Source organism: Bacillus suaedaesalsae, assembly GCF_016890225.1.
GTDB lineage: Bacteria > Bacillota > Bacilli > Bacillales > SA4 > Bacillus_BS > Bacillus_BS suaedaesalsae.
Genome location: NZ_JAFELM010000039.1, coordinates 57672 through 115342, shown reverse-complemented (window position 1 = coordinate 115342; position 57671 = coordinate 57672). Strand labels below are relative to the sequence as shown.

The 57671-nt window shown below is 33.4% G+C and carries 52 protein-coding genes, 1 pseudogene and 1 riboswitch (2 of these 54 cut by a window edge); of the genes and pseudogenes, 41 read left to right on the top strand and 12 right to left on the bottom strand.

Annotated features, from left to right (window positions below; all coding sequences use genetic code 11):
- The 6 genes from JR050_RS15835 to lepB form a co-directional block, all read left to right on the top strand.
- Positions 1–78, top strand: partial view of an HD-GYP domain-containing protein gene (locus JR050_RS15835; RefSeq protein ID WP_204204495.1) — the 3' portion only. Its footprint begins 1071 nt before the window's first position; the window shows 78 of its 1149 coding nt (coding positions 1072–1149); its start codon lies beyond the left edge, outside the window; its stop codon occupies positions 76–78.
- Positions 79–196: 118 nt separating this feature from the next.
- Positions 197–391, top strand: a complete 195-nt coding sequence (locus JR050_RS20880; RefSeq protein WP_430392893.1) for a hypothetical protein — start codon at positions 197–199, stop codon at positions 389–391.
- 194 nt (positions 392–585) lie between these two features.
- Positions 586–1029 (top strand): hypothetical protein, encoded by a 444-nt coding sequence (locus tag JR050_RS15825; protein ID WP_204204493.1) that lies wholly within the window; start codon positions 586–588, stop codon positions 1027–1029.
- Positions 1030–1101: 72 nt separating this feature from the next.
- The gene (locus JR050_RS15820; RefSeq protein ID WP_204204492.1) at positions 1102–1875 is read left to right on the top strand and encodes a hypothetical protein; all 774 of its coding nucleotides are present in this window, start codon (positions 1102–1104) and stop codon (positions 1873–1875) included.
- Positions 1876–1933: 58 nt separating this feature from the next.
- Complete coding sequence (locus JR050_RS15815; protein WP_204204491.1) at positions 1934–2488, top strand: hypothetical protein; 555 nt, start codon at positions 1934–1936, stop codon at positions 2486–2488.
- 12 nt (positions 2489–2500) lie between these two features.
- A complete protein-coding gene (gene lepB, locus JR050_RS15810) occupies positions 2501–3043 on the top strand; it encodes a signal peptidase I (protein ID WP_204204490.1) in 543 nt (180 codons plus the stop codon).
- 639 nt (positions 3044–3682) lie between these two features.
- Here lepB and JR050_RS15805 read toward each other — a convergent pair.
- Positions 3683–4834 (bottom strand): hypothetical protein, encoded by a 1152-nt coding sequence (locus tag JR050_RS15805; RefSeq protein WP_204204489.1) that lies wholly within the window; start codon positions 4832–4834, stop codon positions 3683–3685.
- Positions 4835–5165: 331 nt separating this feature from the next.
- Between JR050_RS15805 and JR050_RS15800 the strand changes: the two genes are divergently transcribed.
- A complete protein-coding gene (locus JR050_RS15800) occupies positions 5166–6275 on the top strand; it encodes a plasmid pRiA4b ORF-3 family protein (RefSeq protein ID WP_204204488.1) in 1110 nt (369 codons plus the stop codon).
- Positions 6276–6312: 37 nt separating this feature from the next.
- Positions 6313–6621, top strand: coding sequence for a hypothetical protein (locus JR050_RS15795; protein ID WP_204204487.1), 309 nt, complete (start codon positions 6313–6315; stop codon positions 6619–6621).
- A gap of 166 nt (positions 6622–6787) precedes the next feature.
- Here the strand turns inward: JR050_RS15795 and JR050_RS15790 are convergent, their stop codons facing one another.
- Positions 6788–7663 (bottom strand): helix-turn-helix domain-containing protein, encoded by an 876-nt coding sequence (locus tag JR050_RS15790; protein WP_204204486.1) that lies wholly within the window; start codon positions 7661–7663, stop codon positions 6788–6790.
- Positions 7664–7833: 170 nt separating this feature from the next.
- Between JR050_RS15790 and JR050_RS20585 the strand changes: the two genes are divergently transcribed.
- From JR050_RS20585 to JR050_RS15735, 13 genes are all read left to right on the top strand, one after another.
- Complete coding sequence (locus tag JR050_RS20585) at positions 7834–7968, top strand: hypothetical protein (protein WP_283244086.1); 135 nt, start codon at positions 7834–7836, stop codon at positions 7966–7968.
- A 70-nt stretch (positions 7969–8038) separates the two neighbouring features.
- Positions 8039–8233, top strand: coding sequence for a hypothetical protein (locus tag JR050_RS15785; RefSeq protein ID WP_204204485.1), 195 nt, complete (start codon positions 8039–8041; stop codon positions 8231–8233).
- 30 nt (positions 8234–8263) lie between these two features.
- Positions 8264–8392, top strand: coding sequence for a hypothetical protein (locus JR050_RS20580; protein ID WP_283244085.1), 129 nt, complete (start codon positions 8264–8266; stop codon positions 8390–8392).
- A gap of 102 nt (positions 8393–8494) precedes the next feature.
- Positions 8495–9790: a radical SAM/SPASM domain-containing protein gene (locus JR050_RS15780; protein WP_204204484.1), complete on the top strand. Its 1296-nt coding sequence runs from the start codon at positions 8495–8497 to the stop codon at positions 9788–9790.
- A 2-nt stretch (positions 9791–9792) separates the two neighbouring features.
- The gene (locus JR050_RS15775) at positions 9793–10620 is read left to right on the top strand and encodes a tetratricopeptide repeat protein (protein ID WP_204204483.1); all 828 of its coding nucleotides are present in this window, start codon (positions 9793–9795) and stop codon (positions 10618–10620) included.
- A gap of 18 nt (positions 10621–10638) precedes the next feature.
- Positions 10639–11898 (top strand): M16 family metallopeptidase, encoded by a 1260-nt coding sequence (locus JR050_RS15770; RefSeq protein WP_204204482.1) that lies wholly within the window; start codon positions 10639–10641, stop codon positions 11896–11898.
- Between the two features lie 5 nt (positions 11899–11903).
- Positions 11904–12446 carry a winged helix-turn-helix domain-containing protein gene (locus JR050_RS15765; RefSeq protein WP_204204481.1) on the top strand — a complete coding sequence of 181 codons (543 nt, stop codon included), beginning with the start codon at positions 11904–11906 and terminating at the stop codon, positions 12444–12446.
- A 14-nt stretch (positions 12447–12460) separates the two neighbouring features.
- Positions 12461–13702, top strand: coding sequence for an MFS transporter (locus JR050_RS15760; protein ID WP_204204480.1), 1242 nt, complete (start codon positions 12461–12463; stop codon positions 13700–13702).
- 220 nt (positions 13703–13922) lie between these two features.
- Entirely contained in the window at positions 13923–14321 is a 399-nt protein-coding gene (locus JR050_RS15755; RefSeq protein ID WP_204204479.1) for a cytidine deaminase, read from the top strand.
- 221 nt (positions 14322–14542) lie between these two features.
- On the top strand, positions 14543–14992 hold the full coding sequence (locus JR050_RS15750) for a C40 family peptidase (RefSeq protein WP_204204478.1): 450 nt from the start codon (positions 14543–14545) through the stop codon (positions 14990–14992).
- A 574-nt stretch (positions 14993–15566) separates the two neighbouring features.
- On the top strand, positions 15567–17936 hold the full coding sequence (locus JR050_RS15745) for an MSCRAMM family protein (RefSeq protein ID WP_204204477.1): 2370 nt from the start codon (positions 15567–15569) through the stop codon (positions 17934–17936).
- 284 nt (positions 17937–18220) lie between these two features.
- A complete protein-coding gene (locus JR050_RS15740; protein WP_239454435.1) occupies positions 18221–18556 on the top strand; it encodes a TM2 domain-containing protein in 336 nt (111 codons plus the stop codon).
- A gap of 4 nt (positions 18557–18560) precedes the next feature.
- Positions 18561–18932: an NINE protein gene (locus JR050_RS15735; RefSeq protein ID WP_204204476.1), complete on the top strand. Its 372-nt coding sequence runs from the start codon at positions 18561–18563 to the stop codon at positions 18930–18932.
- A gap of 104 nt (positions 18933–19036) precedes the next feature.
- Here the strand turns inward: JR050_RS15735 and JR050_RS15730 are convergent, their stop codons facing one another.
- From JR050_RS15730 to JR050_RS15705, 6 genes and pseudogenes are all read right to left on the bottom strand, one after another.
- Entirely contained in the window at positions 19037–19252 is a 216-nt protein-coding gene (locus JR050_RS15730) for a DUF2922 family protein (RefSeq protein WP_204204475.1), read from the bottom strand.
- 36 nt (positions 19253–19288) lie between these two features.
- The gene (locus JR050_RS15725) at positions 19289–19507 is read right to left on the bottom strand and encodes a DUF1659 domain-containing protein (RefSeq protein WP_204204474.1); all 219 of its coding nucleotides are present in this window, start codon (positions 19505–19507) and stop codon (positions 19289–19291) included.
- 208 nt (positions 19508–19715) lie between these two features.
- Positions 19716–20730, bottom strand: a pseudogene (locus JR050_RS15720) (IS3 family transposase).
- A gap of 170 nt (positions 20731–20900) precedes the next feature.
- Positions 20901–22061, bottom strand: coding sequence for an SH3 domain-containing protein (locus JR050_RS15715; RefSeq protein ID WP_204204473.1), 1161 nt, complete (start codon positions 22059–22061; stop codon positions 20901–20903).
- A 322-nt stretch (positions 22062–22383) separates the two neighbouring features.
- A complete protein-coding gene (locus JR050_RS15710; protein ID WP_204204472.1) occupies positions 22384–22569 on the bottom strand; it encodes a hypothetical protein in 186 nt (61 codons plus the stop codon).
- Positions 22570–22608: 39 nt separating this feature from the next.
- Positions 22609–23841, bottom strand: a complete 1233-nt coding sequence (locus JR050_RS15705; protein WP_204204471.1) for a pre-peptidase C-terminal domain-containing protein — start codon at positions 23839–23841, stop codon at positions 22609–22611.
- 175 nt (positions 23842–24016) lie between these two features.
- Between JR050_RS15705 and JR050_RS15700 the strand changes: the two genes are divergently transcribed.
- Positions 24017–25366, top strand: a complete 1350-nt coding sequence (locus JR050_RS15700; RefSeq protein ID WP_204204470.1) for an Ig-like domain-containing protein — start codon at positions 24017–24019, stop codon at positions 25364–25366.
- Between the two features lie 275 nt (positions 25367–25641).
- Positions 25642–25727, bottom strand: a riboswitch (cyclic di-GMP riboswitch).
- A 222-nt stretch (positions 25728–25949) separates the two neighbouring features.
- Here the strand turns inward: JR050_RS15700 and JR050_RS20875 are convergent.
- On the bottom strand, positions 25950–27617 hold the full coding sequence (locus tag JR050_RS20875) for a triple tyrosine motif-containing protein (RefSeq protein ID WP_204204469.1): 1668 nt from the start codon (positions 27615–27617) through the stop codon (positions 25950–25952).
- A 200-nt stretch (positions 27618–27817) separates the two neighbouring features.
- Here JR050_RS20875 and JR050_RS15690 point away from each other — a divergent pair, with 200 nt between their 5' ends.
- The 19 genes from JR050_RS15690 to JR050_RS15600 all read left to right on the top strand — a co-directional run bounded on the left by JR050_RS15690 (position 27818) and on the right by JR050_RS15600 (position 53471).
- On the top strand, positions 27818–28780 hold the full coding sequence (locus JR050_RS15690) for an NAD(P)H-dependent glycerol-3-phosphate dehydrogenase (RefSeq protein WP_204204468.1): 963 nt from the start codon (positions 27818–27820) through the stop codon (positions 28778–28780).
- 96 nt (positions 28781–28876) lie between these two features.
- Complete coding sequence (locus JR050_RS15685; RefSeq protein ID WP_204204467.1) at positions 28877–30652, top strand: M14 family metallopeptidase; 1776 nt, start codon at positions 28877–28879, stop codon at positions 30650–30652.
- Positions 30653–30767: 115 nt separating this feature from the next.
- Positions 30768–33899, top strand: a complete 3132-nt coding sequence (locus JR050_RS15680) for a S8 family serine peptidase (RefSeq protein WP_204204466.1) — start codon at positions 30768–30770, stop codon at positions 33897–33899.
- A 282-nt stretch (positions 33900–34181) separates the two neighbouring features.
- A complete protein-coding gene (locus JR050_RS15675; RefSeq protein ID WP_204204465.1) occupies positions 34182–37802 on the top strand; it encodes an InlB B-repeat-containing protein in 3621 nt (1206 codons plus the stop codon).
- 314 nt (positions 37803–38116) lie between these two features.
- Positions 38117–38830 carry a thermonuclease family protein gene (locus tag JR050_RS15670; protein WP_239454434.1) on the top strand — a complete coding sequence of 238 codons (714 nt, stop codon included), beginning with the start codon at positions 38117–38119 and terminating at the stop codon, positions 38828–38830.
- 234 nt (positions 38831–39064) lie between these two features.
- Positions 39065–39877 (top strand): SGNH/GDSL hydrolase family protein, encoded by an 813-nt coding sequence (locus JR050_RS15665; protein WP_204204464.1) that lies wholly within the window; start codon positions 39065–39067, stop codon positions 39875–39877.
- Positions 39878–39985: 108 nt separating this feature from the next.
- Positions 39986–40717, top strand: a complete 732-nt coding sequence (locus tag JR050_RS15660; RefSeq protein ID WP_204204463.1) for a YveK family protein — start codon at positions 39986–39988, stop codon at positions 40715–40717.
- Positions 40707–41405: a CpsD/CapB family tyrosine-protein kinase gene (locus JR050_RS15655; protein ID WP_239454433.1), complete on the top strand. Its 699-nt coding sequence runs from the start codon at positions 40707–40709 to the stop codon at positions 41403–41405. Before JR050_RS15660 ends, JR050_RS15655 begins: the two co-directional genes overlap by 11 nt.
- 93 nt (positions 41406–41498) lie before the next feature.
- Entirely contained in the window at positions 41499–42263 is a 765-nt protein-coding gene (locus tag JR050_RS15650) for a tyrosine-protein phosphatase (RefSeq protein ID WP_204204461.1), read from the top strand.
- A 160-nt stretch (positions 42264–42423) separates the two neighbouring features.
- Positions 42424–44253 carry a polysaccharide biosynthesis protein gene (locus tag JR050_RS15645; protein WP_204204460.1) on the top strand — a complete coding sequence of 610 codons (1830 nt, stop codon included), beginning with the start codon at positions 42424–42426 and terminating at the stop codon, positions 44251–44253.
- A gap of 31 nt (positions 44254–44284) precedes the next feature.
- Positions 44285–44896, top strand: a complete 612-nt coding sequence (locus JR050_RS15640) for a sugar transferase (RefSeq protein ID WP_283244084.1) — start codon at positions 44285–44287, stop codon at positions 44894–44896.
- 37 nt (positions 44897–44933) lie between these two features.
- A complete protein-coding gene (locus JR050_RS15635; RefSeq protein WP_204204459.1) occupies positions 44934–45890 on the top strand; it encodes a glycosyltransferase family 2 protein in 957 nt (318 codons plus the stop codon).
- A 9-nt stretch (positions 45891–45899) separates the two neighbouring features.
- Positions 45900–46688: a glycosyltransferase family A protein gene (locus JR050_RS15630; protein ID WP_204204458.1), complete on the top strand. Its 789-nt coding sequence runs from the start codon at positions 45900–45902 to the stop codon at positions 46686–46688.
- Between the two features lie 21 nt (positions 46689–46709).
- The gene (locus JR050_RS15625; protein WP_204204457.1) at positions 46710–47966 is read left to right on the top strand and encodes a hypothetical protein; all 1257 of its coding nucleotides are present in this window, start codon (positions 46710–46712) and stop codon (positions 47964–47966) included.
- 27 nt (positions 47967–47993) lie between these two features.
- Entirely contained in the window at positions 47994–49022 is a 1029-nt protein-coding gene (locus JR050_RS15620) for a polysaccharide biosynthesis protein (RefSeq protein WP_204204456.1), read from the top strand.
- Positions 49019–49879: an SDR family oxidoreductase gene (locus JR050_RS15615; RefSeq protein ID WP_204204455.1), complete on the top strand. Its 861-nt coding sequence runs from the start codon at positions 49019–49021 to the stop codon at positions 49877–49879. Before JR050_RS15620 ends, JR050_RS15615 begins: the two co-directional genes overlap by 4 nt.
- A 50-nt stretch (positions 49880–49929) precedes the next feature.
- Entirely contained in the window at positions 49930–51450 is a 1521-nt protein-coding gene (locus tag JR050_RS15610) for a lipopolysaccharide biosynthesis protein (protein WP_204204454.1), read from the top strand.
- On the top strand, positions 51447–52604 hold the full coding sequence (locus JR050_RS15605; protein ID WP_204204453.1) for a glycosyltransferase family 2 protein: 1158 nt from the start codon (positions 51447–51449) through the stop codon (positions 52602–52604). Before JR050_RS15610 ends, JR050_RS15605 begins: the two co-directional genes overlap by 4 nt.
- 42 nt (positions 52605–52646) lie before the next feature.
- On the top strand, positions 52647–53471 hold the full coding sequence (locus JR050_RS15600) for a LicD family protein (RefSeq protein WP_204204452.1): 825 nt from the start codon (positions 52647–52649) through the stop codon (positions 53469–53471).
- A 158-nt stretch (positions 53472–53629) separates the two neighbouring features.
- Here the strand turns inward: JR050_RS15600 and tagU are convergent, their stop codons facing one another.
- The 3 genes from tagU to JR050_RS15585 form a co-directional block, all read right to left on the bottom strand.
- Complete coding sequence (gene tagU / locus JR050_RS15595) at positions 53630–54574, bottom strand: polyisoprenyl-teichoic acid--peptidoglycan teichoic acid transferase TagU (protein WP_204204451.1); 945 nt, start codon at positions 54572–54574, stop codon at positions 53630–53632.
- A gap of 217 nt (positions 54575–54791) precedes the next feature.
- Positions 54792–56642 (bottom strand): glycosyltransferase family 2 protein, encoded by a 1851-nt coding sequence (locus JR050_RS15590; protein WP_204204450.1) that lies wholly within the window; start codon positions 56640–56642, stop codon positions 54792–54794.
- Positions 56635–57671: the 3' portion of a DegT/DnrJ/EryC1/StrS family aminotransferase gene (locus JR050_RS15585; RefSeq protein ID WP_204204449.1), read on the bottom strand. The gene runs 94 nt beyond the window's last position; 1037 of the gene's 1131 nt are visible here — the last part of the coding sequence; the start codon falls outside the window, past its right edge; the stop codon is at positions 56635–56637. The genes JR050_RS15590 and JR050_RS15585 overlap by 8 nt, the downstream gene beginning before the upstream one ends.

The window sequence follows — 57671 nt, the reverse complement described above, 5'->3', positions numbered from 1 at the left end:
AAGGCAGAAGTGGTTAATGCCTTATTAGACGAAGTTGGTTTAGAAGAATACAATAGTAAAAGAATTTTAGTAGTGTAAGAGGCTTCCTAAGTGGAAGTCTCTTTTTTATATGTCATTCATCCCAAAGTATGAGGATAACTAGCCTGGGGAGTGATAGTTTTATAGGTTTACTTATTCGTACAATAAGAATAAAAGACTGGAGGAAGCAAGAGTGCTTCAAAAGACTTGTCCATCATGTCAGACGAATTCTTACAGCAGTACGAACAATGGAATGTGGATTTGCCCGTCGTGTAACCGTAATATAACGACAGTAAAGACATACCAGAATAGTCAAAAGGAAATGATTCAAAACCAATTATTACGTTTTTCTCACTATAAAAGGATTATATAAGAGGCTCTCAATGGCTAATCCTAGTGCAATTCTCTCCCTTTTTAAATGCCAACTCATACTTCAGGATGATAGATAAATCGTACTGGAAGATAGTGACTTTCAACCTTGCTACCGATATGAAACGTTTTGAAATGCTAGTAACATAAGTATCAGAAAGAGCAAACAAAACAGACATAGTGAGGGAGGAGGAGAAAGTGAAAAGAGAGTTTAAAAAGAAAGTAGCGAGTGTCACGATCGCGGTGGGAATCCTAACGGCTACCGGAACAATCTTCGCAAACACAGATGCAGGTGCTCACCTTTCGAGCTGGTACAAAGAATCATTGCAAAAGCAAACCGATACAATGGTTTCTGCATCGATAGAAGACATGAACATAAGTATTCGTTCATTCAAAGGTTTTGTTTCTAATACGAAAGAAGATGTCTCTTCGTTAGTGAATGAGTTTAACGAAAAGATCATATTCGAAACTGAATCTGACATCAAAAATCATCAGATCCATTATCAAAACCAGTTGAAGGAAACGAAAAAGAATTTACAATCTGTAAATTTTGATCAGTATTCAAAGGAAGTACAAAAAAGGGAAGAACAAGCAATTGTTGATGAAACCGAAGCCATCTTAGCAGATGTATTAGGTAACTAATTTAGTTGAAACACTCAAATGGGTGAATTCTATAAAACTTAAAAATGAAAATGAGAGAGGGAGTTTTTTAAAATGGTAAAATCATTCAAAGGTAAAGTAGTAACTGGAGTAGTAGCTGTAGGTTTATTATCTGGAGTAAGTATGGCATTTGCTAATACGGATGCTGGTACAGGATTAAAAGCTTGGTATGATGTACAATTTGGAAAATCAGCTGCATCAGTACAAAAACAAACAACTGACTATGCAGCAAGTAAAGTTCCAGCACTTGCGAGAGAATATAATGGTTTAAAATCAGATGCAACAAATAGTATCAATAGTACTCGTGATTCTGAAATCACAAACACTGCTTCTGATATCGAAAGTGCAAAACAAGGTCATGTTGATGCTTTAAATGCTAAAGAAGCGGAAATCGCAGGGTACATGGCTTCACAATTTGATGGAATTTCAGTATACGCTAACTCAGTAATTAACAGTGTAGGAACTCAAGCATACAACTACGCACAAGCTGATTTAGGTCGTCATACAGGTTCAAAAGGACAAGCTGCATTAACTAAAGTAAATGATGATCTAACTGCTACTACTAATGCTGCTGTTACAGAATTAGAAGCTGAAATTGCAAGTGCAAAAGCAGCTCTTCAAGCACAATTAGCAACTGAAACGGCTACAACTGTAGAAGAAATCAAAGCTGCTACTGATGCTAAAATTGCAGAACTTCGTGAACTAATCACTGCAAAGAAAAACGAATTAGTTGCTACACAACAAGGACTAATTACTGCTAAAGCTCAAGAACTAGAAGACGCTGCTAAAGCTGACCTAGATGCACTTGTGTTATCTATCAATAACTAATAACTAAATTAGGGTCTCACTCGTGGGACCCTAATCTTTTAAATAAGGAGTGAGAAGAATGAAGAGCCGTAAAGCAAAACATAAAGGTTTGGGTACGAAAAAGGTAAAATTTCTAATTGGAGCTATTCTTTTAAGTGTGGGTATAGGGAGCAGTGTAAATGTTGCTTTTGCTGATCAGGATATTCATGCACTATTAACTAACTGGTTCGACAAAAAGAAAGTTGAATCTATTAATGAAATAGAGCAAGCTATAATGTCTGAAAAAGAAACTCAAAAACAACGTTTAAAAGAACAGTTGCAAGTAGAAATTCAAAAGTCTGAAGAAGAACTTCAACTATTTACTGATGCTGAAAAGGAAGCTCGTGTATTAGCTTTGCAACAATACACAGATGCTCTAATTGCGAATTTCAATGTTGATAACTCAAATAAAGAGGAAAAGCTTTCAGCAGAGTTAGATGCAATTGTACAGGAAGCAATTGAAAAGATGGATAAAGTGGTAAAAGATATCCCGAACGATGATAAAGAAAAGAACAACAACGGAAATCATTACGGTCAAGATAAGGCAAACCCTTCTAATAAAGAGGATAAAGAAAAACCAAATGGATCAAATTAGGAGAGATTTTAGTTGAGTACCAATTATAATAATGAAGTGTCTATAGAAACCACTAATAATAGAATAATAACAAAGGAATCCATACTAAGCTGGATACGCTATCTTGCTTTATTACTATGCATCGTTCTATTCATTAGGTTTGGTATAGGAATTAGTATTATAAGTGGAAATTCAATGAATCCAACGTTAGAAGATGGAAGTGTAGTTATAGTAAACAAAATAGCATTTTCACCTGAAAGAAATGACATAGTAGTAGTAAAGGATTCGCATGGATATAACATTATTAAAAGAGTCATAGCTTTACCAGGAGAAAACATAGAAATCGTAAATGGTAACGTTCTTATTAATAACGAAGAAATACAGGAAGATTACATTTTGGGTACGTCATTCGATATCCCAAGTACAGAGGTTCCTGAGGGACACTTCTTTATAATAGGGGATAACCGGACTCCTGGTGAGAGCTTAGATAGCAGAGATGCTAGCATAGGTCCAATTAATCAAGAATTTATAGTAGGGGAAAGTATGCTATCACTGTTCCCTTTTAAAGGGTTATAGGCTCATAATCAGAAGTTAGTTCAAGTACATTGGACTAGCTTTTTTTATGCTTTATTTTTAAATGTTCTAACAAACAGATGTCACATCAACATTTAGCAAAAGTAGTTTCATTCCCAAGCTTACAGGTAAATGTATCACCTAATTAATTCTTCAATAGAATAAAAGATATTCAATCTAGTAAAAAACAAACAGAAGAGTAAAGAAATAATCATAGTAGTAAGGGTATCAGTAGAGTAAGCTGTTTTAAAAAAAGTGGAGAGATCCCTTTCAACACAAGGCATTAGGTTTGTTTTGTACAGGCATTTTATTCAAAGATTTCTATAATGAGTGGCAAAGGTTTAGAGATTAGTCGAATATCTACAGGCAATCATTTCAAAATTTTCTATCTGATAGAGGCAGTCATTTGGATAAAAAAAAGTGGTGTGGTAGAGATTTAGAGATTCATGGAATTGACGTGCATGTATTTAGAAAAATCCATTTTTCACAGGCAGTTATTTAGAGGGTTTTGAAGACAAAAAAAGACACCCCTCTTAGTAAAATAGAGAGATGCTTGGAGTAGTAAACAAATTGGAAATCGAATCTCCACGTACAAATAGCCCTGTTATCTCAGATAACAAGGCTCGGGAAAGAAACGCACACCTATTTTGTTAAAAGCTGATGAAGGACAGGCACGCGTCCAGTCATCATGAATTCTTTCATATTAGCTTTTCGTATGTAGTCTGTAGGGATTGTTTGTTCAATGAAAAGTTTAATGTTGTTTCGAAAGACAGTGCGGAAGTAGGCACCAATCGATGTTGTAAATTGGAAGGTTTCTTTTTGCTTTAGCTGATCTTGAATTTTCGTCTCAAAACGACCTAGACATTGATAAAAGAACGTTTGAATCCAGCTGTCGCGAAGTGAATAAGAAGAATTTTCTCCATCATTTTTGGCTACATATTTAAGAACGTTGATCACCTCTTGCTTGAGTGAAATCATAATATCAAATAGATCACGAGGCTTGAAGCGCATGTTAAGAGATTTGAGAACATGCTCCGTTTCTCTGCTGAACTCGGAGATAAGCGGGTTTACTTCAAAGGCATCCGAATTTTCAACCACACAATCAGGCTTTAAGCTGAATTCCACCTGGTGAATCCATACTTGATGCCCTCTATGTGACAAACCAATGAAGTGAACATGAAATAAAGGCTCGAGTAGTGAAATCGCCTCTCTTACTCCCTTCGAACGTTTCCCAAGCTTTTGCTTTAACGTGCTCATGTTACGAACTTGTTTTAATTCCTCTACTTCCTGTGTTCCTTGAATCGTTGCCATGCCATGACGGAATTGTGTGAACAACGACAGCATTAACTCAAATGTTTTACCATTCGACGTGCGCACTAATTCTGCGATAATATTCGTTTCAAACAAAGAGTGAGGAACGATGAAATAGTTGAGTTCGTCCTCTGAGAAATAGCGATGAGCATTTTGCAGCACAAATAACGTCTTACCTGCATCATTTTTCCCCTCATACAGGAAGCCATGATCCAGCCAAAACTTGAGACCTACATATAGAGTGGAATATCCAACATTCAGTTCGGTTGCATACTGACTAAGGCTGAACTCTTGAATTTCACCCATAGTCGTCTTTTCACGATGTATTTGTTTAAGCACACAGATCAACGTCGCATATGCACTTGAAGGAATTTGGATATTTTCCTTTTGCTCAAATTGCCGAAGGTCATCAAATAAACGCTGCGGAAACTTAAATCCATACATTTTTACTTTTTGTTTTTCTTTCTTCTTACGGTCAAACACGTCGTACTCAACTCCTGTATAAATTCGTTGTCACAATATATATAGGAAATTTGCTCGCGTTTGGGGTTAAAAAGATAGGTGATTGATAAAAATTTTTATTAGGTTTTGTGAACAATGATAATTTGAATAAGTTCAATATACTTTCTTTGATAAGTTTGTCGAGCAGTGTGTTTCTTTACATTTTTTATTGTCTTGAAAAGAATACTGACTCATGATGTAGAAATGTTGAGTGGTGAAAATGAAGTACTCCTCTTCAGCCTTACCAAAAAAGGTTTTTGTGTTTATACTTGAGACACACAATAAAACATTTTTCTTCTTAGGAGCTTTCAATATGCTAATTCAATGTACAAAGAAACTTTTAACCGAATTAAAGCTAAAACCGGAACCATCTTCAGAGTCAGATTCCCTCTTTTCCTGGCATGCAAATATAATAACGTTGAATCGAAAAAAGACAATTGTTCTGGTGAACGATCAAAGTCGGTATATTATAGTCCTTTATAGTGTAAAGGCAGCAGATTTAAAAAGAATTGATCAGTTGTTGGTACAAGCTATTCGAGATACGTTTTGTCATGAAGGCATTAAAGATGAGGTAATAGAGAACTATCTGTCTCATTTTAACGAGGTCAAATTTTCAACGACTAAGGATAGAAAACTTGTAGCAAGACTGAATAAGGCTTGTGAAAATGTTTGTTTTTATGAGGAAGAAATCCATCCGCATGGCATTCAACAGCCGATATTGAATAAACAGCTTAGCCGATTAATTGTCGGGAATGGCAAAAATGACTATATTACGCCATCTGAGGAGTTATTTCGCAATTTAGAAGGTTTGACTGGTGGCCAAATCTTTCATTCCGAAGCATATATTCTTCATGTTACATTGGAACTGGAGAATCATGAAGTTTGGAGAAGGATTGCTGTTCCAAAACATATTACGTTTCCAGACCTACATAAAACGTTGCAAATTTCATTTGGCTGGCAGGATTGCCATTTGCATGAGTTTTCTATCTATAAAAGTATGCCAACTTCACTTAACCAATCAAAGCGTATTGCAGACTGTAAACCAGTTGTCATTCTTGTTTGTCACGAAGAGGCATTTAGGTATGATACCGGCATACCGATGAAACTGGAGGAAGGGGAGAAGCTTCACGACTATCTACCATCTGAATTACGCTATACCTATGACTTGGGAGATGAATGGAACCACCAGATTGTAGTGGAACAAATGATGGATAACTATGACAAAAACTACCCTACGTGTTTTGAGGGCAGAGGAAATACACCACCTGGGGATGTTGGCGGTGAGCCGGGATTTGAAGAGTTTTTATCAGTTATGGCAGATCCTGCGCATCCTGATTACGAGCATTTACGGAATTGGGGAATAAGCCAGGGTTATGAGGATTTTAATATGGACCTGGTTAATAGGAGATTGAAATTTTTTTAAGTCGCTATTTTCCGTCCACGTTGAAGGAGATACATGAATGAAAATGGATTTACTTTTTGAAGTCTATCATAATCGCTTAAAAGAGGCTGATGCTGAAAGGGTAGTAGATAATTATTTTGAAAAATATCATAATGATGAGTTGCTAGAAACAGTTCAGGATTTACTGATGCTATCACTTTCTGAATATACGGCATATGCTGTGTGGTCATTAGAATTTGGCGTCATTGCAGGATATAGATATAATGGTTGGCCATCTAAATGTTCACTCTGCTCGAAGGAACTACAGGTGGATAAGGGATTTTGGAGAGTAGATGTGACGAATGAGATTGTTTGTATTGAGTGCTAATAAAATAATTACATTACAGACACTTTCACATGTCTATCTGTCCTATAAATCAAAGGGACGGTTCAATTGGCCTTAAGTATTCTTAAGATCAGGAGAACCGTCCCCTTTTGTGTGACTTAGAAATGTGCATGAGCTTTTTTATTTTATCCATATATCGACCGTTAAATTATTTCTCCTTTAGCTTTTCTTTCATTAATTCTACCAATTTATGTGAGGAGGAGTTCCCTTCGAGCAAATATACCATCTCGGCTAATTTAAAATTTTCTTTTGCCTTTTCAAAGTTTTGAAGTGCCATGTAGTTAATTCCTTTTTGATAATATAAATCACCTTTTAAGTACAAGAAATTATATTTTTTTGTAAGCATAATTCCTTCATTACACATTTTTAAGGAAAGTTGATACTCCCTGTTGTATCTCAAGGCTCTCGAATAATTATAATACAATCTAATTGGCAAATAATTATTCGTTAAATCTAGCAACATGGTTAACTGGAGATGGGCTACTTTAAAGTTTTTAATCGCAAGAGGGTAATCCTTCGATTCAGAATAAATATTACCTAAACTAATTAATATTTCGATCTCCCTTTCGGAATAAAGTTGTTTCTGATGGGTGGTTAATGATAAAGCTTCATTTAATAAAGATAAAGCTTGCTCTTTATTTCCATCCTCATAATAACTACAAATTCCTTCGTGCCATAAAAAGAACTGCTGACTTTTCGTATCAGCAAAGATGTTATTTCGTTTCTCACTCTTAATGATTTCCTTAACTAACTTATAGTTTCGTTTATAAACTTCCTCTCTAATTTGAGTAAACACCTCCACCATATAGTCATATCTAGGGGCATTCGAAATATCTAATAGGTAAGATATATTAACATTTAATCTCTCAGAAATTTTAAGTAGTAAGTCAGCAGATGGGAATATTTCGCCATTTTCTATTTTACTTATGTAAGGTTGAGTGCATATATCCCTACAAACAGCCCTTTGTGATAAGCCACTATACTCTCGTAGTTCCTTTATTTTTTTTCCTAATAAATCGGACATGATAATCCCCTCCTTTGAATGATAACTATGTTTATCAAAAACCATAAAATTGGTAGTAAATAAGATGGGTATATAGAATCACTCCAATTATATCAAAGAAATGACAAATACAGGGAAAATGTATCTATTGTATTATGTAAATAATCAGAAAATGAGGTGAAACTTAATTAATGAAGAAGTTACTTGGTTTATTTATTACGTTGACAATTTGCTTAACATTTTTCCCGATTCTTTCAGATGAGACAGTATATGCAGCGAAGACGTCATTAAATTCAGATGAAGAGGATCCAGGAGCAGCGAATTAATAGTACTGAACTCGGAATTTGATATAGCTTAAAAATAGTTAGAAATACGTTTTGCAGGGAGGTGTGTTCAATGGAAATGATAGTGAAATTCTCCGATGGTATCTCTCATTCTCAGGTAATAAATGGTGGTAAACAAGCATATTTGAGTGCATTTACTAGTTTGATAGATTCGAAGTCAAAGAAAGTTAGTATCTCAATTAATAATGGAGAAATCATGAAAAGCAGCGATGACATCGATTCAATAGAATTTAAATTCACTAAATAAAGATCATTCAACTTAAAGGAGGTGAGAATATTGAAAGATACTAAAGATATCAAACGCGAAGTAGAAATTACTGAAACTGAAATTAACGAAGTAATCAATGGCACGATTGAGGAAACTCAAGAAGAAGGAGCACATATTAACATTGCTTGTTTTGCTTAATGGATAACATTAAAGAACAGCATAACTTGGTAACAAATTATGGCTAAGGGAAGTGCACAACTACACTTTCCTTAGCCAATATCAATTTTAAGGTGTGAAAATATGCTGAAGAAGTCAAGATATGTCATTAAGTCTGAAAGTTACGATGGAGAATCTGACATTTACTTTAATATAAGAAACAGTATTGGGTTTAAGGTACCGAAAAAATCGGCAAAAGGTTTTGGTGAGTTGAGTAAGTTAGGGAATATGAGTGATATATTCTCAAAATATCATTTTTATGAAAGTGAAAATGATGCAGATGATGTTCTTTCCGCTTACAAAAAGGCCAGAAATAATAATAACCCATTACATCTCACTATTCTAGCACACGAAAATTGCAATTTTAGATGTATATACTGCTATGAACGTTTTGAGAAGAATAAATTAAAACCTGAGGTTGAAGAAGGAATTGAGAAATTCGTAAATAAAAGAATAGAAGACTATTCTTATAAGGAATTTTCTGTGAGTTGGTTCGGTGGTGAACCATTACTGGCTCCCGATGTAATTGAAAGGTTATCGCAGAAGTTTATTAAGAAATCAAATGAATACGGTATTAACTACGCAGCAACAGTTACAACTAACGGATATTTTTTAAATGATTCGGTAATTGATCTTCTCTTGCGAAATCAGGTAAAGGGTTTTCAGATAACCATTGATGGTACTAAAGAAACACACGATAAACAAAGGATTTTAAAGGGTGGACAAGGTACATACGACGTTATCATAAATAATTTAAAGAAGTTATCAGAAAGAACAGAAGACTTTCATGTTATTCTCCGAATGAATGTTGGTGAGGATAATTACATACATGTCGTTGATTATATAGAAGAAATGAAGCGCTTATTTGGTAGAGATGACCGTTTTCGATTGTATTTCCACAATATTGGAAAATGGGGTGGAAGTAATGATGAAAACTTAGATGTTTGTGCAGAGAGTACAGCCATACAGCTAACAAATCTCGCGTTAGATAAAGGTGCTACTGTCGAACGTATTGGTAAGAAAATTAAACCACATTCCATTTGTTATGCAGCGAGTCCTCATTCCTTTGTATTTGGTACAGATGGGATGTTATATAAATGTACGGTCGCATTATATGATGATATTAATCATGTTGGACAATTAAATCAGGACGGCTCACTAGATCTGGATCGTAATAAATTTGATGCGTGGACAGAGTCTGGAATTGAGGATTCTAAATGTAAGGAGTGTTTTTTAGCCCCTTCATGTCACGGTGATTCGTGCCCATGGATTCGATTAACAGAAAATAGGACACCATGTCCTGATCATAAAACACAAATGAAAAGTATAATCACTACGATGGATCGTCAAGGTGAAAAGTTTATTGAGGTAATAAAATAGCGATGGAATCAATTTTAGATGAAACATATATATTTCGTTCTAATTACCCCAGAGGGTTATATGTAAGTTTATTGAAACAAAAAGTAGATTTTACAACTGAAGAAATAGTGATTTTAGGAGCATTCTTTCCAGAATTGTTACTAAGAATGGGAACTAATTTTTATAAAAACTATATTATTCAGCCCTTTAGATTGAAGATGCTATCAAATGGGGATAAAAGCAAAGAACTAATGAATCGTTGTGATCATTTAATAGAAAAATATAATGACGTGAGCGTAGTAGGTGTTGAGCAAGATATCCTATCTAACGTTTCACAGAATAACTTGAACGAATTCCTCACATCTCATTTTTACTATTACTCCATGAATAAATGGTTTTGGCATTATTATGAACAAGTAAAACATCCAAAATCACATAGCCTTCATTTGCAAGCTATTGATATGACGTATTTTGAAAAGGATTTGTCACTCTTAAGAGAAAGGTTTAAGGAAGCCTTCCTCTCTACCTCTGATAAAGAAAAACACCAAAGATTATGGAATAAGCTAGGAGTCATGTTAACTCTAAAAGAAGATTATGAAAATGCCTATAAAGCAATTGAGACATCAATACAAGATTTGATATTTATAGAAGATATAAATGAGAAGAACTGTAGGCATGCCGAATCATTGAATGCATTAGCCTTGTATTACTATAGAATTCGAGATAAAGAGAAAGCTATATTATTTATTAAGGAAGCAATTACTATCCTTAATAAGTGTGATGTGTCCTATGAGAGACGGATACAAATTTTAAAAAATCTTGAATATAATGATAAAATTTTACAGAAATAATTGGATGGTGAATAGGAATTGTTATTTCACTCTACTGTGTTAGCAAATGGATTAAGAGTATTGGTAGTTGAAAAACCTGAAACGCTTGTAACAAGTGTAGGCGTATTTATTAGGCATGGAAGTCGAAATGAGTTAAAAGAAGAGAGTGGACTAAGTCATTTTCTAGAGCATCTTATCTTTAATAATCAGCGTGCGATAAGAAGAGGAAAAGAGGCAGTAAAGGAAATCGTCAATAATGGTGGACTATTGAATGCTCACACTACTAAAGAATGTACATCATTTGAAGGTCTAATTTTGTCTCAACATTCAAAAACACTATTGAAGGCACTATATGAACTTACCTTTGAAGCTGATTTTACTGAAGAAGATGTTGAAGCTGAAAGAAAAATTATTCTTGCAGAATTACAACGAAAACTCCATAGTTCAGAACAAATTATGGATCGTCTAATAGAAGGTATGTATGGTGGGCATGGATACGGAAACTGGATTCTAGGAAATGAGCAAACGATAAAATCCTTTAGCGCAAAACATTTATTACAACGGTATCAAGAGATATACTCTGCTGATAATTCAGTCATTGTTATAATCACAAATAATAATATTAATGATGTAATTAACGATGCAAGTGAAATCTACAGTAATGTACCGAGTGGTGTGCCCACACCCATTGAAATTCGTTCCTCGGAATCCGTGCATTTTAATATTCTGAAACAAAAATCAGATTACGTAACACTGTGTATGGGTGGAGTCGGACCTTCATTACGGGATGAAGGAAAGAAAAACTTTGAGGTTGCAATTAAGGGTTGGGGAGGATTTCCGAATTCAAGATTAATGCTAAAAGCACGTGAGAAGGAAGGCCTAGTTTACCATATTCAAAGTTTTTATCAAGGATTTATCCAAACAGGTAACTGGGGTATATATACATCTGTTGCCAAAGATAAATTTAGTCAATTACTAGATATTTTAATAGAAGAAGTTAACTATATTAAGGAAAACTCTTTAGACAGTTCGGAGGTTAATAACGCAATCTCTGGATTGAAAACGGATTTATATTTAAAAACTCAACATCAACAATACTTCTTAAAAATAATAGGAAGAAATGAAATTTTTAGAGAAACGATTTACCCAAATGATTTAGTACGACAATTTGAATTATCAACTGTTGAGAATATAAAAGGTTTTTTAAATGAATATATTGATCCATTGCGATTATCTATGGTCGTCATGGGTGATGTTGACGGACAAAAGTTACTCCAACAAGTTGATAAAATGGGGTGAGGAATATGGAGAAAACTAGTAAAGAACTCAATGCAGATCAGGAAGGGATTTTGCAAAATCCTAACGTACTAAAAACATTTTTATATCTATTAGATGGTGAGATAAGTCCAGAAGAATTATCAAGAAAGACAGGATTGAAACCTCTTGAGATTTCCTTTCATTTGGACAGATTGGAAGATACGAACTTAATTAAGAAGCATGAAATGGTATCCGTAAATGGGAGGTCCATTCACTTTGTATACAGAGCTGTTGACCGGGATGTTGATTTAAGTAGTGTAGTACCATTACTAAGCCCTTCAACAACATTAGATTTAATTTATAACAAGGTGAAAAGTGATATTTCTGATTTGGATACTCAGAAGTTATTAGAAAGTTCTGCGACTATTAAGTATGCACAAGTAAAAGTAAAAGACGAACTATTCAATGAGCTAAGAAGAAAAATGGAAGAAATAGAAAAGTTCATTAGAGCAAATGAAATTGGTGATGATGAAGAAGGAGTATATATTAATTCACTAATGATCGGATACCGATTCGATCGTGAAAATTAAAAAGGGGTGATAAAATGTTAAATATACTAAAACAAAATTTAATGTTTAGAAGACTTGCAATATCTTTGTTTATTTCTGAGATAGGCTCATGGTTTAGCTACATGCTCCTGATTGTTATGACGTACACGAAGACGGAGACGTTACTAACAACAATGGGTATTGCACTTTTTTTAAGTGTTGGTAGTTTAGTAGGTGGAGCAATAGCGGGGGTAATTATAGAAAATAAAAACCCAGCAAAAGTCATCGTAGCCACGAATATATCAAGTGCAATATTGATTGCAAGTTTATTTTTCTTACCTAATACACTACATGTATATTTTGTTGCTGCATTTGCTATATCATTTATTTCTTCATTCCGAACACCAGCATTTAATAAATATATAGTAAACATTGTGGATGAAAAGCAACTGATGGAAGCGAATGGAACATTCCAATCTACTAGAGAACTAGTTAAGATCATCGGACCTGGATTGGCTGCAACTGTACTTGGCATACTTCCTGAGGGCCAACAAAATATCGGATTTTTAATTGATTCTGCAACCTATGTATTAGCATCAACTTTGTTTATTGGATTGTCTCTAGCTAGTATTGAGCCGATTCAGTTAGAAGGAAAAAAGGAAAAGAAAAGCTTCTGGAAAAGTTGGGTTGAGGGATTAAGTCCCATCAAATCACCAATTGTAATTAGTGTACTCGTTATGTATGTTTGCATTATGCTTGGAATAGCAGGTGTGGATGTTACCTTTACTGCCCATGTAGACAAAAGTGGGTATAAGGCAGAGTATGTTGGCTATATATTGGGAGCTCTAAGCGCAGGGATGATACTAACATCAATATTTGGTTCAGCAATTATAAAAAAGCTTCCATTAGCTATCCAACTTGGTGGGGGAACTTTAGGATTAGGAATATTCTATGCTTGTATAGGTTTCTCATCAAACCTTTACCTGATGATGGCATCAGCCTTTGCGCTAGGGATATTTAATTCTGCCTTCAATATGAGTGCTAGTACATTCTGGCAAACTGCTATTCCATATGATCAGTTGGGTAGATTTTTCAGTACAATTACAAGTTTCCTTAGTTCTATCACTTTATTAGGGATGGGAATCAATGGGTTGGTTGGAACAATATCATCACCCCAATTTGTAATTATTTTATGCGGTGCATTAATCTTAATCTCTGGATTATGTAGCATCTTTATTATAATGGCAGTTACAAAAAACAGTATGAAAAATACACCTGCAAATGTAAGTCAGGCATAAATGGTAATAATATGATGATAAAGTAGCCCTTCTTCTTAACGAAGTTGGGCTACTTGGGTATCAGGCAGGACTATCAAGTATCCACGATGCCGACTATAGAATCCTCCGTCTCCCGTGTTGACAAACATTTCGAAAAAATATTATAGTAGAAATCCTGCCGATTTTAAAGTTGGTTAGGGAACTGAGATAAGTTCATTCTGATTTGAAAGGGATGGATACAATGAATAAAGAGTTATTAATGCAAAGTGCACGTCAGATGAAGGAACGAGCTTACGTTCCATATTCGAAGTTTCCAGTAGGAGCCGCGATTCTTTTAGCAGATGGTTCTGTCATTAATGGAGTAAATGTGGAGAATGTTTCATTAGGTGCAACGAACTGTGCTGAGCGAACTGCGATATTTACGGCTGTCGCAAGTGGCTATAAGAAAGGTGACTTCAGGGCAATTGCGGTTGCAGGTGATACAAAAGATTTTCTTCCACCTTGCAGCATTTGTAGACAGGTTTTGGCTGAGTTCTGCTTACCTGATATGCCGGTTTATTTAACAAATGATAAGAATGATATATTAGAGTTGACGTTGAAGGAATTATTGCCTTATGCGTTTACTGATTTAGAGATGTAAGATAGAGGGCTTTAATAGTTAAGAAATCAATAAATTGAAATAAAGAGTGTGTTTTGGATTTAGTTTCAAAATATGCTCTTTTTGATTTAATTGTTTAGATAGAGTTGGATTATGTTCTCTTTCAATTTATTTGTAACAGAACTGTAAAACTTTTTTTCTATTATCCTTGTTATAATAACTTTAGTTTAAATTTTCAGAAAACTATAACTAGGAGACATAATATGAAAAGAATCATAACTTCTATTATTCTAGCAATAATTATACTTTCTATATATACTCCACAAGACAAGGTGTCGGCTGCAACAGCTGCCAAAAACCCTCAACAACTAGTCAAGGTTAGCACTGCCTTAATAGGAACTCCTTACAAATTTGGTGGTACAAGTAAAAAGGGCTTTGACTGTAGTGGGTTTGTAGGTTTTGCATATGCTAATGGGCTAGGTAAGAAGTTACCACGTTCTTCAGCGGATATGTGGAAAGTTGGAAAGGCAGTAAAGTCACCGCAGGTTGGAGATTTAGTATTCTTTCAGACATATAAAAAAGGTCCATCACATGTTGGAATCTACATAGGTAATAATAGCTTTGTGCATGCTAGTTCTTCTAAAGGTGTTATGATTAATAAATTAAGTGATAGTTACTATAAAACTAGATATTTAGGTGCTAAAAAATATTAAGATTAAGGCTCTCTATCACAGGATAGAGAGTCTTTTTCTATAGAAGAAAGAGGTTCTTAACTGAACCTCATAATAGTAGTTTATGTATTCAGTTTAGAATACTCTCTTTCGCTTTCCTCCGCCAATCTTAATAAAACGATGATTCTCATTACATCTATAGAAGCGGATTCTAAAAAGAATAAGAGGAGTCCATATTTCTTTAAATGAATAATAAGGCATTTTATTTCCCCTATGATAATGAGTAGCTGGCTGGCATATCTCCAATAGACTTTAGGTAGCCCCTATACTTTGCAAAACTACCTTTAAGTGGGTGTGCCTTATCTCTTTATAGTAAGATAACATTAGTTTTGGGTGAGATTTTTCGAAAATTTCCATATATAATCATGATTTAATACCTATTATTTAGTAAAGTCATTTCGATAAATAAATATATTCACTATATTATCTGTCTTTTTATAAAGAGAAAAATGTGTCGAAATATAAAAAGTCAGCAGAAGAAAAAATAGAAAGGTAATTTTTTACATAGGTCGAATATATTTAGTTGGTTAAAAATTACATTCCAGGAGGAAAATGAATGAAGAAGAAGTTTATTTATACTTTAATTCTACTAGCTTTTTTATTTACTAGTTCAGTAGGAAATGTGAATGCACAAACACCATCTAAGAAATCCTCTCAAGGTAAAGAAGAAGTTATGGTAAGGGAAGGAATTCATCCAATTAAAAACTCACAACTAGTTATTCAATCTAAAGAGAAGACACAAAAGGTTAGACTTGTTTCAACGAATGCTAAAGGGCAATTAAGTAGCAAAATTCCAGATGGAGATTATTCAGTTAAGGCCGTGAACAAAGGGAACAAGTGGTATAGCGCGAAAGAATCTTTTACTGTGAAGCAAGGAAAGGTTAAGAGTTCGGAAAACCAAGTGATTCAACTTTCTAATAAAAAGGAAGCAAAAGCGGCTGGGCAAAAATCCGATTCGAATTTTCAGGGAAAATTAACTGAAGGTAACAAGGGCTTAAAAGGAAAGGTAATTCTATCAAGATACACAAGTGAATATGAGGAAGAGGTTTTTACTGTATCTTCTAAGAATAATGGAGAATTTACAGCAGTTCTCCCAGACGGAGATTATTTGTTATTTGGAATTGAGTTAGAAAACGGATTTTATAATCATGAATTGTATTTTTCCGTTTTAAATGGAATTGTAACGATTGATGGAGTAGAACAAAAGAGTTTACAAATCTCTCTTCCAGAAAAGGCGTATAGTGGAAAAGTTACTGATGGGACAAGGTCAGTTAGTGACGCCGTTATCTCTTTAGAACAAGTAATTAACGAAGAAGAATATCATTTCGAATTTGTGGAATATGTGCTCACGAATAAAAAGGGAGAATATTCGTTAAGAGAATTATCTGATGGCAAATATATGGTCAGTGTTTCTCATCCAACCTATTACGAATGGAAAAAGATCATTTTTGAAGTAAAAAATGGAGAAACATATATTGATGGAAAAAAGGTGAATTTCTTAAATATCCAAATACCGAATGTAACATTGAAGGGTAAATTAGTAGAAGGAAAGACACCAATTACGAATGCATGGATCGGTGTTGAAGGTTACGATGAGAAAGGTGAACATACTGGTTATTTTGACATGAGTGTTGATAAAAAAGGTAACTTCGAATACAGACTATCTGATGGACAATATTTTATTAGAGAAGTTTATGAGAATAATCGTCAATCTATAGTGAATGTAGCATTTGAAATTCTAAATGGAAAAATAGTTCAAGATGGTATAACGAAAGACAGTATAACGATTAATTTACCTCCTGTAACACTTCAAGGTCAATTAGTGGATCAAGGAGTAACACTTCAAGGCCATATAAATATAGAGAAATACAATGAAGAAGAGGGTTACTTCGACTGGTATTATGCATCAACGGATGAAAACGGTCAGTATTCGTTAAGACTACCTGACGGTTCGTACAAAGTAACAGGGGCTTATTTATATGACATGAATCAAGAGGTAGGTCTTTCTACACAATTCCAAATTGAAAATGGAAAGCTGTATGTAGATGGTGAACTAAAGAATATGCTTATTCTACAATTACCACCAGTAAGTTTAAATGGAGTTGTACTCGATGGTGAAAACCCTGTTACAGGTGGAACTGTAACGTATAGCACAGCTGATGAAACTTCTTATTATTGGAGTGAAATTAGTGAAGATGGTAAATTTTTAGGTAGGTTAGTAGATGGTGAGTATAAAATAAAATCAGTGTATCTGTATGATAATACGCAGGTTGAATTGAACCAAGAATTCACGATTCAAAATGGTTCATTATATGTATATGGAGAACCACATGAGTCATTGCTCATTAAACTTCCGGCAGTAACAGTTATAGGTACGTTATTAGATAATGGGAACCCAGTACCTGGATTCTTAAGTGTGTATTCAATAAGTGATGAATATCAAACCTTCTATTATGGATCTGCCAACGAGGAAGGTAAGTTCCAACTTCGTTTACCAGATGGCGAATACGTATTTGATAATGTTTATTTATATGATGATACTTCGTTCAGACCAAATACAAGGTTTACAGTTTTGAATGGAGAGTTATTTGTTAATGAAGAGAAGCTTGAAACACTTCAAGTTGAAGTCCCTGCTTTAAACTTAACTGGAAGCGTGTATGATGGACATCAGTTACTAACAGAAGGTTATGTAAATGTAGTGGGAGTAGGAGTAGAAGGCTCTTGGTATTCAAGCTGGATTAATGAAGAAGGAACGTATAAATTTAGATTGTCAGATGGGGAGTATGAACTACAAACAATTGATTCACCAGCTCATGGCTATGTATATTTTAATAAGTTCTTTTCTGTGGTTGATGGTAGGGTAGTAGTGGATGGAACCGAAGTGACTAGTTGGGATCTATTTCTAGGAGATGCAACGGCAAATTAAACGAATAGATCCTTAATTAAACTACTACAATTTAAGTTAGAGGAATTTTATAAAAACAAAAGACTTGAGTTCGATATTTTACTGAATTCAAGTCTTTTTATTATGCTTCGTTCATTTAAATATGAAAGTAAATAGCATTTTAGATTATGATTTTATAGGTTATACCAGGAATAACGGCTTAAAAGTTAACAAAATTGTCAACAGTTTGTAATTTTTTCTACAATTTTCTACAATTTCATGTATAATTTACTATGTTATTATATTAGTTTTTAGGAGGAAATAATTTGTCATTACTACAAAAACAAGGTTTAACAAGCGAGGAACTTCAATTACTTAGTTCAGAAATGAGCAAGAAACAAAAATCTAGTGGAACAACATGGTTACTATGGTTTTTCCTAGGTTCAGCAGGTGGACACCGTTTTTATTTAGGAAAAACAGGTTCTGCTGTAGGTATGTTATTAACTCTTGGAGGATTAGGAATTTGGACATTAATCGACCTTTTCTTAATCAACAGTATGGTAAAGAATACTAACGAGCAAATTGAAAATGAAGTATTAGCTGAAATCCGTACAATTAAGCAAGCAAGAAAAAATTCAGAAGTAGCAGCAACTGCTGAGTAATATTATGCAAATCGAAAAGAAACATTTAACCTTAGAGGAACTAGCGATATTAGAATCAGAAATGTTTAAAAAAAGTAAGAGCAAAGATGCAGCGTGGGGGCTATGGGCGGGCTTATCCTTCTTCGGAGCACATCGCTTTTATACCGAAGATTATAGAATTGCCAGTATCATGTTATCGACGACTATTTTTCCTTTGTTTCTTCTGATTCTTGTACTTGCTTATTCGCTATCGGATGGTCTATTGTACTTTTCGCTTTTCTTCTTAATAGGATCAGTAATATGGAGTTGGATTGACGCCTTTTTCTTAAACAGACGGATCGAGGCTTTAAATGATGAAATAGAACAGAAGATTCTAGTTTCAATTAAAAAGAACTGAGTGCTCTGCATCTCAGTTCTTTTTGCATTTTCATAACTTTAATTCCTCTAAATGGTTTATTAGAAAAAAACTAACCCCGTTAAAAAACGGAGTTAGTTGCTAATTTATAAAGCTACATCCGCAACATTACGTTCCACCACACGAGCACCTTTCTTACTTACAAGATCTCCACCAGAAGAGATGAACACATTCGCAGTAAGGATTGTATCCATTGCAGCATCAACAGCTGCTGGACTAACAGGTTCAATTGGATTGTCGATTGAAATCGTCACCGTTTTTTGTTCCTCGTTTAAAAACTGAAGTTGAAGTGTCTTTGCCACTGAAATAACCTCCTTTCATCATTATTTTCAACGTCATTACTCACCTAAAAGGTTTTTGTCGTTACGCTCGATTGAGGTAACAGGATACTGCTGTAAGCCGATTAGGCTTTGAGCTACAGCGTAAAGACCATCTGTAGATGCAGTCACCTTCACGTTTCGGAAGCTTTTGCTTTTGTAGATTGGATTTCCTTCAGCATCTACACCAGTATTGAACACTAGCTTAAGCTGGGAATCAGCGATAAATGCTGTTGCCATGTTATCACCTCCTTCGACCTATATATATAGGGGAGGTAGGCAAATGGGGTTATACAAAACTATTAAACTGAAAAAAATATGTAGTTTTTTGAGAGAAGTCATGTATTTAAAAGAAAAGGTGAAAAAGCGAGAGTAGGTTTCGAGGGAAAGGAAAAAAACTAGTCCTTTAATAATGTGTACCCTTTGTAAAGGACATTTTAAAAAAAGACTAGGCAATCTTAAATAGATGATTCCTGTATTCCACAGGAGTCATCTTTTTTAAATTCCACTGATATCTGTAGTGATTGTAGTAGTTCATATATGATTTTATTTCTTTTCTTAATTCCTCAAATGTTTCACAACTTTTAAATTCAGTTTCATCTTTAAAATGACCAAAGAAAGACTCCTGCGGCGCGTTATCCCAGCAGTTTCCTCTTCTAGACATAGATTGTTTTATACCATATTTACTAAGTAATTTTTGATAGGTAGGGTGTGTATAATGAAAACCTTGATCAGAATGAATAATAGCCCCTTCGGCTAATTTTACTTTTTTATTAATTTTTAGCTTTAATATTGTGTCTACTGCAATATCAAGTGTTATACGCTCAGAAACATGATAGCTTAAAATTTCATTCGTTGACCCGTCCTTGATTGTTGATAGATAAGCTTTATTCCCTTTCCCATAAAATAAGTAAGTGATATCAGTAAGCAATATTTTCCCTGATTTTCTTGTTTGAATTATCTATTTAACATATTTGGGACTACTGCGTGTTCTTGGGTAGCTTTTGCCATCCTTCTGTATGGATTGGCAGCTCGAATAGGACAAACAATCCCAAACTTGTCCATAATTCTTCGAATTCTTTTTAAATTATATACGATACTAAACTGACCCTTTAAGGTCATCTTAATCTGCCGAGCACCCTTTTTGCGATTCTTAAAACGAAAGGCTTTTAATATATTTTCTTTTAGGAGCTCATCCTTTTTATCACGTACTTTTCTATTTTCCTGAGACTTTAACGAGAAATAATTGTAGTAACCAGAACGTGATACTCCAACAAAGGTACATAAGTGGCTAACCATATTTTGAAGGTTATATTTAGTGGGATTTTCCCTTTTTCGTATTCTGTAATAAATAGACGTTTAAAGTCATCTTTATATGTGATTCCCTTATTAGTAACTGACTTAACATTTGGATTTTTAGATAGTACCTTAATTTCTTTTTCAGTAAATAACTTTTTACTCATTTTAGTGTTTCTCCATCCCATTTTTATCTATATAAAGAAAGTACCCTATAGATAGACTTTTTTAAAGTGTTTATTCTATAGGGTACATTTTATAAAAGGACTAGTTTTAATGTACTTATTTCATGGACCTTATAACTCATTTTGTTTCGTATATTCTAAAAATGATAATTTTATTTAAGTAACTTATCAGCATCTGGATCTTCATAAAAAGTTAGATATACTTGCTTTCCTCGATCTGCATACGCTCTTACTTTCTTGCTTTTTGAATAAAACGTTTTATGTGGACTTGATTGTGCCTTACGCGCAAGAGATGTAAGTTCGGTTTTGGAAATAGGGAAACCAATAGTAATTGCTGAGTCTAGACCAAGATTAAAAAGTTTAGGTGGTGCAGTTACAGTTTTTCCTTTTATATAATGAACGTTCTTATATTCTATCTTTGTATGTGTATGTTGAGTAATCCAGGCCTCTTCCCATCCCTTTTTAAAAGTGTATTCTATACCTTCTTTATGAATTTGTTTTTTTACAGTTGCTTTATTCTTGCTGGCAATTTTCTTTAAGTTACTTAAGTAATCAGGATATTTAACTACAACTTTATTTTTTGAAACAAATGATGAAGGTAACCATCCAACTTTACTTCCACTTTTCACTTTATACCAGGTGACGCCATTACTAATCGTCATGCTTGTTGCTTGAACTATAGATCCTTTTTTAGGAGTCGTAATGATTTGGGATGATGTTTTAAAACTTTGGTACATCTTCGCGATATCTGAATTCGCATAAAAACTTGATGTGAATGGTTTTATTTCACTATCTCTTAATATTGTCGCAGATTGTACCCAACCTGTCTTAGTTCCAACTTTTACATTATACCAAGTAACACCATTAATATTAGTAATATTAGATGATAAAACCTTCGTACCTTTATTAGCTGTTAATATAACTTTTGATGTTGTTTTAAAAGTTTCATAGATTTTTGTTGGTTGTATATTAATATAAAAGGTAGCTTTATGTGGAAGTATCAAATTATCTTTTGAAACATCTTCTCCGCGAATCCATCCAACCTTGCCTCCAAAGTTAACCTTATACCAGATATATGCATTAGAGTTTATTGCATTTGTTGAATGAACCATTGTTCCTTTATTAGCATATGTAATAATATTTGAATTGCTGTTATAAGTTTCATATATTTCAGCACGATCTTCTTTAACATAGTAGGTAGCAATATGTGGAACAACCTGTTCGTTTGGTATAAGTAATTCAGCGGCATGAGCTGGTGTAATCGTCGCGAAAATTAAGCTAAAGACAAAGAAAAATAGAAATCTTTTGTTCATAAATAGTTTCCTCCAAATGTTAGCACAGTATAGCCAGTTAAAAAGAAGTACCAGATATATTGGTACTTCTCCTCTTATGCTAATACTATTTCTCAGCAGTAAATGTTTTCTTAACCTTATCACTCTCGTTCATGCCAAGACGTTTTATTGATACATATACGTACCCGGATTTTGTTCCTAATTGTTTTAAAGAAATAGTGCCACTAGTTGTAGATACAGGTTTGGATGTTGCAAGTAGTTTACCTGATGATGAATAAACTTTTATTGTGTCCCCTTTTTTCAGACCCTTGACGTAAACCGTATCATATTTTTTCTTATTATTTTACACGGTTATATTATATACTGACGGTTTAGCTGTTTTTGGTTCAGCATTAAAATGATATTTAACTTTATCACTCTCTGTCATTCCACTTCTTGTAACTGATACATAAATATAGCCTGAGCCTGTACCTAATTGACTGATGTTTAATGTAGTGGAAGTCGATGTTACTGGTTTAGAAGTAGCCAATAATGTTCCTTTTGAATTGTATACTTTAACTATATCTGACTATATTAAAGATCCTATAGTTACTGTATCTGCCTTACCAACATGATTAGTAACCTTTAAAGATTTACTGCTAATAGACGAAGATTTTTGCTTAACAATAAAACTATAAGGCTGGTTAGTGCTATTATAATCATCATCTACTGAAATATAGTAGTTACCTGCAGGTAAGTTGAATTTGGCTATCTCAACACCTTTAGCAAATTGGCCACTTTGTGTAGTAAAGTAACCTAGTTCATCACCGTTTGAATTGTAAAGAGCAACGTCCCAAGCCATATAAGGTTTACGATTCATTTGTAATTCTACAACTGTAGGTTTAGTAACACTAAATGTGTAATAATCTACATCACTTCCATACTGCATATGTCCTTGGTATAATTTTCCAGTTGAAATTTTATTTGCACTTTGAGCATTATTATTAAATTCTTTTTCATATGTACTAGTTTTATGATAGTTTACTGAAAACTCATAAGGATCAAATTCTGAATTGAAGTCATCATCAATTAAAAGATAATATGTGCCCTTAGGGAGTCCGACTGTTTTTTGGAGTGGCTTTGTAACGTTCGTACTATAAGAAGTTGTAGTGGTGAAATATTCCTCTCCATCAGCATTTATTAACGTTAAATCCCAGGCAAGGTTTGCTTTTTGACTCATATTTAATGTAATGACGCCATCTTCGGGAAGAGTGAATTTATAATAATCATAGTCCGAAGAGTATTGAATTTCGCCCTTAATTTTTGTATTAGTACTTATTGTATTTGCCGTAATAGAAGTGTTATTAAATTCCGTTTCAACAGTAGACGAAGCGTTGAAATAGACTGCAAAATAGTATTTTTTATCTTTTGTATTAAAGTTCTCATTAATATTAATATAGTATGTTCCCTTTGGTAAACCAACTCTGCTAGCGGTAACACCTAATGCATTACTATAATAATTAGTATGTCCTTCACTAAAAATATTTCCGTTACTATCTAATATTTCGTAGTCCCATTGATGTCCGGGATAGTTATTAATATTAAAGGTAACAAGCCCTGAAGAGGGTATTGTGAATTTATAATAATCCTGATAATCTCCACTCCCGTTTAACATACCTTCATATATCTTATTAACATCAATCTGTTGTGCCGTTTGCATGGTCTCTAAACCATAGTTCGCCAAAACATTACCACCACCAAAACCTAATGAAGCAATAACAATTGATAATACCATACATAAATGAATTATGTATTTTTTCATAAACCTTCCCCCTGTATTTAGACCTATTAATATTTTACTAGAATATTTTAGCATTTTTCCTATAAATTACAATATATAGTCATATAGTAATATTTAATTATTTTTATTGCATATCTAAATTTTTTATTTTTGTGTTAGAATGTTATTACCAAATTTTTACTCAGAGAGGTGCTGGATGAAAAAGATTATTAGCTTGTTGATAATTGTTGTTCTGCTATCTTCTGTCATACCCTTTGGACAACTGTATGCGCATGCTGAAACATTGGAACACGAGGATAATGGAACACTTAATACTGCCAATTTATTAGAGTTAAAACCTGACCCGCAGAATAAAACAATAACTTCAGCAGTAATTAATGGATCACTTCTAACTGGCTCAGATGAGGATTATTACAAGGTTGATTTAGCTGCACCGGGAAAGCTAAAAATAGATATTAATGTAAATCAACAAGCCCGTTATAAAGTCTCGTTGTTAACAAAAGATGGAACACCAATTGAATCCTGGAACACGCGTTTTATTGAATCCAAAACTCTTATTACAATGATAGATATTGGATTAGCAAAAGGAACTTACTTTATTAAAATATCTATGCATGAAATGTACAATGAAAATACACCTTATACAGTAAAGGTAGGATATACTCCAAGTTCTACAACTGAACATGAAGTAAATAACACGATTGCTAATGCAAATAAAATTAGTTTCAATACACAGGTTACGGCTACATTTAGCCATACTAAGGATAGCGATTATTATCAACTTACTGTTCCAAAAGATATGACTCTATCTATCCTAACTACTAGACCCCTTGAAACTACGTACCTACTTAAGTTTTTTAACCAGGACGAAACCGTTCTTAAATCGCACTATTCTGAGCCGGGGAGTGACCAACTTCTCAGGTACTTTGTCGATGTAAAAGTAAAGGCGGGTACATATTACCTCAAATTAAGTCCGGAATTATTGGGAGTACCTACATTCGAACGTTATAGTTTCAAAATTATTGAAAAAGACACAATAGCACCTGGAATACCAAAAATAAATCAGATAACTGATAAAAGCACGACAATCTCTGGTACTGCAGAGGCGAATTCTTCCATCTATATAAAAATAAATTATAGTAAAACTAGCTATTGGAAATATAAGGCAGGGGCAGCTGATAAATATGGAAAGTTTAAATTTCCAATTAGTAAGCTAAGAGCTGGAACGGTTGTAAATATCTCGGCAAAGGACAGTACTGGAAATGAGGGTAAATCTGTTACTGTAAAAGTAAAGGACGTTACTGCTCCAAGTTTACCTACTATCAATAAATTATCTTGTAAGTCAAAGTACTTAACGGGTAAGACGGAACCGTATGCTAAGGTGAAAATTAAAATAGGAAGTAAAACTCTTATTACTGGAAAAGCTGACTCAAAAGGTAAATTTAAGATTAAAGTTGGGTACCAAAAAAGAAAAACAAAGCTTTGCGTTTATGGTACGGATGCATCAGGGAATATAAGTAAAGCGAAAGTGGTAGTGGTCAAGTAATTCTTAACTCTAAAAATAAAGTCATGAAAAGAGGTCAGTTTCCAATGGAAAACTGACCTCCTTTTATGTAATTTAATTGATAGCATTTATGACAATCCACGAAGATAGGAAAATATACCTATAAAAACTGTTTCCGTCTTCTATTACCAATCTTAATAAAGAGACGTCCGGTTTCTTGGCATTTGAAAAAACGGATTTGAAAAATAGTAAGTGGTGTCCAGACCTCTTTAAATACATAATATGGCATGAAATATCCCCCTCTATCGAATAATTAGCGGGGTAGCTGGCTGGCTTATCAATAATAGACTTAGCCCCTATAGCTTTGCGAAGCCACCTTTCGATGGTTGTGCCTTTCTCCTATTAACGTGAGGATATCACAGTAAAAATAAAAATGTTGTCACAATTTGGAATAGTTGGAATTTTTATAGATAAATTTTACTACCTTTGAGAATTCTAATAGTATGTAGTATCTATAGAGATGATCTAGTAGAATTAAAAGTTATTATATTGAAAAAGAATGAAGAAAAATGTACGAATATAAAGAAAGAAAAAATGACCCGAAAAGTACAGGTCATTTTTTCTATTAATTTTGTTCAGTATTTTTAACCTCTGGAACTATGAAATTCAACTCCCTAGTATCATCAAATGCAGCTTTTGAGTGTATATTTTTTGTTTCTACTTTTATCTTGTAAGTTCCTGGTGCAGAAGGCTTCCATTCATACTTGTTTGAATTCGAATAATCCTTCAAGACTTTCCATTCGATTCCGTTAAATATGGAGAACTTATACTGCTGATTTGCCGTCTGTTGTGTTAATACAGTAATCAATACAGGAACCTCGAGAGTCGGATTAATTGTACTAGTTTGAACCTCTTTAATCTTTGATGGTGCATAAACAACGTAATCCATTACTTTTTCGGAATCATAAGCATTCTTTGACCATTTATGCTTAGCCTGAACTTTGATCTTATATGTTCCAGAAGTAGTTGGTGTCCAAGCAACGTTTGTCCTAGATGAATAGTCCTTAACTGTAATCCAATTCTTACCGTCAAATACTAAATACTTTACTAGATTATATTGTTGATTGTTTGTCTGTGCAGAAATCGTTAAGTTCGTATTTGATGTCTGTGGACTTGGTTTGTTTACTGATAGAGTTTTTACTACAGCTTTGTCGAAAATAGAATAGAATATGGTCTTTTCATGATCAAACTGTTTATTCGATAATTTGTGTTTTGCTTGAACTTTAATCGTATATGTGCCGGAAATTGTTGGTTTCCAAGTTACTTTTGTACTGGAAGAATAATTCTTAATTGTCGTCCATTTTTTACCGTCAAACACTAAATATTTATAGATGTTATCCTTCTGGCTATTAGTCTGTGTTGAGATGTTTATAGAAGTATTAGTCAGTTGTGGACTAATTTTGTCTGCTTTAATGGATGCAACAACAGCAGGATTATAAACTTTGTATGAAATAACTTTTTGATCGTCATAGTTTTTCCAAGAATTTTTGCCTTTTACTTGGACTTTGATTTGGTAATTTCCTGCTTTAGTAGGTTTCCAGTTTAAAGTACCAACAGTTGAATATCCCTTTAATAGTGTCCACTTTGATCCATTATGAACATAGAATCGATATAGAGATGGTGTATTTTGAGTTAACTTCGTTGAAATTGATATAGAAGTATTTGCTGGTTGTGGACTATTTTTACTAACTGCAACACTCTTTATTTTGCTGTAAACTTTATAGCCGTTAGCTTGAGCAATAGCATCAAATGATTTTGAAGAGTTGATAATAATTACTTTCGTGTTAACTTTAACCCTTTCGAATAGCCATCTAACTTCATTGTCGTACATACGAATGCAACCTGCACTAGCATAAGTGCCGATTGAAGCAGGATTGCTGTTACCGTGAATGGCATACGTTGTTCCCCATGTTCCCCTGGCGTTAATACCTAACCATCGATCACCTAGTGGGTTTCGAGGATCTCCTCCTGGTATTTTCAGTTTGTAGTAAGGTCTATTTTTTATTTTATTTACAATTTTAAAGCTTCCTTCAGGTGTGTATGAGTTCTTTCTGCCAGTCGCTACTTTGAAGGATTTTACAACCCTCCCCTCATTATAGTAGGCTAGTTTGTTAGTTTTTTTATTGATAATAATGAGTTGTGAGCTACTTGCAGCATGAGTAGTATCAATATTGGTGAAATAGAAAAGCGAAAAAAACAGCGTGAAAATTATGACATAACTTACTTTCTTCATTTGTACCCCCCGTTTGTCTATTAAGCTATATTTATTCTAAACAGAGAGAAAAATAAATGTTGTAAAATTTTGGTATTTTGAAAATAAAGATTTCGACAATTTTATGTATTATTAGACGAGAACATATATAAAAAATATTAAAATTCAATTATGATAGATTATACATACAGTAGATACAACAATAGAAAGGAAAGATATTCATGAATATATCAGTTCTAGGATGCGGAAGATGGGGAACTTTTTTAGCTTGGTATGTTAATAAAGTAGGACACAATGTCATGATCTGGGGTCGAGAGAACTCTAAAAATTATCATACATTAAAAGATACAAGAAAGAACGACTATCTAACAGTGCCCGATAGCATTGAATTTACTAGCTCATTAGAAACAGCAGTTTCTCAAGCAGAAGTGATTATTATTTCAATTAGTGCACAGGAGTTACGTTCGTTTGCAAAACAGTTAACGACAATAGATGGTATTGAAAATAAAACATTTATTCTCTGTATGAAAGGTTTAGAGGCTACTACTGGAAAACGACTTACTCAGGTGTTTAGTGAAGAGGTAGGAAAAAATATCAATCTAGCAGTTTGGGTTGGACCTGGTCACGTCCAAGATTTTGTAAATGATATACCAAATTGTATGGTAATTGGATCCGAGGATGTTGAAGTTACCAAAAATATCGTAGAAGAGCTAAATAGTGATCTGATCAGATTTTATTATGGTCAAGACCTAATTGGAAACGAAATTGGTGCTGCAACAAAGAATGTTATGGGAATTGCTGCGGGGATGTTAGACGGATTAGGTTACAGCAGTTTAAAGGGTTCACTTATGGCGAGGGGAACTAGAGAAATTTCTCGTTTAGTAAGAGCCATGGGGGGGAATGATTTAACAATCTATGGATTAAGTCATTTAGGTGATTATGAAGCAACTCTGTTCTCGCCACATAGTAACAATAGAAGATTCGGAGAAGCCTATACAAAGGGAGAAAGCTTTGGGAAATTAGCAGAAGGTGTATCGACTGTTAAAGCATTAAAAGAGTTATCTGAACTGTATCATGTAGAACTTCCGATTTGTGATGCACTATATGAAATACTTTTTAATCATAAAGATGCAAAAGAAATACTCGAGCAGCTACTAATGAGACCTGTAAAGTTTGAGTTTTAACTTTTTGAAATTTTGTCGATATAATAATTAACTATAAATCAACGAAACTATAAATCTATTAAAAGCAAAGACTTATAGTTAATAAACGGAGGAACCATGGAAGCGCGCTATTTATTTATATTGGCTATTTTTATACTATTATTAATTCCAGAAAGTAAAGCATCAGCTACTAGTTTTGTATATCCAAATCAAAAATACAATTATGAAGAGATGACAGTGGATATAAAACAATTAGCCAAGTATCACCCAGGTTTGGTGACATATAAATCATTAGGAAAGACTCCATATGGAAGAGAAGTTTGGGCAGTTAAGCTTGGTAAGGGAGATGCGACTGTATTTTTTAATTCGTCCCACCATGCTCGTGAGTGGTTAACAACAAATTTAACCATGGAAATGATTGATCAATATAGTGATGCATATAAGTACAAACGTAAAATGCACGGCTATGATGTATATAAGTTGTTAAATGAAACTTCTATATGGTTTGTCCCTATGGTGAACCCTGATGGTGTTACTCTTCAACAATATGGGGTAAAGAAATTCCCAAAGAGTGTTCAAAAAAGTTTAATCGCCATGAATAATGGAAGCAAAAACTTTAAAAGATGGAAAAGTAATGCACAAGGTATTGATTTGAATAGACAATATCCGGCAGGTTGGACAAAACGATCAGTTAAGAAACCGTATTATAAGGATTATCCTGGGAAGGCTCCACTTGTAGCACCAGAAGCAAAGTATATGTATAACTTTACAAATTTCCTGGATCCTGAGATGACAGTATCTTATCATTCAACAGGAAGAATATTATTTTGGCATTATCAAACAAAACCACAAAATTACAACCGAGATTATTTGATTGCAAAAGATGTATCTAAGTTTACTGGATACAAGCTAGTAAAACCTAATAAGAATGCTAGTGGGGCAGGATATAAAGACTGGTTTATTTCTAAGTTTGGAAGACCGGCACTAACACCTGAAATTAGCTATCCTGTATATGAATCCAATCCACCTATCTCCGTATTTAATGAGGAGTGGAGACGTAACAGTAAGATGGGATTGTATGTGGCTGCCCAAGGGAAAAAGTTATGGGATGCTAAGATTAAAGTAACAAATATGACGATTACAACGTTTGAAAGTAAAAAGCTTTACGACAAACCGGACAATAAATACATTACAAAAGATACATTGAGTGCAAATAAATATACAGTAACAGGAATAAAGGGATCTTGGTACCGTGTTAGTAGTTCAAAGGGAAGTAAATGGATTCCTTCTTCCAACACAATTAAAGGTACATATAAAACGATTAATGTACCAATCTTGTTAACGGAAACAACTGCAACATACTCATCTCCGTTCACAAACAGAAAAACGGCACTGGCTCTAAAACCACAAACAGTACAAGCTGTGAAACAATGGAATGACTGGTATGCAATTAAAACTATTCAAGGTGAAAGATGGATTAATCCTACAAATGAAATTTATAACTACAAACCAGTTAAAACAGAAAAAGAAGTCTTAATAGGTGTTAACACCAATGCATATAGCCTACCAAATGCAAAGAATAACTTAAAACCTATTAAAGTCCTTGAACCAGCTGTATATTCAACTAAGTATAGTTGGAATGGTTGGGTTGCTATTCAAATTAGTAATCAAATTGTATGGGTAAAGCAAACTAGTGACGTAATGGACTTCTTACCAACTTCGTTGCAGCAAACAATAATAGTAGAAACAGAAAAAATACTATATAGTCTACCTTTAGATTCGAAACAAACAGATACAATCATCCAACCACAGGAAATTCAAGTAATAGCTGAGTTTAATGGATGGTATCAAGTTAAAGTTGGAGAAATCCAAGGATGGATCATAAAAGAATAATAATTTAGAGCCCTTCATTTGAAGGGCTCATTTTATGCGAAAATTGGAAGAAAGTTTAAATGGATAATAATGGGTAAAGGTAGTAAAATAGATTGAGGTAAAGGGGGATTACTAGTTGAAACTGACAAAATATATAATTACCATTCTACTTTTTACACTTTTGTTTTCAACAAAAGCATATGCTGATGAATTAAACGTTAAGCCAAAAGTCTCTGAATCTGAAGTATTGGAAATGTTTAGTGAAGATTCGGATTATGTTGAACAGCAAATGATTATTAAATTTAAAGAGAATACAAGTAATGGAACAAAACAATCTTTCTTTCAAAAAAATAATTTGAAAGAAATATCAAGCTTACCAAAGATGAACTTCGTTATTGTTTCAGTGAAAGGAAAACAAGACCTTTCCCAATTAGCGGAAACATTTATAGAAAAAAATATTGTGGAGTTTGTTGAGCCAAACTATCAAGTCGAGCAAGCATACACGCCGAAAGATTCAAAATATAGTAACCAATGGTATTTGAAAAAAATTGGCGCACCTAAAGCATGGGATACAACAAGAGGTACGTCTAACATAATTGTTGCAGTAGTCGATAGTGGTGTTGAAACCACACATCCGGATTTAAAAGGGAAAATTACAAAACCATACAATGCGGTATATCCAGGATACGGATTTCAACCAGAAGAACACGGTACTCACGTTGCAGGTATTATTGCTGCAACAATGAACAGTTCTGGAATAGCAGGAATAGCACCAAATGTTAAAATTATGCCAGTAAATGTTTTTGATGGCCCGTACGCAAATATGTATGATGTTGCTAGAGGTATTATTTATGCATCAGATAACGGTGCAAGTGTTATTAATTTAAGTCTTGGAAGTTATTCATATAGCTACATATTAGATTATGCAGTTAGCTATGCAAGTTCGAAAGGTGTTGTTGTAATAGCGGCAGCGGGTAATGATAATACCACGTATCCTGTATATCCAGCATCTCTCAATAAAGTTATTTCAATTAGTGCAACAGACCAGAATGATAAAATTACAGATTTCTCTAACTATGGTTATACGATAGACTTATCTGCACCGGGGAAGGACATTTATTCAACCGTAACAAAAAGTTCATATAAAAATATGAATGGGACTTCAATGGCAGCTCCGGTTGTAACAGGTACTACTGCGTTAATGCTTTCAAAGAATCCATATTTAACACCTTCACAAGTGGAAGGGATACTTAGGAAATCTGTAAAAGATTTAGGATCTTCCGGTTGGGATTATTATTATGGATACGGTCGAATTGATGTAAGTAAAGCAATTGCAAATACTCCATCTCCAATTACGAATATTTCAAAGTCAACGTCGACCTTCAATATGACAGGAGCTAATTCTGTCGGAATCTCATTCAGTACTTATGGTACATCAAATGTATCTGTTTATGTACAGGATTCAAAAGGGAAAGTGGTAAAAGGTTTAGTGACAAAAAAGACAACAGGTGGAAAAATCAGTACATCTTGGAACGGGAAACTAAACAGTTCGGACTATCCAAAAAATGGAATCTATAAGATGGTAGCTAAAATATCAAATAGTAAGAAGACAACGTATAAAACAACAGATATTAAAGTGGTCGATAAAGTTACTCCTACAATTAAACATAGCAGTACAACACTGAATTACTCTCCTGTTGTAAATAAGTCAGTTACTCTACCTTTCGAATTAAACAAGTCAGGGAAAGTAACGGCTATTGTATACGATAAGTATGGAAAAGTAGTTAAAACCATCGCAAAAGATAAATACTACTCACCGGGTAAAAAGTCATTAACTTGGGACGGGAAAAACAGTAAAGGAAGTAGAGTTGCGGACGGACAATATCGTGTGAAGTTTTCGGTTGTGGACTCTTATAAGAAAAAAGGGAAGACAACTCAAATTACGATTAATATCGATACGAAGGCTCCACAAGGATCAATTGTATTAGCATCCGGGAGCACCTATAAGATGACTGGTACGAATGTCACTTCGGCAAAAGCAGATATAAAGGAAACAACAATTACTACATCTTATATCATGAATGATAAAGGTGCTAAAGTCAGAACACTATCATCCAACAAAACTTATAAAAAAGGTATTTACACATTAAGTTGGGACGGTAAGAATGATAAGAAGCAACTCGTTGCAGAAGGTAAGTATCAATTTGTAATCGAGTTTAGAGATTATGCTGGAAATAAAGTAATTAAAAAGAGTAGCTTAATCACGCTTCAAGATTGGAGAACACCAACAATTCAAACGGGAGCCGAATTTATATTAAACAATAAAGGTAGCGTAACGATACCTTATACACTATCCAAATCGGGTAAGGTCTCAATTGATATCCTAAATGGAGCTACAGTAATAAGAACAATTAGCAAGAATGTACCAGTATCTAGCGGTGCTCGATCCTTTACTTGGGATGGTAAGGATAAAGACGGAAATGTAATTCCGGATGGACAGTACAGCTTTAAAATCTCAACAATAGATAAATACAATCAGCAAAAAGTCTTTACTGGAAAAATAAATGTTTACCGAACGATAGTAACAATAGAGTATCCAAGTATGGTTCAATATTACCCTTTTGCTGATGTTGTAACAGAGGTGTATTATAAATTATCACACGCAGCCAAGGTAACGGTGGAAATTTATGATGCGAATAATACAAAGGTTAGAACCATCCAAACTAATAAAGATACCCCTGCTGGAATAAGTTATTTTGAATGGGATGGGTATTATGATAGTGGCTACAGCTCATGGTATTATGATTCTCCGTTTAAATATGTGATTAAAGCAACAAATGCAGGTGGAAACGCAACAACTGTAAGTGGAGAAATGCTAGAGGAAAAGTTTCCGTCATGGATACAATCAAAGAATTACCAATTCCTTGAAGATGATGGGTATGGTTGGTATTATAAAGGTTTTGACGCTGATATTACCGTGGCTCAACCAGCTAAACTGACAATCTATTTATTCGAGAGTTATTATGACAACTATCCAATTGAGTACAAAGAATATTCATTACAAACAGGATCCAACAAAATAAACTATTTAAAACCAACCAATTATATTAATGGATATCAGGATTATGTACTGGTCTATGAAGATCATCTTGGAAATCTATATTTAGATTCTCTTAGCGATCTTTACGGAAGCTCCTATAGTGCGGAGAGCTTTAGTACTCAGAAGTTTGATGTGACTAAATTAGAGGATATAAAAGAGCAACAGTAAAAAATTCACTTTCGTAATCACGGTAATAAGAGGTTAAATCGTATAGATTTAATCTCTTATTTATTTCTCTGTACATACCATACTTTGTTTTTTCTTCAAATCAATAGACCTTCACTCATTAGGGGCTACTTAAGAATAGTTAAAGATATATATTTATTAACTATTGATTCTGAAATATAATGTTATCTGTTAGGATCATCGAAGAATTCTTTTTAGAGACTTTTAAATTATTAAAATATTATTTATTTAACTAGAACTTTACAGCGAAAGGACGTCGGTGAAATGCTTAGGAAAAGTCTTAAGATGTTTATTGTTATGATACTCTTACTTGGAAGTTTACCACTAAACTTCATAGAGTCGGCGAGTGCAGAGGGAAGTCATCAAGTAGTTGTGCCGATTGGATATACTCCGATTTATACAGTTGATGACTTGAATAAGGTACGAAATAATCTATCTGGTAAGTATATTGTCATGAATGATATTGATCTGACAGAAGCAACCAGAGAGAATGGTAGTTTTTATAATGAGGGGAAAGGGTGGATTCCAATTGGAACGGAAACCACACCATTTCAAGGGACTTTCGATGGAAATGGGTATAAAATTTCCGGATTGAATCAGCAAATCAAATCAGAGTTGGTTATTTATGCAGGTCTGTTCGGTTATGTAAAGAATGGCAAAATCCTCAATATCGGGATGGAAAACAGTAGTATAACTGCTGAGAATACATCCCTTGATTCATCAACCTCAAAAGTATATGCAGGTGGGATTGTTGGATATGGATACAACATCTCCGTTACCGATAGCTATAATACAGGTAGTGTCTCCGCTCAGTCATTATTTGACGGCTATGCGGGAGGGATTATAGGATATGTATCTGGACAGTACAACACTATTGCAACGATCACAAATAGTTATAATACTGGCATCATACAAGCGAAAACCAATACAGGTGGGATTGCTGGGGAGGTTTATCGGACAGCAATAAGTGGTGTATACAATACAGCAGATTTAAACAAAACTCAAAGTAAAAATACCGGTGGAATTGTGGGTTATATGTATTCAAATTCTTCCATAACGGATGCATACAATACCGGTAACATTTCATACCAGTCCCGTGGAGGCGGGATTGTTGGTTATGCATCTAGTTCTTCTATTAAAAATGTGAATAATGAAGGTGACTTGAGTAGTGCGACCAGTTCCTCTGATGGGGGAGGAATCCTTGGTTATGGCAGTACAGTTACGATTAGCAATAGTTTCAACAACGGAAACATTATAAGCACTGCAAATTACTCAGAGGGTGGGGGAATCGCCGGTACTATTACTTCAAATTCTTCAATTAGTGAATCATACAACAATGGAAATATAAGTGTAGATAGCTATGCGAGTGGGATAGCAAGTACAGCTTATCGTTCGGTAATAAACCAAGTGTTTAATACAGGAACGGTAACAGCGACCTCCTCAGGCGGTATTGTTTCTTACGGTTCAGAAATAACCATTATAGATAGCTTTAATATTGGAACAATTAAAGGGAGATATAACTTGGGTGGAATTGCTGCCTTAGCATTGTCAGGATCTTCTATTAAAAACACGTACAATACTGGAAGTCTAGTATCGATAGTTTCTTATTCCTCCATTGACAAAGGTGGGATTGTCGGAGAAAACGAGGGGACTATTGAAAATAGCTACTACATTGACTTGATAAACACAGGAGTCGGAATTGGTGCTGCGGACGGTACTTATAAAGTTACCTTTGACCATATGAAGGATAAAGCAACGTTCCAAGGATTTGATTTTACATCAATCTGGAAACAAGACACGGAATCAGAATTCCGTTTCCCATTACTATCAGTAGTTCCAACAGGTGAATCAGAACGAATCATTGATGTATCAATTGCATCACTTCCCGAAAAACTTCAATATATTCAAGGGGAAGAGCTCATTTTAACTGGCGGGAAGCTGTTAGTCAAAACAAACCACGGAAACAGTAAACAAGTTGAGATGTCGCAGGAGATGGTTTCCAAGATTAACCCGGATTGGACAGGAAACCAAACAGTAAAAGTAACCTATGATGGATTTCAGACTACTTTTACTGTAAATGTCAAACCCACATATCAAGTAACATTTGCAGATTATGATGGAACCATTTTAAAAACAGAGGATGTTGTTGGAGGCGAGTCTGCTACAGCACCAGAAGTACCTATTCACGATGGTAGAACATTTATTGGATGGGATACAACTTTTAGTAATGTTCACGATTATTTATATGTAAAAGCTCAGTACAGAGTCCATGAATATTCAGTCACATATCGGGATGGGGAATCTTCGCTATTCACCCAAACCCATAAGTACGGTGAAACTATCAATATACCTGAACAGCCAACCAAAGTTGGGTATGCATTCTTGGACTGGTATACGGATTCTGAGTACCAGAACCTGTACTCTTTCTCTGAGCCGATAAAATCAGATGTGGTTCTTTATGCTAAGTTTGTAAAAATTCCAGATAAAGTACAAAATATCGTTGTCAAACCGGGGATTGACTACCTTAAAGTAACGTGGAAACCGGTTGCGGATGCTGATCGCTATAGTGTATGGTGGACGACTTCACCAAACGAGTATTTCAATGGAACCTATATAAGTCCTGAAAATAATGAATATTTTATATCTGGTTTAAATCAGAATCAAACGTATTATGTGAGGGTAACAGCAAATAGGTTGGTTGATGACAAGCAAATAGATAGTCCGGACTCACAGTTAATAAGTGCTAGAACAGTGTTTACAGGAGTTACATCCCCAAAAGCAACAGCGGTTGGTGCTGATAAAGTAAAACTAACCTGGTTAAAATCACCTGACGCAACAGGGTATGAGATTTACCGTTCGGAGTCAAGCGGCGGTTCGTATTACAAGATTGCGACTACGGAAGGTTATAAAGAAGATTACCTGAACACAGGTCTGGCTCCAGGGAAAACATATTACTACAAAATCAAGGCTTATCGAGAAATAAATGGAAGCACCTATTACAGTCCATTTTCAACGATCACCAGTGCTAAGCCAGTCCTAACTGGAACTACCATTAAAGCTGCAATGGCAGGATACGACAAAGTTAAATTGACTTGGACTAAATCAGTGGAAGCTACTGGGTATGAGATCTATCGAGCAGATTCTTTAACTAGTACCTTTAGCAAAGTTATTACAATTACCAATAACAGTACATTAACCTATACAAACAGTGGATTAGCGACGGGCAAGAGATATTACTACAAGATAAGAGTATATAAGAGTATAGGTGGTAAAAACTACTACACTGGTTATTCAAATAGTACGTATGCTACCCCTGTGCTTGGGGGCACAAACGCGACTGCGATCTCGTCTGGATACAACAAAGTAAAAGTAAGTTGGAAACCTGTTTCAGGATCACACGGATATGAGGTTTACCGGGCAACATCACTTTCTGGTTCGTATTCAAAGGTTACGACCATTACAAAAGGTAGCACATTGAGCTATATTAATACTAGCCTCACGACAGGGCGAACATATTATTATAAGGTAAGGGCTTACCGAATTGTCAGCGGGAAAAAGGTTTACAACTCATTCTCAAAGGTTGTAAGCGCGAAGCCGACCCTGGCTGCACCGTCGAAAATCTATCTTACAAAAGGAAGTAAAACAGCAATCAAAGTATCTTGGTATAATGCAGGAGAAGCTACTGGTTATGAAATCTATCGTTCTATCCAGAAAACAGGAACTTACAGCAGAATTAAATCAATAACATCTGCTAAAACAACTAGCTATACAAACACTTCTCTAGCAAGAGCTAAAACATACTATTATAAAGTTCGGGCTTATAAAGTAGTCAACGGGAAGAAGGTTTATAGTTCATTTACAACTGTGGCCATCTACAAATTATAAAACTAAAAAAGGGATCAAATCACTTAATGATTTGACTCCCTTTTTTAGTTTTGAAACTCTTTCGGCATTGTTTACTAATGTAGAAGAGAGATTTTTAATCATATCCTTAAATTATCCGGAGGTTAGTATTTGGTGTAAGTAGATTTTTGAAGGTATGAACTAGACCCAAGATGATCTATTATTAAATACTCAGGCAATAATAGATAATTCCATTTTCAAACGTAAATGCCTAGCCAAAATGGTAAATTTTATATCGCATTCTCAACCTTTGTGGTATATTAACCTTCTGATTATACAATTATTGGGAGGTACATATGAAAAAACAACATACTTTTCTTTTAATGATTTCAATTTTATTACTGTTTACTTCCTCTCCTTTACAAGTGGATGCTCATAATGGAGCACTTGATAAATTAGGGGGGCATTTCCGGAATTCAGATTGTACTTATTTATTACATAAACCTACTAGTCTTGCAAAAAGTGCAAAGACAAAAGCAGCTTTACTTACTTTGATTAAAAAGTACAGCAGCAACTCATGTAAAAATTCATTAACCACTTCTAAAATTGATTCAGGCAGTATAAAGCTACCAACTGGAACGGTTGCTGCTCCTAAACCAGGTGCAATTGTATTAAACAAAAAATACACTGCAACGCTAGTTAAGTGTACTGATGGAGATACAGCTACTTTCAATATTAATGGTAAAGAATATAAGACTCGTTTTCTCTTTATTGATACACCAGAATATACAACAACAAAAGAAAAGTATGGGAAAGAAGCAAGTGAGTATACGTGTTCAAAACTGAAGAAAGCGAAAAAGATTGTTTTAGAAACGGACGGGAAAGACGTTTATGATAAATATAAACGGTTATTAGCATGGGTGCACGTGGATAGCAGTCTTCTACAGGAGCAAATTACAAAAGCAGGTTTAGTAGAGGGATACTATGATTATGGGACGTATGATTATGAGGCAAAGGTTCGTAATGCGATGGCTTATGCGAAAAAGTATAAAAAAGGTATATATAAATAAGATACCTAATGTAAAAAGAGTAGGCAATTGCGATGCCTTTTTAATTAGAAGTAATTTATTATTTGCATGGGATTTCTCCCATGCTTTTTGTTATTAAAAAAAACCAATTATTATCTTGGAAATAATTGTAGACATTTGAAGATAAATGTAGAATGATGTATAGTGAGATTTTACTATTCTTGCAATTCTAACATAATAAAGACTAATGAAAAAATGCGAAAGGATAAATAAACTATGAGATTCATAGCAATACTTGTTGTATTCATCCTAGCAGTGGGGTCAATTGTAGTAGGTAAGATACATTGGAACGAGAAAATATCAGCGTTTTCAGGTATGAAGAGTAAAGTGGTAATTGAAAATGAAAAGCCTGAAAATCTTAATAAGTCTGCAGAAATGGATATCAGTAAATACACAGTTAACTTACCATTGGAACTGAAAGAGTATATTGAGCAGTCCTTTAAGGAGAAGGAGCAAATCGAATTAGTCCTTCTAGGTTCAAATTCTACATCATCAGAAGAAGGTACTTGGTCCAATCTTTTCAAGCTTAAACTTGAAGAAGTATACGGAGATTTATTTACTGTAACAGTTTTTGGGATCCAAAATAAGAATTCAAATGAAGTAGTAGAAGAAAAATTATATGAAGAAGCAGTCCAAGCAAAACCTGATATCTTACTATTCGAACCATTTATATTAAAAGATAATGGGGAAGTAGCAATGAATCAAAGGCTTGATAATATTGAAATAATGCTAGAAGCTTTTCAATTAGTAAATCCAGAATTACATATTCTACTTCAGCCTGCAAATCCTTTATATGATGCTACATATTATCCAAAAGAAGTTGCAAAATTAAAAGAATTTGCAATTAAAAACAATATTACATTTCTTAATCATTGGGAAAATTGGCCAGACTTTGAGTCAGAAGAAATAAGAAACTATTTAGTAGAAGATCCAGACATGCCATTGAAATCCTTACCAAATGAAAAAGGTCATCAATCTTGGGCTAATTATATTGCAAATACTTTTACAGGTGAAAATATACAGGAATAGCAATGTGAATTGGTAAATTTTTAGGTAGTTAGTTTGACATTTACTACTGATATAATCAAAAATGACTTTTATACTAATAATTATATATATTACCATCAGGAGGAGAACATGGAAGAAACAATTAGCTTGAAGGAATTATTCCAAGTATTAAAAAAACGTCTAGGTCTAATCGTGATCATTACATTAATCGCAACAATGACTAGTGGTATTATTAGTTATTTCTTTTTAACCCCAATTTATTCTGCTTCAACACAATTACTTGTAAATCAGAAGAAATCTGATGAACAAGCTTACAATGTGGGGGAAGTACAAACAAACCTACAACTGATAAACACTTACAGTGTCATTATTAAAAGCCCGGCAATATTAGAGAAAGTTAAGGACGAACTTAACATAGAGCATATTGGCGAACTATCAGTAACGAGTGAAAATAACTCCCAGGTTGTATCAATATTGATTGAGGATCCAAATCCAGTTATGGCAGCTGACATTGTAAATACAGTTGCAAACGTTTTTCAAAAAGAAATTGCAACTATTATGAATGTGGATAATGTCAGCATTCTGTCAAAAGCAGAAGTACCTGATGATCCAAATCCAGTAAAACCAAATCCAACATTAAATATGGCAATTGCATTTGTAGTGGGTGCAATGATTGGGATTGGACTTGCATTCTTACTTGAATATTTAGATAACACGATTCGAACAGAACAAGACATTGAGAAATTACTTCAACTTCCAGTACTTGGAGCAATTACTGTCATTACAGAAGAGGCAGAACTTCAAGGATTAACTAAAAATCAACCAACTCGCAGAGTAAGAGGTGAATCCGTTGGCTCGTAAAGCAAAAAAACTCATCCAAGCTTTAAATAGAAGTTTAATCACAATTACAAATTCTAAATCACCAATTTCAGAACAATATAGAACTATTCGAACAAATATTCAATTCTCAACTGTCGATAAAGAACTAAAGACGGTCATGGTAACATCTGCGGGCCCAGGGGAAGGGAAATCCACGACTACTGCGAACTTAGCTGTAGTATTTGCACAACAAGGTAAGAAAGTATTATTAATTGATGGTGATCTGCGAAAACCTACTGTTCATTACACATTCCGTTTAAATAATCATATTGGGTTAACAAATGTGTTAACAAAACAAGCATCTCTTGAAAATTCAGTTAGAGAAACAGAACAAGAAAACCTTTATGTATTACCGAGTGGACCAGTTCCACCAAATCCAGCAGAGTTATTAGGTTCAAGAGCCATGAAAGAGTTGTTAACAAATACCTCTGCACAATTCGATGTTGTGGTTTTTGATACCCCGCCAGTACTTGCTGTAACCGATGCGCAAGTATTAGCAAATGAATGTGATGGAGTTGTTCTTGTCGTAAGTAGCGGTAAAACAGAGAATGAAGCTTCAATCAAAGCGAAAGAGCTATTAGTAAATGCAAATGCAAAAATTCTTGGTGTGGTCCTAAACAACAAACCACAAAAAGAAAGTCAATATTATTACTATTATGGAAAAAATTGATGGCATTCGACAAAATATGCCCATTTTCCTAGTCTTATTGTTATGTTAATATGGAAAAGTGTCATTAATTGTAATAAAAAAGGGGAGATTGTCATGATAGATATACATTGCCACATCTTGCCTGGTATAGATGATGGTCCTAAAGACCTAAAAGACTCTTTACTAATGGCAAAAGAGGCAGTTGCAGAAGGAATTACATCTATCATTGCAACTCCTCACTTCAATCAAAAATACGAGAATTCCAAAGAAATGATCTTAGCGAAGGTAAAACAATTAAATGAAGTATTAGAACAAGAAAACATTCCTCTTACCATTTTACCAGGCCAAGAGCCTCGTATATATGGAGAGCTTCTAGATGATTACGAGATTGGTAGAATCCTAACTCTTAACAAAACTGGAAAATACTTATTTATAGAGTTACCTTCGGGTCATGTCCCGAGATATACAGAGCAATTACTGTATGACATTCAAATGAAAGAAATGACACCGATTATTGTACATCCTGAGCGAAACCAGGAAATCATCGAGAACCCTGACGTCTTGTACAAATTGGTCGAAAAAGGTGCACTAACTCAAATTACGGCATCTAGTCTTTCAGGTGATTTAGGGAAGAAAATAAAAAAATTCTCCATTCAATTAATTGAATCAAGTCTTACTCACTTTATAGCATCAGATGCCCATAACGTCTCATCTCGTAATTTCAGATTAGCATCTGCCTATCATGAGATGGAAAAGCAATTTGGAATGCAAGCGGTATTCACATTTAGTGAAAATGCAGAATTGCTGGTTGAAGGGAAAAGCGTATATAGAGCCGCACCCGAAAGAGTGAGAAAGAGTAAGTTTTTAGGGATTTTTTAATGTGTTCAACAAGAAAAGCGATACTGATGTAATCCTAAGTAGTACTTCTGTCATCGCTTTTTAAGTATGTGTAAATCTCAAATTCGAGATTTTCTGTAAGCGAGGTAATTTAGTTTTTTTCGATAGTTTACATATGGACTATCGAGGGAGGAGCTCAAATATGACTTATCGGAGTCGGTTAACATTTTTAATTTTTATTGATTCATTAATTGTTTTATCAGCCATTTATCTTAGTTATTTTATTTTGCATCCAGATTTACAAATATATACGATTCCGACTTTATTTATTAGTTCCATAACTCTGTTGGTAAGTCATCACTTCTTTGCATCGGTTTATCATCTGTATAAAAAAGCGTGGGAATATGCAAGTGTTCCAGAGTTATTATCAATTACTAAATCAGTAACTTTCTCTGTTATTACGGCTGCAGCCATTCAGTTATTAATTAATGGAGACATATACGTGCGTGTGTTAATGATTGCATGGATGCTTCATATGTTACTAATTGGAGGCTCTCGTTTTTCATGGAGAGTACTAAGAAGCAGAGTTGTAAGACAAGAGAATAATAAAAAACGTACACTGATTGTTGGTGCTGGTGCCGCAGGGACAATGGTTGTTCGCCAATTATTATCTAATCAAGAAACTGAATTAAAGCCAATCGCATTTATTGATGATGATAAAAGAAAACATCACCTTGATATTCTGGGACTTCCTGTATTAGGAGATTCCTCTTTGATTGAACAAGTAGTTAAGGAGAAGGAAATAGATAATATTGTAATTGCTATTCCTTCACTTAGTAAAAAAGAGTTAAACGTTATCTTTGAAGAATGTTCTAAAACAACAGCCAAGACACAAATAATGCCAATGATTGAAGACTTAATGGTTGGTAAAGTATCGGTAAACCACTTCCGTGATGTTCAAGTAGAAGATCTACTTGGGAGAGAACAGATCGAACTTGATACTGCAAGAATCGCATTTCACATCTCAGATAAAGTAGTTCTTGTTACAGGTGCTGGGGGGTCTATTGGATCTGAAATTTGTAGACAAATCATGAACTTCCATCCGGATAAAATTGTACTGCTTGGTCATGGAGAAAATAGTATCTACTCAATTGAACTAGATTTACGTACACTTTTTCCAACAGCCAAAACAGAAATTGTAACAGAAATTGCTGACATTCAAGACCGTAACAAAATATTTACAATCATGGAAACGCATAGGCCTAACATTGTATACCATGCAGCAGCACATAAGCATGTACCACTAATGGAACGTAACCCAGAAGAAGCGGTGAAAAATAACATATTTGGTACAAAAAATGTTGCGGAAGCATCAGCGACATTTGCGGTGGAAACGTTTGTCCTAGTTTCTTCTGATAAAGCAGTTAATCCTACAAACGTAATGGGAGCAACAAAGCGATTCGCGGAACTGGTCATTCAAGATATCGATCGTCACAGTGAAACAACGAAATTCGTCGCAGTTCGTTTTGGAAACGTGCTTGGAAGTAGAGGAAGTGTAATCCCTCTATTCAAAAAGCAAATTCAAGCAGGTGGGCCAGTAACAGTGACTCATCCAGAAATGACTCGCTACTTCATGACAATTCCAGAGGCATCACGCCTTGTAATTCAAGCGAGTGTTCTAGGACGTGGGGGAGAAATCTTCGTCTTAGACATGGGTGAGCCTGTTAAGATTGTTGACTTAGCAAGAAACCTAATTAAATTATCAGGTTATTCAATAGAAGAAATCGGTATTAAGTATTCGGGAATTCGTCCTGGTGAAAAAATGTATGAAGAATTATTAAATGAAGAAGAAGTTCATAAAGAGCAAGTGTTTCCAAAGATTCATATTGGAAAAGCGGCGAATGTGGATCAAGCTATTATATATAATTTCATTAAAAGATTCGAACAAATGGAAATTAATGAAGTAAAGAGTTACTTGTTAGATGTTGCTAATAATAGATTCATAAACAAAGATATTGTAGAAGTTAGTTGAATTCAAACTATCTTTAAGGAGTGTTATAAAGTTGTATAAAATGGTAAAAAGATTATTTGATATTATACTTTCTTTGATAGGATTAATTATTTTATCACCGATATTTATTATCTTAATTTTGGTGATTAAATTAGAATCTAGGGGACCTGTGCTTTTTAAACAAAAGCGTGTAGGAATAAACAAAACATATTTTAATATCTATAAATTCCGAACAATGAAAATTGATACACCAATAGATACCCCTACTCATCTTTTAGAAAATGCTGATCAATATATAACAAAAGTTGGAAGGTTTTTGAGGAAAACAAGCCTTGATGAGCTGCCTCAGATATTGAATATACTATTAGGACAAATGAGTATTATTGGACCAAGACCTGCACTTTGGAATCAATTTGATCTAATTAAAGAAAGAGATAAATATGATGCAAATGATGTATTACCAGGATTGACTGGATGGGCTCAAATTAATGGTCGAGACGAACTGCCCATTGAAATTAAAGCTAAATTAGATGGAGAATATGTTAGGAAAATGAGTCTTTGTTTCGATGCAAAATGTATTTTTATTACTTTTATTAAGGTCCTAAAACGTGATGGAATTATAGAAGGTATATATACTATACCAAACGTAAAAAGAGAGAAATAGCATTCTAAAGTTAAAATGATAGGAGATAAAAAAGTAAATGTCTAGAACAGCTCAAATGTTAAATGATAATAATCATATATATCAATTTGAAAGTTCTGAACTACCAAAAGTTAGTGTCATAGTTTCAACATATAAAAGGGATAATTCCCTAAGAAAAGCATTAAGTTCATTAATAAATCAACATTATAATAATGTTGAGGTTATTATAATTGACGATAATGCAAATGAAAAATGGAATTTAAAAGTAGAATCAATAGTAAATAAGGTGAAAGAGCAATTTAATGGTAAGCTTGCTTATGTTCAAAATAAAAAGAATTATGGATCTGCCAGATCAAGAAATATAGGAATTAAAATTGCCTCAGGGGAGTATATCACCTTTCTTGATGACGATGATATCTATCTGCCTAACAAAATACAAAAGCAAGTGGAACATATGATTAAGCAAAAATCAGACTTCTCTATTACGGATCTTTATTTATATGATGAAGGAGAAAATCTTGTACAAACAAGAATACGTAGTTATTTAAAAAAATATACAAAAAATGATCTCTTAAGGTATCATCTTTTGTATCATATGACAGGTACTGATACTTTAATGTTTAAAAAAAGTTTTTTAGAAGAAATAGGTGGATTTCCTCAAATTGATATCGGAGATGAATTTTATTTAATGTTAAGAGCAATTAATGCAGAAGGTAAATTAAGTTATTTATCCACATGTGATGTAAAAGCGTATGTTCATCCCAAATCAGAAGGTCTTTCTAGTAGTGAGGGTAAAATTAAAGGGGAAAAATATCTATTTGAATACAAAAAACAATTCTTCTCCATTCTTAGTAAAAAGGATATTAATTATATAAAAATGAGACATTATGCAGTTCTTTCTTTTACTGAATATAGAAATAAAAACCTCATAAATTTTATAAAATATTTTTTGTACTCTTTTTTTTCGAGTCCTTATGGATTGCTTGACCTTTATATAAAAAGAAAGAGTAATTAGAGGTGAAATATGAATTTAGAAGTATTAGTCTCTACAATGAACCAGACTGATTATAACTTACTTGAAAAAATGAATATTCAGTCCGACGCGATTATTATTAATCAATGTAAAACTAATCGAGTCGAAAAGTTTAATTTTAAGGGAAACACTATTAAAATGTTCTCTTTTGATGAAAAGGGAGTAGGACTTAGTCGTAATAATGCATTAATGAGAACAACTGCAGAAATTGCTTTATTTGCTGATGAGGATGTGACTTATGTTGATAATTACAAAGAAATCGTTATTAATGGATTTAAAAGTAACCCTGATGCTGATATGTTAATTTTTAACGTTCCTAGTAAAAATCAAGAAAGACCTCTTCACTTTATAAATAAAGAGAGAAGGGTAAGGTTGTATAATTGTTTGAAATATGGAGCAGTTAGTATAGCTATAAAAACTGAGAGATTAAAAAAGAAAAACATCTATTTCTCCCTTTTATTCGGAGGTGGCGCTAGGTATAGTGCTGGAGAGGATAGTTTATTTATTTCTGATTGTCTAAAAAAGGGATTAAAAATATATACTAACCCCAATGTTATAGGCTATGTGTCTCAAGAAAATTCTTCATGGTTTGAAGGTTATACCGAGAAGTATTTCTTTGATAAAGGTGCTTTCTTTGCATCTTTTTCTCGTAGAGGTGCAATTTTATTCTGTCTACAGTATGCCTTTAGACACAGGAGTACTTACAAGGGTGTATACTCTAATATACAAATAATAAGGTTAATGCTAAATGGAATAAAACATTACAACCGACAAAATTAACAATTATTGAGGATTGAGATAATGACTGTTAAGTTAAATAAAATTATGTTATCATATTCTTTTTTTCTAGCAATTCTACCGATACTTCATCTATATAAGTCTGGAATTTCTGTAATTACTCTAGGTGAAATAGGTTTAATTTTATTCTCTATAATTACAATAGGAATAATATTACTGAAACGTCAAATCGTCATATTCGGTAAAGCTAATATAAACATGTGGCCTTTTATTTTTTTTATTATTATTCTTTTGTTAACATGTATTTCATTGCTTTTTATTGGGAAAGATCAAATCTCACTGATTGACATATTCAATAGGTTTGCCAGACTAGCACTATGGGCTTTTGCAATTTCATTCATGGGATATTTTCTTTTTGAATATCAGCACACAAAAAAATGGGTTATTAGAATTTCTGTTATTGCTACAATCTATGTACTGTTACAATACTTTTTTTGGCAAATATTTAATTTTCACCTACCTTCTGTTATAAACAATGCATTAATTCAACCTGCATCAGAAGGATATGCAAATACGGTACGATTAACAGAATACTATACGACTAGATATATTAGGCCACCTTCCTTTTTTGGCGAGCCTGCTTATTATTCATATTATACTCTTGTTGGACTTGTATTATCTTTATTTTCTAATATTAGTAGAGGTGAGATAATTAAATATGTAATACCAATCTTATTAAGTATTGGAATTATTATCTCAACTTCTACATCAGGTATTTATTTATTGCTACTTGTGTGGTTATTTTATTTCTTTAAAGTAAGTAAAGAGAAAAGTGGGTTTAAGAAAAGTTTTTTGCTTGCCCCTATAACTTCATTATTAATTTTAATAGTTTTCGCTATTTATTTGAAAACTAGAAAGAATGATTTTTTCTTGAAAATAGGAGATATTTTGAGTAAACCCTTTGAATTTGAAGAAACAAGCCGATTAGGTGGTAGTTATGATTTATTTAATTATCTTGATGGAATTCACCGATTTTTAGGTACAGGTTTTGGAAATGAGAATATTTTCTTACATTTAGATTCTGTTTACTATAACAGTATTACTGTCATATTGTTAAGTTCAGGTTACTTAGGCTTTATTACTTTTTGCGCTTTTGCAGGAAATTTACTACGAAAAAAAGGCTCGATAAATTTTTTATTGGCATTAATTTATATATTGTTATGTTTTTCTAGTTCAATTTTATATTCTAGTTTTTCAGTAATTTATCTAACAATAATATTCTATATTAATAGATTTGAAGCAAAACAACTACACAAATAGTAACCACTTTGAAGGAGATGATTTATTATGTTTAAAGATAAAACATTACTCATTACAGGAGGTACTGGTTCTTTCGGTAATGTAGTCTTAGAGAATTTTTTAAATACTGATATTAAAGAAATTAGAGTATTTTCAAGAGACGAAAAAAAACAAGATGATATGAGAAGAAATTATCAAGATAAAAAAATAAAATATTATATTGGGGATGTTAGGGATATTAATAGTTTGAGTAATGCAATGCACGATGTGGATTTTGTATTCCATGCAGCAGCGTTAAAACAAGTTCCTTCTTGTGAGTTTTTCCCTATAGAAGCAGTAAAAACCAATGTATTGGGTACTGACAATGTCCTTTCTGCTGCAATAACTGCTGGTGTAAAAAAAGTAATTTGTCTTTCAACTGATAAAGCTGCGTATCCTGTAAATGCTATGGGGATTTCAAAAGCAATGATGGAGAAAACATTTATTGCAAAATCAAGATCAATTTCACCAGAGAGAACCTTAATATGTGGTACAAGGTATGGTAATGTAATGGCATCTCGTGGATCGGTAATTCCTTTATTTATTCAACAAATTAAGTCTGGACAAGCAATTACAGTTACAGATCCTAATATGACACGTTTTATTATGAGTTTAGAAGAAGCTGTTGAGCTAGTTTTGTATGCATTTCACAATGCAGAATCTGGTGATATTATGGTTCAAAAGTCCCCAGCATCTTATATTGGAGATTTAGCTCTAGCGTTAAAAGAATTATTCGAGGTAGATAATAAAATAGAAATTATTGGAACGCGACACGGAGAAAAAATATATGAGGTCCTTTTGACTAAAGAGGAAGCAGCAAAAGCAATTGATATGGGGAATTTTTATAGGGTTCCAGCCGATAATAGAGATTTAAACTATGAAAAATATCTTGAAGAAGGTTCACAAAAGATTACATTAACAGATGAATATAATTCTAATAATACTAAAATATTATCAATCGATGAAATAAAAGAGAGATTACTTAAGCTAGATTATGTAAGGGAAGAGCTTGAACTCTGGAAAGGAATAAATAGATGAAGTTTTTGATTCTGGGTGCTAGTGGAATGGCTGGTCATACTATCTCCATTTATCTTAATGAGCAAGGCCATGATGTAACAACCTTTACAACTTCAAAATATCCATTCTGTAAAAATATTATTGGTAATGCATTGGATAAAGATCATTTGAAATCTATTTTAAATGAGGGTAGATATGATGTTGTTATTAATTGTATAGGTATATTAAATCATTTTTGTATTGAGGAACCTTCAAAAGCGGTTTATCTTAATAGTTATCTCCCACATTATCTTGCTGATCTATTGAAAAATACTACATCAAGGCTCTTTCATATGAGTACTGATTGCGTATTTTCAGGTGCAAATGCACCATATAGTGAACACAGTAACTATGACGGAGATAGTTTTTATGATAGAACAAAAGCTTTAGGTGAAATATGTGATGATAAGAACTTAACATTTAGAAATTCTATTATTGGACCAGACATGAAAGAGAATGGAATTGGTCTTCTAAACTGGTTTATGAAACAAAAAGGAACTATTATGGGCTATGAAAAAGCTATCTGGACAGGTGTTACAACTTTAACACTAGCAAAGGCGATGGAAAGTGCTGCGTTTACAAGCTTAACTGGAATTTACAATCTTGTTAATAATGAAAACATTAGTAAATATGAATTATTAGCACTATTCAATAAACATCTTAGGGAAGGTGAAGTTAATATTATTCCAAGCAATGATGTCAATCTTAATAAAACGTTAATTAATAACAGAAAAGATTTTAATTTTATAATACCTTCATATGAAAATATGGTAATAGAAATGAAAGACTGGATTCTAAAACATGAAAATTTATATCCAGAATATTATATATCCAAGTAAGGATTTCAAATAATATAAATAAGAATGTCGTAGTTAAGGAGAAAGAATCCATGTACAAGAATATTCTCGCAAACATACTTGGACGATTATGGAGTATGTTTTCAATTTATTTTTTTATTCCACTGTACATTTATTTTCTTGGGGAAGAAGCATTTGGTTTAATTACCTTTTTTGCTACCCTACAAACTGTTCTAAACATTTTAGGTATGGGGTTATCGAAAACTCTTCGTAGAGTTTTTGCATCTGGCGAAGATACCAATAAAAATAACCTTTACAAGTATCGTATGATGAGGTCTATTGAGTTAATTTATGTAGGAATAGCCCTTTTTATTATATTTATTTGTTCAATTAGTGCTAATTTAATTGCTAATGAATGGCTTAAAGTTGGAACAATTGATATAAATAGTGTTGAATTTACAATTCGATTGATGGGTATATCTATTGGTTTGCAGTTATTAGCAAGTTTATACTCAGGGTGTTTGTTTGGAATGGAGTACCAAGTTAGGGCTAATGCATATATAATTGGCTGGTCTATATTTAAGAATGCAGGAGCTGTCCTTCTAATTTGGCTTATCGATCCTCAAATTAGATTATTCTATAGTTGGCATATAATTAGTGACCTATTATATCTATTAATTTTACGCTTTACAGTTATAAAATTACTTAACAAAAATATAAAATTAACTTGGACGATAAATGATTTTAAAAATGTTAAGGATATTTGGAAGTTTTCTACAGGTTTAATAGTAATATCAATAGGTTATGTTCTCAATACACAATTAGATAAAACTATAATTAGTAAATATATGCCTTTAGTTACACTAGGAGCTTATAACATTGCATTTACACTAGGAAGTTTAACTTCTGTTTTTACTTCTGCTATAGCAACTGCTGCATTTTCAAGGTTCACCCAATATTATACACTAGGGAGAAAAAAGGATCTTAGGGAAAGCTTCTTGAGATTTAATAAATCAGTCGGTTTATCTGTTATAGTTCTTGGTGTGTTTATTGCAGTATTTTCGAAGGAAATTTTATTACTTTGGACAGGTAATCCTCAAATTGTTCAAGTAATTAACAGCTCATCTTTCTATATTATTATAGGAACCACCTTCCTATCTCTTCAAATTATTCCATATGAATACATGCTTTCTGTTGGAAATACAAAAGTAAACAATATTCTCACGTTTAGTAGTGTTCCGTATGTATTATTAGTAACACCATTATTAATTATAAATTTTGGGATATTAGGTGCTTCAATTTCTTGGTTCATCCAAATGATCCTTTCAACATTTCTATATTTATTTTTCATTCACAGTAAATATATTGGGGAGAATAATACATTAAAATGGTTATTTTCCGAAACAGTTTTACCTATGGTAATAACTTTACTAATAGCATTTGGAAGTAAGGAGTTAATAAAAATATTCAACTTAAATCTGTTTCTCACTTTGATTTCTGCTATATTACTTGGTTTAGTTACAATTATTTTTATATACAGTATATTTAATAGAGAAATGTTAAGTTCTATATTGAATATTATTATAAAATCTAGAAAAGAGGTAAATCGTTGAATTATTTATTAAGCGTTATTATACCTACTAAAAACCGTTATATTTATCTTAAAGAATGTATTAGAACTATTGTATCTCTTGATTCATCGGAAATTGAAATTGTTATTCAAGATAATACACAGAAAAATGAAGAAATATTACACTTCTTACAAAAGCTAAATTTTCCTAATATAAAATATTTTCATGAAACAAATAATTTGTCACAAACGGAGAATAGTGATTTAGCACTTAGTAATGCAACGGGTAAATATGTTTGTTATATCGGTGATGATGATACTATAACTAAGCAGATGTTAGATGTAGTTATATGGGCTGACCAAAGAAAGATAGAATCTTGTATATTTCCTGTTGCAATTTACTATTGGCCAGATGTTGTTTTTAAGTTTTTTAAATATCCAACTCTTAGTTTCCCACTTAATAGATTATCGGTAAACAATATTAATGCTAAAGAACAATTAAATAAATGCCTTCGTAAAGGAGGAACCACATTAAATAAGCTTCCTAAGGTATATCATGGTATTGTACTAAAGGATAAGCTTGAAGAAGTATATGAAAAGACAAATAGTTACTTCCCGGGCCCTAGTCCAGATATGGCTAATGCCACTTCATTAGCGCTTGTTATAAAAAAACATGTATGGATTGAGTTTCCTTTAATGGTTAGTGGCTATAGTTATAAAAGTGCAGGAGGTATGGGGGCAAGAGGGTCTCATAAAGCACGGATAAAGGATGTTGCTCAATTACCATTAAACACAGAGGAAAAATGGGAACATACTATTCCGAAGATATGGCTAGCTTCTACAATTTGGTCCGAGTCATGCATTAAGGCTTTAAGAGCTATGAAGTATGAATCGTTGATTAAAGATATGAATTGGTCTTACCTATATGCCAATATGTTAACTCATAATGTTGAGTATATAGAAGAGGTAAAGCCATATTTAAATTCGCCATTAAAGATTATTAAAACATTATTCTGGTTTACAATTCTATTTACCCAAAAAAGTTTTAATTTCATTCGTAACTTCTTTAGAACAAAGTTTAACCTTACTAAAAAGAGGACTTACCATGGCGTTAGTAGCTTAGAAGAGGCCATGGTAATTGTTAATGATTATAATCAAAAAAACAATTTTGTAGATAAGCTAACAAAAATGTACTAATCTTAATAATCATAATTGTTTACTTATGAAGGGAAGTAAAAAATGGATACACAACTGAAGGATATTCAAAGATGCCTACTGAATATGGTGAAAGATTTTCACATTATATGTAATGATAATAAGCTTACTTATTTTATCATTGGTGGAACTTTTTTGGGGGCTGTTAGACATCAGGGGTTTATACCGTGGGACGATGATATAGATATTGGAATGCCAAGAGATTCATATGAAAAGTTCCTTAAATTGCCAGACTCGAAGTTGCCTTCATATCTAACTCGTCTTAGTGCTGGATATGGGAATAATAAAAGAGATTTCCTTTATATAAAACTCTGTAACAATAATACTACAATAATTGAAAATATCAATGAAAAGAGAATTGAGGGTATCTATATAGATATATTTCCTATCGATGGAGCTCATAACACTAAACTTGCTAGTAAAATTAAGTATTATCGTTCTAGGTTTTACACATATGGTATTTGGCTTAATGCTTCAGAAAAAAATAGAAGAGGAATTGTTAAAAAGGTCACACAAAATTATTTTTCAATATTTGACAACAATAAACTTTATAATAATGGGAATAAAATGTTAGCTAAAACAAGTTATGATAATAGTAAATATGTGGGGAATTTTATGGGTAATTGGGGTTTAAAAGAAATTATGAAGAAAGAAATCCTTGGTAAACCTACTCTGTATAAATTTGAAGACACTTTACTTTATGGACCACAATTAGGACATGAATTTTTATCGACGGTATACGGAAATTATTTAGATATTCCACCAAAAGAAAAGCAAGAGAGTCATCATACTTATGAATACATTAATTTGGATTTGGGATTTGAAGAGTATGCCAAATTATATAAGTAAATTAGAGAAAAATGACCTCATATGTGAGGTCATTTTTCTCTGTATGAACTAAAGTATTTTAGTCAATAAAGGAGATAAGTTTTGCTATCAGAGATCAATCTTAATCTTAAAATGAAATATGAGTTAATAAACTGAACTCTTGCAGTATGGATCTTAAACTAATTACCTTGTACTAATTCCAAATGCTCTTTAAACTCCTGAGATAATGCAAGCCTTTCTGCTTCAGGAACAATATAATAATAAATTTTATTAATCGTATCCCCGCCACCTTTAACTTGGAGTTGCTCTAGGTTATGACGTGCTTCTTTGTAGTTTGCTTGAATATCCACCATTTGATCAAATGTTAGGTTTGTTTTAACATTGCTTCCTAACACTTCAAAGATATCATCATGCTTACCAAGGGATGAGAAGCTTGCCCCCTTCTGAATGACGCCCATGATAATTTGCTTTTGACGATCTTGTCGGCCAAAGTCTCCGCGAGGGTCCTTCTTTCTCATTCTTGAGTAGGCAAGTGCCTGTTCACCGTTTAAAGAAATTTCACCTTTATTAAAAGTAAATCCACCATCGCTAAATGCGAATGGGTTATTCACATTGACTCCACCTACAGAATCTACAATGTCTTTAAAGCTTTCCATGTTTACTTTTACATAATAATCAATTGGAATATCTAAGAAGTTTTCTACAGTTTCAACTGACATATCAGTCCCGCCAAATGCATAGGCATGGTTAATTTTATCTTGAGTTCCTCTTCCTACAATTTCCGTTCTTGTATCACGAGGAATACTTACCATTTTCATGGATTTGTCTTCTGGATTTACCGTCATAACGATCATTGTATCGGAACGACCCTTATCATTTGATCTTTCATCAACACCTAAAATAAGTATTGAGATGGGATCCTTTTTAACAAACTCAACCTTCTCTTCACGCTTTTTAGAAACTTCACGAGTAGGTGCTTCATACATTTTATCAGCAGCGGTTTGGACGGAATGATAGATGGAATACACATAGGCAGCAATTGCTAATATAATAACCCCTAGAATACTCGATGTAATCCAGAGCCATTTCTTTGGCTTTTTTGTCTTGTTACGTTGTTTTGTCATTTTCCCCAAATCCTATTCTATAATAATATTTTTTACAATATTTAACTTAGCTATAATACCAAGATACTTATATCTAGTCAATAAGTAGGAGACTAGGAAATACTAGCAATTATTAGACGTGTGTAAAAGGGAAGTAGTTACATATAAAAAAAATTATATAAAAAACTGACTCAACAATGGTGCTCTTCAACAACCAAATATTGAGTCAGCTTTATATTTAAATAATCTTTCTAAGTGTTCCTACAAATTTACTTAATGTAGAGATACTACGAAGTGATACATTTCCTTTAGTTGTCTCAAACATTTCTATCGCTATGCCCTGTGCTTTTAAGGATTGTGTGCTAAATCCTTTAATTGCATGACTGGAAAGCCTATAGTTATTATTTGAAACACGTAAGTAAAGGTTATAGTAGCTATTCGGATCCAGGAAGTGTGACCATTTTAAATGATGTTCACCATTTGCTTCTTTCTTAAACTGGATCTCTTCTTTAGACGCTCGATCTTTGACATAAAGGATAAATTCATCTTGGCTATCGCTGTTTACCTTAATTCCTGTATGATTCAAAGATACGATGAGCTTACTCTGGAAACCTTTCACTCTTAATGACAAGTTATTTTTCTTTGTGAAATGTACATAGTAATCATTTTCACGTTCAGATGTAAGAGATGTTTTAGAAGCTAGCATTGATTTTGTCATTCTAATTTTATCTGTATAATCACTGTATTCAACAATTAAACTTAGCTCATATAAATCAAAGATATGTTCGTTTGAATTTAGATTTTGTAAATCAAATTCCAATGAATAACCATTATATAGTTTAGTAAAGTCAATAATATAAGAAGGAGTATTATGGATTTGTGATTTACATTCTAATTTAATTTGGTTTACATTAAACGTATCTGGTACCTTTACTCCTTGGATGCTAAGTGTAGAATTAACAACCTTGATTGTATCAATCTTAATAATATTAGCTGTGAGTGTTTTAATTTCGAATAAATCATCAGGAATTCCGACTGACGGATTTCGGAAGAATGGCAATGACCAATAATATTTTCCTTCTTCCTCTATTACTTCTCCCTTTGGATCAATCGCAAGGTAGTACATTAACTCTTCGCGTAAATTATTTAAGATCATGTAAAAATATAGATTTTTGATGATACCAAGGTCATTATCATATACATTTTCAATCAGTTCTAGAGCTTTTTTCACTTCAGCTACATAAACATTTCTAAATTCACGGTCCTCTAGGATCCCTTTAATAGGGAAGAGGAGGCGGTCTAAATTTCTTCTCATGAACTGGTCAGTTAGAGAAGGATTTCCAAAATCATTAAAATACTTAAGTTGATAATAAAGGGATTCCATTCTATCTAAGAAATTTTTAATATCACCTTTTAATTGGGTAATCGATTTCGCAGCTGCATCTTCTGCACGTTTTCTCCAATAATACACAACATCTGGAATGATATGTATTTGGTTTGCGTATAGAAATGCTTTATGGACCATAGGGCGGTCCGCATAGAGCATACCCGGTGGCATGAATGCTTCATGCTTAAAAAGGAATTCTCTTCTATAGATTTTATTCCAGTAAAATCCGTCGTAAAAAATATCAGGGAACTCTTCAATGTTCGTGATAGTTCGCTCTTTTTCCCAAACTAACTGTTCTTTCTTATAAAGAACATCCTTCTTTTCCCCGTTTAGGAGGATCTTTGGCTTTCCAATAACGATGTCCGAACCAGTTTCTTTAGCTTTGTTATACAATTTCTCGTAAGCATCAAGAGGAACCACATCATCAGAATCCATCAACGTAATGTACTCACCGGTAGCTATTTTCATACCGTTGTTTCCGGCAACAGCACCACCGCTGTTTTTCTGATTAATGACTTTGATATTAGAATATTGTTTTTGATATTCCTCTATGATAGATAAACTATCATCCGGGCTTTCATCGTTAACCATAATAATTTCTATTCCGTCTAATGTTTGATTGACAAGCGAGTCAAGACATTCACGTATATATTCTTCAGTATTATAAACTAACACTACGACACTGAGTTTATAGTTAGTCATTGCTCATTTCACCTAATTCATATCTGATAGTGTTGCAGATTGCCTTTACTACTTCAGGATCAAGGTCTGAGTAGATGGGTAGACAAAGAACTCGTTCACTTATGTTTTTTGCAACCGGAGTTAAGCTAGAATCAAAGTTATAACAATTAAAATCATTCACCAATGGATAAAAATATTTTCTAGTAATGATATTATACTTCTTTAAATTCTCATGTAACTCATCTCTCATTTTTACATCTTTTAATAATACCGGATAGTAGGAGTAATTGTGTCTAATATTTTCCTGTCGAAATAAAAGTGTGATGTTAGATAAATTCTTTAGCCCCTCTGTGTATAACTTTGAAACATACTTTCTATAGCCAATGTCTTCTTCAATATTGGATAAATTACATAAGCCCATGGAAGCTTGGAATTCATTCATTTTTGCATTTGTGCCGACATAGTCAACTGAGTCAGGAGTTGTGAGTCCGAAATTTTTAAGGGCTTTCAGCTTTGACGTTAATGTTTCGTCATTAAAGGTTAATAAGCCACCCTCAATCGAATTAAACACCTTTGTTGCATGTAAGCTGAACATAGAAATATCCCCGAAGTTACCAATAGGCTTTCCGTCTATTTCCACACCAAATGCGTGTGCAGCATCATAAATGACTTTCAAATTATATTTATCTGCAATCTCTTGAATTCCCTCAACATCACAAGGGGTTCCAAATACATGTACAGCTAATATAGCACTTGTTTGATCTGTGATATGTTTTTCAATTTGATTAACATCAATATTATAAGTGGTAGAGTCGACATCACAAAATATCGGTGTTAATCCACAATTAACAATTGCGTGAGTAGTTGATGCGAAAGTAAAAGGGGTAGTAATGATTTCCCCTTTTAACTCTAAAGCCTTTATCGCAATCTCAAGCGCTAAATGACCGTTAGTAAATAATTCTACATTGTTAGCTGATAGATAATTTTTTAGCTCATCCTTAAACTGATTATGTTTCGGGCCATCGTTCGTCAACCATTTCCGGTCCCAGA

Bases quoted from the DNA above. Each gene is read 5' to 3' on its own strand.
- JR050_RS15755 (WP_204204479.1), top strand. From the start codon at position 13,923: ATGAATAAAGAGTTATTAATGCAAAGTGCACGTCAGATGAAGGAACGA.
- JR050_RS15600 (WP_204204452.1), top strand. From the start codon at position 52,647: ATGGATACACAACTGAAGGATATTCAAAGATGCCTACTGAATATGGTG.
- JR050_RS15610 (WP_204204454.1), top strand. From the start codon at position 49,930: ATGTACAAGAATATTCTCGCAAACATACTTGGACGATTATGGAGTATG.
- JR050_RS15715 (WP_204204473.1), bottom strand. From the start codon at position 22,061: ATGAACAAAAGATTTCTATTTTTCTTTGTCTTTAGCTTAATTTTCGCG.
- JR050_RS15590 (WP_204204450.1), bottom strand. From the start codon at position 56,642: ATGACTAACTATAAACTCAGTGTCGTAGTGTTAGTTTATAATACTGAA.
- JR050_RS15790 (WP_204204486.1), bottom strand. From the start codon at position 7,663: ATGTCCGATTTATTAGGAAAAAAAATAAAGGAACTACGAGAGTATAGT.
- JR050_RS15670 (WP_239454434.1), top strand. From the start codon at position 38,117: ATGAAAAAACAACATACTTTTCTTTTAATGATTTCAATTTTATTACTG.
- JR050_RS15700 (WP_204204470.1), top strand. From the start codon at position 24,017: ATGAAAAAGATTATTAGCTTGTTGATAATTGTTGTTCTGCTATCTTCT.
- JR050_RS20875 (WP_204204469.1), bottom strand. From the start codon at position 27,617: ATGAAGAAAGTAAGTTATGTCATAATTTTCACGCTGTTTTTTTCGCTT.
- JR050_RS15620 (WP_204204456.1), top strand. From the start codon at position 47,994: ATGTTTAAAGATAAAACATTACTCATTACAGGAGGTACTGGTTCTTTC.
- JR050_RS15765 (WP_204204481.1), top strand. From the start codon at position 11,904: ATGGAGAAAACTAGTAAAGAACTCAATGCAGATCAGGAAGGGATTTTG.
- JR050_RS15750 (WP_204204478.1), top strand. From the start codon at position 14,543: ATGAAAAGAATCATAACTTCTATTATTCTAGCAATAATTATACTTTCT.
- JR050_RS15815 (WP_204204491.1), top strand. From the start codon at position 1,934: ATGAAGAGCCGTAAAGCAAAACATAAAGGTTTGGGTACGAAAAAGGTA.
- JR050_RS15745 (WP_204204477.1), top strand. From the start codon at position 15,567: ATGAAGAAGAAGTTTATTTATACTTTAATTCTACTAGCTTTTTTATTT.
- JR050_RS15780 (WP_204204484.1), top strand. From the start codon at position 8,495: ATGCTGAAGAAGTCAAGATATGTCATTAAGTCTGAAAGTTACGATGGA.
- JR050_RS15685 (WP_204204467.1), top strand. From the start codon at position 28,877: ATGGAAGCGCGCTATTTATTTATATTGGCTATTTTTATACTATTATTA.
- JR050_RS15795 (WP_204204487.1), top strand. From the start codon at position 6,313: ATGAAAATGGATTTACTTTTTGAAGTCTATCATAATCGCTTAAAAGAG.
- JR050_RS15645 (WP_204204460.1), top strand. From the start codon at position 42,424: ATGACTTATCGGAGTCGGTTAACATTTTTAATTTTTATTGATTCATTA.
- JR050_RS15735 (WP_204204476.1), top strand. From the start codon at position 18,561: ATGCAAATCGAAAAGAAACATTTAACCTTAGAGGAACTAGCGATATTA.
- JR050_RS15725 (WP_204204474.1), bottom strand. From the start codon at position 19,507: ATGGCAACAGCATTTATCGCTGATTCCCAGCTTAAGCTAGTGTTCAAT.
- JR050_RS15820 (WP_204204492.1), top strand. From the start codon at position 1,102: ATGGTAAAATCATTCAAAGGTAAAGTAGTAACTGGAGTAGTAGCTGTA.
- JR050_RS15665 (WP_204204464.1), top strand. From the start codon at position 39,065: ATGAGATTCATAGCAATACTTGTTGTATTCATCCTAGCAGTGGGGTCA.
- JR050_RS15705 (WP_204204471.1), bottom strand. From the start codon at position 23,841: ATGAAAAAATACATAATTCATTTATGTATGGTATTATCAATTGTTATT.
- JR050_RS15615 (WP_204204455.1), top strand. From the start codon at position 49,019: ATGAAGTTTTTGATTCTGGGTGCTAGTGGAATGGCTGGTCATACTATC.
- JR050_RS15760 (WP_204204480.1), top strand. From the start codon at position 12,461: ATGTTAAATATACTAAAACAAAATTTAATGTTTAGAAGACTTGCAATA.
- tagU (WP_204204451.1), bottom strand. From the start codon at position 54,574: ATGACAAAACAACGTAACAAGACAAAAAAGCCAAAGAAATGGCTCTGG.
- JR050_RS15775 (WP_204204483.1), top strand. From the start codon at position 9,793: ATGGAATCAATTTTAGATGAAACATATATATTTCGTTCTAATTACCCC.
- JR050_RS15690 (WP_204204468.1), top strand. From the start codon at position 27,818: ATGAATATATCAGTTCTAGGATGCGGAAGATGGGGAACTTTTTTAGCT.
- JR050_RS15675 (WP_204204465.1), top strand. From the start codon at position 34,182: ATGCTTAGGAAAAGTCTTAAGATGTTTATTGTTATGATACTCTTACTT.
- JR050_RS15635 (WP_204204459.1), top strand. From the start codon at position 44,934: ATGTCTAGAACAGCTCAAATGTTAAATGATAATAATCATATATATCAA.
- JR050_RS15800 (WP_204204488.1), top strand. From the start codon at position 5,166: ATGCTAATTCAATGTACAAAGAAACTTTTAACCGAATTAAAGCTAAAA.
- JR050_RS20585 (WP_283244086.1), top strand. From the start codon at position 7,834: ATGAAGAAGTTACTTGGTTTATTTATTACGTTGACAATTTGCTTAACA.
- JR050_RS15785 (WP_204204485.1), top strand. From the start codon at position 8,039: ATGGAAATGATAGTGAAATTCTCCGATGGTATCTCTCATTCTCAGGTA.
- JR050_RS15625 (WP_204204457.1), top strand. From the start codon at position 46,710: ATGACTGTTAAGTTAAATAAAATTATGTTATCATATTCTTTTTTTCTA.
- JR050_RS15630 (WP_204204458.1), top strand. From the start codon at position 45,900: ATGAATTTAGAAGTATTAGTCTCTACAATGAACCAGACTGATTATAAC.
- JR050_RS15660 (WP_204204463.1), top strand. From the start codon at position 39,986: ATGGAAGAAACAATTAGCTTGAAGGAATTATTCCAAGTATTAAAAAAA.
- JR050_RS15650 (WP_204204461.1), top strand. From the start codon at position 41,499: ATGATAGATATACATTGCCACATCTTGCCTGGTATAGATGATGGTCCT.